This is a genomic window from Saccharothrix lopnurensis (assembly GCF_042658445.1).
Taxonomy (GTDB): domain Bacteria; phylum Actinomycetota; class Actinomycetes; order Mycobacteriales; family Pseudonocardiaceae; genus Actinosynnema; species Actinosynnema lopnurensis.
Map to the genome: position 1 here is coordinate 1 of NZ_JBHSQO010000042.1, position 57,671 is coordinate 57,671.

The 57,671-nt window shown below is 74.3% G+C and carries 21 protein-coding genes and 3 pseudogenes (1 of these 24 running past the window's edge); 11 read left to right on the top strand and 13 right to left on the bottom strand.

The genetic code is table 11. The annotated features are described in order from the left end of the window. Positions 1-259: 259 nt before the first annotated feature. The 7 genes and pseudogenes from ACFP3R_RS29160 to ACFP3R_RS29175 form a co-directional block, all read right to left on the bottom strand. On the bottom strand, positions 260-3,247 hold the full coding sequence (locus tag ACFP3R_RS29160) for a helix-turn-helix transcriptional regulator (protein ID WP_380640497.1): 2,988 nt from the start codon (positions 3,245-3,247) through the stop codon (positions 260-262). 358 nt (positions 3,248-3,605) lie between these two features. Continuing rightward, a complete protein-coding gene (locus tag ACFP3R_RS37900) occupies positions 3,606-14,771 on the bottom strand; it encodes an SDR family NAD(P)-dependent oxidoreductase (RefSeq protein WP_465270002.1) in 11,166 nt (3,721 codons plus the stop codon). Positions 14,772-14,843: 72 nt separating this feature from the next. After that, positions 14,844-18,247 (bottom strand): annotated as a pseudogene (locus ACFP3R_RS37905) (SDR family NAD(P)-dependent oxidoreductase); the annotation flags it as partial. A 12-nt stretch (positions 18,248-18,259) separates the two neighbouring features. Further along, a pseudogene (locus ACFP3R_RS37910) lies at positions 18,260-23,473 on the bottom strand (type I polyketide synthase); the annotation flags it as partial. A 15-nt stretch (positions 23,474-23,488) separates the two neighbouring features. Beyond that, positions 23,489-24,943 (bottom strand): annotated as a pseudogene (locus tag ACFP3R_RS37915) (acyl carrier protein); the annotation flags it as partial. Between the two features lie 160 nt (positions 24,944-25,103). Next, positions 25,104-25,340 carry a ferredoxin gene (locus ACFP3R_RS29170; RefSeq protein ID WP_380640499.1) on the bottom strand — a complete coding sequence of 79 codons (237 nt, stop codon included), beginning with the start codon at positions 25,338-25,340 and terminating at the stop codon, positions 25,104-25,106. Next, the gene (locus ACFP3R_RS29175; RefSeq protein ID WP_380640501.1) at positions 25,337-26,524 is read right to left on the bottom strand and encodes a cytochrome P450; all 1,188 of its coding nucleotides are present in this window, start codon (positions 26,522-26,524) and stop codon (positions 25,337-25,339) included. The genes ACFP3R_RS29170 and ACFP3R_RS29175 overlap by 4 nt, the downstream gene beginning before the upstream one ends. 500 nt (positions 26,525-27,024) lie before the next feature. Between ACFP3R_RS29175 and ACFP3R_RS29180 the strand changes: the two genes are divergently transcribed. The 5 genes from ACFP3R_RS29180 to ACFP3R_RS29200 all read left to right on the top strand — a co-directional run bounded on the left by ACFP3R_RS29180 (position 27,025) and on the right by ACFP3R_RS29200 (position 33,046). Continuing rightward, on the top strand, positions 27,025-28,347 hold the full coding sequence (locus tag ACFP3R_RS29180; protein WP_380640503.1) for a KamA family radical SAM protein: 1,323 nt from the start codon (positions 27,025-27,027) through the stop codon (positions 28,345-28,347). A gap of 29 nt (positions 28,348-28,376) precedes the next feature. Beyond that, positions 28,377-29,642 carry a pyridoxal phosphate-dependent aminotransferase gene (locus tag ACFP3R_RS29185; RefSeq protein WP_380640505.1) on the top strand — a complete coding sequence of 422 codons (1,266 nt, stop codon included), beginning with the start codon at positions 28,377-28,379 and terminating at the stop codon, positions 29,640-29,642. Then, positions 29,639-30,565: an ACP S-malonyltransferase gene (locus ACFP3R_RS29190; protein WP_380640507.1), complete on the top strand. Its 927-nt coding sequence runs from the start codon at positions 29,639-29,641 to the stop codon at positions 30,563-30,565. The genes ACFP3R_RS29185 and ACFP3R_RS29190 overlap by 4 nt, the downstream gene beginning before the upstream one ends. After that, positions 30,562-32,061, top strand: coding sequence for an AMP-binding protein (locus ACFP3R_RS29195; RefSeq protein WP_380640509.1), 1,500 nt, complete (start codon positions 30,562-30,564; stop codon positions 32,059-32,061). The genes ACFP3R_RS29190 and ACFP3R_RS29195 overlap by 4 nt, the downstream gene beginning before the upstream one ends. 178 nt (positions 32,062-32,239) lie before the next feature. After that, a complete protein-coding gene (locus ACFP3R_RS29200) occupies positions 32,240-33,046 on the top strand; it encodes a DUF6357 family protein (RefSeq protein ID WP_380640511.1) in 807 nt (268 codons plus the stop codon). Between the two features lie 80 nt (positions 33,047-33,126). Here ACFP3R_RS29200 and ACFP3R_RS29205 read toward each other — a convergent pair whose 3' ends face one another. Continuing rightward, positions 33,127-33,966 (bottom strand): serine peptidase, encoded by an 840-nt coding sequence (locus ACFP3R_RS29205; RefSeq protein WP_380640513.1) that lies wholly within the window; start codon positions 33,964-33,966, stop codon positions 33,127-33,129. Positions 33,967-34,084: 118 nt separating this feature from the next. On the opposite strand from ACFP3R_RS29205, the gene ACFP3R_RS29210 reads away from it, so the two are divergent. Then, complete coding sequence (locus ACFP3R_RS29210; protein ID WP_380640537.1) at positions 34,085-38,983, top strand: AAA family ATPase; 4,899 nt, start codon at positions 34,085-34,087, stop codon at positions 38,981-38,983. A 397-nt stretch (positions 38,984-39,380) separates the two neighbouring features. Beyond that, positions 39,381-40,127 (top strand): S1 family peptidase, encoded by a 747-nt coding sequence (locus ACFP3R_RS29215; RefSeq protein WP_380640515.1) that lies wholly within the window; start codon positions 39,381-39,383, stop codon positions 40,125-40,127. Positions 40,128-40,224: 97 nt separating this feature from the next. Here the strand turns inward: ACFP3R_RS29215 and ACFP3R_RS29220 are convergent, their stop codons facing one another. Next, positions 40,225-40,347 carry a hypothetical protein gene (locus ACFP3R_RS29220; RefSeq protein ID WP_380640517.1) on the bottom strand — a complete coding sequence of 41 codons (123 nt, stop codon included), beginning with the start codon at positions 40,345-40,347 and terminating at the stop codon, positions 40,225-40,227. 572 nt (positions 40,348-40,919) lie between these two features. Next, complete coding sequence (locus ACFP3R_RS29225) at positions 40,920-42,233, bottom strand: helix-turn-helix domain-containing protein (protein WP_380640519.1); 1,314 nt, start codon at positions 42,231-42,233, stop codon at positions 40,920-40,922. A gap of 585 nt (positions 42,234-42,818) precedes the next feature. Here ACFP3R_RS29225 and ACFP3R_RS29230 point away from each other — a divergent pair. From ACFP3R_RS29230 to ACFP3R_RS29240, 3 genes are all read left to right on the top strand, one after another. Then, positions 42,819-43,394 carry a bifunctional DNA primase/polymerase gene (locus ACFP3R_RS29230; protein ID WP_380640521.1) on the top strand — a complete coding sequence of 192 codons (576 nt, stop codon included), beginning with the start codon at positions 42,819-42,821 and terminating at the stop codon, positions 43,392-43,394. Next, positions 43,391-44,128, top strand: coding sequence for a hypothetical protein (locus ACFP3R_RS29235; RefSeq protein WP_380640523.1), 738 nt, complete (start codon positions 43,391-43,393; stop codon positions 44,126-44,128). The genes ACFP3R_RS29230 and ACFP3R_RS29235 overlap by 4 nt, the downstream gene beginning before the upstream one ends. Positions 44,129-44,253: 125 nt before the next feature. Next, positions 44,254-44,676 (top strand): Imm1 family immunity protein, encoded by a 423-nt coding sequence (locus tag ACFP3R_RS29240; protein WP_380640525.1) that lies wholly within the window; start codon positions 44,254-44,256, stop codon positions 44,674-44,676. A gap of 101 nt (positions 44,677-44,777) precedes the next feature. On the opposite strand, the gene ACFP3R_RS29245 is transcribed toward ACFP3R_RS29240, so the two are convergent. Continuing rightward, on the bottom strand, positions 44,778-46,364 hold the full coding sequence (locus tag ACFP3R_RS29245) for an AMP-binding protein (protein ID WP_380640527.1): 1,587 nt from the start codon (positions 46,362-46,364) through the stop codon (positions 44,778-44,780). Between the two features lie 248 nt (positions 46,365-46,612). Here ACFP3R_RS29245 and ACFP3R_RS29250 point away from each other — a divergent pair, with 248 nt between their 5' ends. Beyond that, a complete protein-coding gene (locus tag ACFP3R_RS29250) occupies positions 46,613-46,861 on the top strand; it encodes an acyl carrier protein (RefSeq protein ID WP_380640529.1) in 249 nt (82 codons plus the stop codon). Between the two features lie 63 nt (positions 46,862-46,924). Here the strand turns inward: ACFP3R_RS29250 and ACFP3R_RS29255 are convergent, their stop codons facing one another. Together ACFP3R_RS29255 and ACFP3R_RS29260 are read right to left on the bottom strand one after the other, a co-directional pair. After that, positions 46,925-47,827, bottom strand: a complete 903-nt coding sequence (locus ACFP3R_RS29255) for a proline iminopeptidase-family hydrolase (RefSeq protein WP_380640531.1) — start codon at positions 47,825-47,827, stop codon at positions 46,925-46,927. A 90-nt stretch (positions 47,828-47,917) separates the two neighbouring features. Continuing rightward, on the bottom strand, positions 47,918-57,671 hold the 3' portion of the coding sequence (locus ACFP3R_RS29260) for an SDR family NAD(P)-dependent oxidoreductase (protein ID WP_380640533.1). The gene runs 6,404 nt beyond the window's last position; only the last 9,754 of its 16,158 coding nucleotides appear in the window; its start codon lies beyond the right edge, outside the window — the gene reads right to left on this strand; the stop codon is at positions 47,918-47,920.

Genomic DNA, 57,671 nt, shown 5'->3' on the forward strand with positions numbered 1-57,671 from the left:
CGCGCGGGCGGGGGGGGCCGGCACCCACCGGCCCCGCCACCCAGCCGGCCCGGCGGCCAGACAGCTCGGCGGCCCAGCAACCCGGCGGCCCAGCAGCCCAGCGGGCTGAAAGGCCGCGCCCCGGCCAGGTCCCGACCCCGCCGGGCCGGCGGCCGCGGGCCCACCGGCTCGCCACCCACCGCACCCCCACACGCCGAGCCGCACCGACCCCCGGACCCGTGTCCGGAGCTCGGTGCGGCTCGGTGTGGTGCGGAACCGGTCAGCGCCGGACGCCTCCCCCCGAGGGGGAACGGGCGCCCTGGCGCGGGTCCCGCGCCGTGCGCTGCGCCGGCGTGTGCCCCGAGGCGTGCCCGGCCGGGTGCCCCGGTGCCGCCTGCGGCCCCGTGACCGACGGCGCCTCCGCCGCCCACATGTCCAGCGCCCCCATCGGCAGCCCGGTCGGCAGGTCCGTGCGCCGCCGCACCTTCAGCTTCCGGTAGACCCTGGTCAGGTGCTGCTCCACCGTGCTCACCGTGATGTAGAGCTTGCGGCTGATCTCCCGGTTCGTGTGCCCCAGCGCGGCCAGCGCCGCCACCCGCCGCTCGGCGGTGCTCAACGTGGCCAGGTCGTCGGGCTCGTGCGCGGTGCCCCCGCTCTCGACCTCGGCCCCCGCCTCCTCCTCGCCGTCGGCCTCGTCCAGGACCAGGCCGCGCGGCAGGAACTGGCGGCACAGCGCCTCGGCCTGGCACCCCTCGGCCATCCGCAGCGCCCGCTTGGCCACCACCTTGGCCGCGCCGAACTCGCCCAGCGCGTGGTGGGTGCTGCTGAGCAGGGCCAGCGCGACGGACAGCTCCACCTGGTCGCCGCAACCCTGGAACAGCGCCGCCGCCTCGCGCAGCATCGGCAGCCGCTGCTTGAGCTCGATGGACGAGGACAGCACCCGCAGCGACACGCCGCGCACCCTCGGGACGTCCGCCGTCGGCCGCTCCAGCTGCGCCAGCACCAGCTCGCCGGCGCGGTCGATCCGGTTCAGCCGCAGGTACGCCTGCGCCAGGTCCGAGCGCCACGGCAGCAGCGCGGGCAGGTCGAGGTCCCAGTGCACGGCCACCTCGCCGCACGCCTCGAAGTCCGCCAGCGCGGCGTGCGGCCGGCCGGCGGCCAGGTGCGCCTGACCGCGAGCCCGCAGGTACACGGCCCAGTGCCAGGTGTTCTGCGCGGCCACCGGGATGCTGCGCTTGAGCTGCGCCTCGGCCTCGTCGTGCTTGCCCGCCGCCGAGGTGGCCAGCACCAGCGCCGCGAGCGGCGAGGCGATGGCCGGGCCCCAGTTGTGCGAGGACAGCGCGGTGAGCGCGAGGCGGGCCTGGCGCTCGGCGGTGACCAGGTCTCCCTCCAGCAGCGCGAGGTGCGCCCGCACGTCGGCCAGCACCGCCTTCCACGTGGCGGCCCCGGTGCCGACGTCCGCGCGCAGCGTGTCGCACCAGTGCTTGGCACGGCCCACCTCGCCGCAGACCGCCAGCGTGAACAGCGCGTACGCGGCGGCCTCGGGGGCGCTGTCGGGCGCCCAGCAGTTGCGCAGCAGGCGTTCCGCCGCGGCGACCAGGTCCTCCTGGTGGTCGCGGGCGAGCGCCGGTCGCCGGTCGCCGGTGCCGCTGGGCACGGCGGCGGCCACGGCCGGGTGCAGCCAGCGCACCCAGTCCCGCAGCGCCCGGTGCTCGGTGGCGGTCGGCGAGTGGGGGCTCTCCGCGGCGGCCTCCTCCAGCCGCCGCAGGGTGTCCCTGGCCTCGGTGGTCCGGCCGAACCACAGCTGGTAGCGCAGCAGGGCCCTGGTCTCGCGCACGCCGAGCAGCCCGCGCTCGGAGGCGTCCCGCAGCTCCGGCAGGTGCCGGGAGACCACCGACGGGGTGGTCCGCCACTGCACGGTGGCCAGCGCGGCGGCGAGCGCGGCGCGGCCGGTCGCGTCGTCCTCGGCGCAGGTGGCGCGGGCCAGCTTGAGGAACTCCACCGCCCGCTCCGGCCGGTGCTCGGCCAGCGCGGTGTCGGCCGCGTCGCGCAGCACGCCCACCGCCCACGGCGCGGTCGCCGCGCCCGCGGCGGCCAGGTGCGCGGCGATGTCCGCGCTGGGCAGGCCCTCGGCGTAGAGCAGGCTCGCCGCGCGCTGGTGCGAGGCCGCGAGGCCGTCGGCACCCACGTCGCCGAGCACCGCCGCCCGCACGGCCGGGTGGCGGAACCGGCCGTCGTCGAGCAGTCCGGTGTGGTTGAGCGCGGTCAGGACCTCGACCACCGAGGTGGTCTTGCGGCCCAGCAGGCGGCCGAGCAGCTCGGGCGTGGCGTTCTCGCCCAGCACGGCCACCGCGCGGACCACGTCGAGCATCCCGGGCTCCCAGCGGTGCAGGCAGGCCAGCACGGCCTGGCCGAACGCCTCGCCGGTGGTGACCCCGTCCGGGTGGTCCTCCTCGGTGAGGACGGCCGTGCGGTGGTCCTGCACCAGGGCCTTGACGAGCAGCGGGTTGCCGCCGGTCATGGCGTGGTAGGCGGGCGCCAGCGCGGTGGCGGTGCGCTGGTCCAGCTCCTCCGCGAGGATTCGCGCCACGCCCCGCGGCGACAGCGGCGCCACGCGCACCGGGGTGAACCACGGCACCCGGGTCAGCTCCGCCCGGAACAGGGCGTTGACGTGCCGGGAGTGGTCGGACTCGGTGAGCACGAGCATGATCCGCGTGCCGCTGAGCCGGCGCTGGAGGTAGAGCAGGGCTTGCAGCGTGCAGGCGTCGGCGTACTCGACGTCGTCCGCCACGAGCACCACGGGCCGCGTCCTGGCCACGTCGAACAGCACCTCGCACGCCTCTCGGATGGCGTGCGGCTGCCGCCGCGCGGTCTGGACCTGGGCCCCCTGGCCGTAGGTGGCCTGCCCCGGGGCCACCTGGTCCGACGCGGTCCGGCCCAGCACGTCCTGGCCCGCCTGGTGCTCCGGGCCGCAGCCCAGGCGCTCGGCGTCGAGCAGCCGCCCCAGCAGCTCGGTGGTCTCCGCGGGCAGGCCCGCGGCGAACTGCGCCAGCACGCCGCCGCTGACCCCGCGCTCCGCCCGCGAGCAGGTCGCCGTCAGCAGGAGCGCCCCGCCGCCCGAGACGCGCTCCCCGAAGGCGCGCACGAGCGCCGTCTTCCCGCTCGCGCCGGGTCCGCCCACGTGCACCACGTGGCCGTTGCCCTCCGCGCCGGCGGTGAATATTGCGTCTAATTGATCGAGCAGGTGCTCGCGTTCGACGAGACTCAAAGTTGACTCCCCCAGTTCAGCTGTTGCGCGTCCCTACTGACACAACGCTGTGCAGTCAAATGGTGACTGGATGGGACCCTAACCCCAGGTATACAAACGTACAAGACGAATGTGTACCACAAATAGGCGCAAAAAATGAAAGTTCATCACGTTTGCCCGAGCGGGCATTTAACCGGCCAGTAGATACTGGGCCGTGCGGACGGACCGGGCGCTTTTTGGCCCGATACGTTCCCTTCCTGACACTTCCTGGCAACAAGAGCGCCACGGAGGGGCGGGGATACCCCGGGACGACGACGCCGCCCCGGTCAACCGTCAACTTCGGTTTTCCGGGGCGGCGCGGGTTTCGGGCGGAACTCGGTCAGTCCGAGGACTCCAACTCCTCGTCGAGCAGGTCGAACAGCTCGTCAGCGGTCACGGAGTCCAACCCGGCGGCCGGCTCGGACGCCTCGGACCCGGGCTCGGCGGAGCCCGACCAGCGGGCCAGCAGGGCGCGGAGCCTCGACTCGACCCGGGCGCGCTCCTCCTCGTCGGGCGACGCGGATTCCACCAGCGATTCAAGCCTGGCCAGTTCCGCTTCTACGGAGGGTGAGCTTTCTTCCTCCCCGATCAACTCCGAGTAAAGGAGATCGGCGACCGCCGCGGGGGTCGGGTGGTCGTAAACCAGCGTCGCCGACAACCGCACCCCGGTGGATTCACCGACCCGGTTGCGCAGCTCGACCGCCGCGAGCGAGTCGAAGCCCAGCTCCAGGAAACCCCGGTCCGGGTCCACCGCGTGCGGCCCGTCGTGGCCGAGCACCTGGGCGACCAGCCCGCGCACCACGTCGAGCAGGTGCCTGCGCCGTTCGGCCGACGGCAGCGCCGCCAGCCGGTCGGCCAGCGACGTGGTCGACTGCGCCACGCCCACCTGGGCGGCCCGCCGGGTGGCGCCCCGCACCAGGGCGCGGAACACCGGCGGCACGACCTCGCCCGACGACCGCACCGCGGTCAGGTCCAGCCGCGCGGGCACGAGGTCCGCCCGGTCCGCCACCACGGCCGCGTCGAACAGCGCCAGCCCGTCCGCCGGGCTCAGCGCCACCACCCCGGAGTCGGCCATGCGCCTGAGGTCGCGCTCGTCCAGGGTGCCGGTCATCGCGCTGTCCACGCCGGTCCACAGGCCCCAGGCCAGCGCGGTGCCCGGCAGCCCGAGCGACCGGCGGTGCCGGGCCAGGGCGTCGAGGAAGCCGTTGGCCGCGGCGTAGGCCGCCTGCCCCGCGCCCCCGGTGACCGAGGCCAGCGAGGAGAACAGCACGAACGCGGTCAGGTCGGCGTCGCGGGTCAGCTCGTGCAGGTGCCACGCCGCGGCCGCCTTGGGCCGCCACGCCGTGTCCACCTGCTCGCGGGTCAGGTTGACCAGCAGCGCGTCGTCGACCGCGCCCGCCGCGTGCACCACGGCGGACAGCTCGACCCCGTCGAGCAGCCGCGCCAGCGCCTCCCGGTCGGCCACGTCGCACGCGGCCACGTCCACCCGCGCGCCGTGCCCGGTCAGCTCGGCCACCAGCTCCGGCACGCCCGGCGCCGCCGGGCCGCGCCTGCTGGTCAGCAGCAGCCGCCGCACGCCGTGGCCGGTCACCAGGTGCCGGGCCACCGCCGCGCCCACGCCGCTCGTGCCGCCGGTCACCAGGACGGTGCCCCGGTCGGTGAACGCGGCCCCGCCCGCGGTCGCGGAGGCCCGGACCAGCCTGGGCACGAACGCGCGGCCCCGGCGCACCGCCAGCTGCGGTTCACCCGCGGTCAGCGCGGCGGCCAGCGCCAGGTCGGAGGCCGGCGCGCCGTCGACGTCCACGATCGTCACCAGGCCCGGGTGCTCCACCTGCGCGGAGCGCAGCAGGCCCCACAGCGGCGAGTGCGCCAGCCCCGACAGGGTGTCGTCGTCGTCCACCGCGACCGCGCCGGTCGTGACGACCACCAGCCGGGTCCGGCTCAACCGCTCGTCGAGCGCCCAGTGGCGCACCGCCGACAGCACCCGGTCGAGCACCTCGCGCCCCGCGTCCACCGGGTCGCCGGCCGGCGACCCGACGGGCAGCAGCACCGCGTCGGGCCCCTGCGGGCCGAGCGCGGCCGACAGCGCGGCCAGGTCCGGGTAGGCGGCCTCGGCGGCGAAGCGGGTCGCGGAGCCGATCACCGCCAGGCGCGCCGGGGTGTCCGCCGCGCCGAGCACCGGGGTCCAGTCGAGCTGGAACAGCGCGTCGTGCCGCACGGCCGCGGCGGAGCGCCCGGCCGGCAGCGGCCGCACGGTCAGCGAGCCGACCGCGGCGACCGGGCTGCCGACCGCGTCGGCCAGCGCGAACGCGTAGTCGTCGGGACCGCTGCGGGTCAGCCGCACCCGCAGCACGGACGCGCCGGACGCGTGCAGCGCCACGTCCCGCCACGCGAACGGCACGCTCACGCCGCCCGCGTCCTCGTCCACCAGGACCGCGGTGTGCAGGGCCGCGTCGAGCAGCGCCGGGTGCAGGCCGAACCGCCCGGCCTCGGCCACCGCCTCCTCGGGCAGCACCACCTCTCCGAACACCTCGTCCGCACCGCGCCGCCAGGCCGCGCGCAGGCCCCGGAACACCGGGCCGTAGCGGTAGCCCTGGTCGGCCAGGGCCTCGTAGCGGCCCGTCAGGTCCACCTCGACGGCGCCCGCGGGGGGCCACTCGTCCAGGTCGGGCGCGGCGGCCGGGGCGCCCGGCGCGAGCACGCCGGTGGCGTGCCGGGTCCACGGCGCGCCCTCCGCCCCGGTCGACGGGTGGTCCGGCCGCGAGTGCGCGGTCAGCGTGCGGCGACCGCTGTCGTCGGCGTCGCCGACGACGACCTGGAGCACCACGCCGCCGCGCTCGGGCAGCGCGAGCGGCGCCTCCAGGGTCAGCTCCTCGACCCGGTCGCACCCGACCTGGTCGCCGGCCCGCACGGCCAGCTCCACGAACGCCGTGCCCGGCAGGATGACCTCGCCGGCGATGGCGTGGTCGGCCAGCCACGGGTGGGTGCGCAGCGACAGCCGGCCGGTGAGCACCGCGCCGTCGCCGTCGGCCAGCCCGACCACCGCGCCCAGCAGCGGGTGCCCGGCGTCGACCTGGCCCAGGCCCGTGACGTCGCCCGAGCCCACGGCCGCGTCGAGCCAGAAGCGGCGGCGCTGGAACGGGTAGGTGGGCAGGTCGACCCGGCGGGCGCCGGAGCCCGCGAACACCGCCTCCCAGTCGGGGGACGCGCCGCGGACGAACAGCGCGCCCAGCGCGGCGGCCACCGCCCCGGCCTCCGGGCGGTCGGCCCGCAGGGTGGGCACGAGCAGCGCCTCGCCCGGGTCGAGCAGGCAGTCCCGGCCCATCGCGGTCAGCACCGCGTCCGGCCCGACCTCCAGGAACGTGGTGGCGCCCCGCGCCTCCAGCTCCCGCACGCCGTCGTGGAAGCGCACCGCGCCCCGCACGTGCCGCACCCAGTACTCCGGGTCGGTCAGCTCGCCGGCCCCGGCGACCCGGCCGGTCACGTTGGACACCACCGGCAGCCGCGGCTCGGCGTAGGACACCGTCGCGGCGACCGCGCGGAACTCGTCGAGCACCGCCTCGGTGTGCGGCGAGTGGAACGCGTGCGAGACGCGCAGCCGCCTGGTCTTGCGGCCCTCCGCCCGCCAGCGGGACACCAGCTCCTCCAGCACCGCCTCGTCACCGGAGACCACCACCGACGACGGGCCGTTGACCGCGGCCACGTCCACCCGGTCCTCCCGGCCGGCGATCCACTGGCGCACCTGGTCCTCGGTGGCGATCACCGAGACCATCGCGCCGTCGGCCCGCATCGACTGCATGAGCCGGCCGCGGGCGGCGACCAGCCGGCAGGCGTCGGCCAGCGGGAACACGCCGGCCACGTGGGCGGCGGACAGCTCGCCGATGGAGTGCCCGGCGACCAGGTCGGGCCGGACGCCCCAGGACTCCAGGAGCCGGTGCAGCGCGACCTCGAAGGCGAACAGCGCGGGCTGGCTGAACCGGGTCTGGTCCAGCAGCTCCGCGTCCTCGCCGAAGACCACGTCGGCCAGGGGGACGCCCAGCTCGGCGTCCATCAGCGCGCAGACCTCGTCGAACGCCGCCGCGAACACCGGCGACGCCGCGCGCAGCTCGCGGCCCATGCCCAGGCGCTGCGAGCCCTGGCCGGTGAACAGCAGGGCGAGCTTGCCGCCGGCCCGCCGGCCCCGGACCACACCGGGCCCGTCGCCGTCGCGCGCCAGCGCCTCCAGCGCCGCGAGCACGTCCTCCCGGCTCCCGGGCACCACGGCCGCGCGGTGCTCCAGCGCCGCCCGGGTGGTGGCCGCGGAATAGACCACGTCGGCGGGGTTCGCGGAGCCGGCGAGCGCGTCGCGCAGCCCCGCCGCCCGGTCGCGCAGCGCGGACTCGCTGTGCGCCGACAGCACCAGCGGGACCAGCGGCGACGCCTCGGCGGGCGCCTCGACGACCTCGACGGCCGGCGCCTGCTCCAGCACGATGTGCGCGTTGGTGCCGCTGATGCCGAACGACGACACGCCGGCCCGGCGCGGGCGGCCGGTCTCCGGCCACTCGCGGGCCTCGGTCAGCAGCTCGACCTCGCCCTCCGACCAGTCCACCTGCGGGGTGCGCTCGCCCACGTGCAGCGTCCGCGGCAGCACGCCCTCGCGCATCGCCATGACCATCTTCATCACGCCCGCCACGCCGGCCGCGGCCTGCGTGTGGCCGATGTTGGACTTGATCGAGCCCAGCCACAGCGGCTCGTCCCGGTCCTGGCCGTAGGTAACCATCAGCGCCTGCGCCTCGATCGGGTCACCCAGGCGGGTGCCCGTGCCGTGCGCCTCCACCGCGTCCACCTCGGTGTGCGACAGGCCCGCCGCCGACAGCGCGGCGCGGATCACCCGCTGCTGCGAGGGGCCGTTGGGGGCGGTCAGGCCGTTGGACGCGCCGTCCTGGTTGATCGCGCTGCCCCGGATCACGGCCAGCACCCGGCGACCGTTGCGGCGCGCGTCGGACAGCCGCTCCAGCACCAGGATGCCCACGCCCTCGGACATCGCCGTGCCGTCCGCGTCCGCCGAGAAGGACTTGGCCCGGCCGTCCAGCGCCAGACCGCGCTGGAGGCTGAAGTCCAGGAACGTCTCGGGCGTGGCCATCACGCTCACGCCGCCGGCCAGGGCGAGCGTGCACTCCCCCGCCCGCAGCGCCTGCGCCGCCAGGTGGATCGACACCAGGGAGGAGGAGCACGCGGTGTCCACCGACATCGCGGGCCCCTCCAGGCCCAGCACGTAGGACACCCGACCGGTGGCCACCGAGGCCAGCGAGCCGTTGCCGATGTAGCCGGCCAGCTCGTCGGGCACCGAGGTCAGGCGGGTCGCGTAGTCGTTGTACATGATGCCCGCGAACACGCCCGTGCGGCTGCCGCGCAGCGAGGTCGGGTCGATGCCCGCCCGCTCCAGCGCCTCCCAGGAGGTCTCCAGCAGCAACCGCTGCTGCGGGTCCATCGCCTGCGCCTCGCGCGGGCTGATGCCGAAGAACTCCGCGTCGAAGTCGGCGGCGTCGTGCAGGAAGCCGCCCTCCAGCGAGCAGGTCTTGCCGACCTTGCCCGGCTCCGGGTCGAACAGGGCCTCGTGGTCCCAGCCGCGGTCGGTGGGGAACGCGGTGATCGCGTGCTCCCCCTCGGCCAGCAGCCGCCACAGCTGCTCGGGCGTGCTGACCTCGCCGGGGAAGCGGCAGCTCATCGCGACGATCGCGATCGGGTCGTCCACGGCGGGACCGCCGACCGCGACCGCGGTCGGGGTGTCCGCCGCGTCGTCGCCCAGCAGCTCGGACCTCAGCAGCTCGGCCAGCACCAGCGGGTTCGGGTGGTCGAACACCAGCGTCGCGGGCAGGCGCAGGCCGGTGGCCGCGTTGAGCCGGTTGCGCAGCTCCACCGAGGCCAGCGAGTCGAAGCCCAGGTCGCGGAAGGCCCGCCGCGGCTCGACGCCCTCGGCGCTGTCGTGGCCCAGCACCGCGGCCACGTGCGAGCGCACCAGGTCCAGCAGCACGCGGTCGCGGTCGGCCTCGGCGAGCGCGGCCAGCTCGCCGGCCAGGCCCGACCCGCCCGCGTCCTCGACCGGGCCGGACACCCGGCGGGCCGGCTGCCGGACCAGGCCGCGCAGCAGCGCCGGGACCGCGCCGCGCTCGCGCAGCGCCCCCGCGTCCAGGTGCATGGGCACCAGCAGCGGGTCGCCGGCGGACAGCGCGGCGTCGAACAGCGCCAGGCCCTCCGCGCTCGTGAGGCCCTTGACCCCGGACCTCGCCATCCGCGCGATGTCCACATCGGACAGGTGGCCGGTCATGCCGCTGCGCTCGGCCCAGAAGCCCCACGCCAGGGACGTCCCCGGCAGGCCCTCCGCGCGCCGCACCCGGACCAGGGCGTCGACGTAGACGTTGGCCGCCGCGTAGTTGCCCTGGCCACCGCCGTCCACGAGCCCGGCCGCCGAGGAGAACAGCACGAACGCCCTGAGGTCGCGGTCCCGCGTCAACTCGTGCAGGTACCGCGCGCCATCGGCCTTCGGCCACCACACCGCGTCCACCTGCTCCACCGTCATCGACGACACCAGACCGTCATCGAGCACACCGGCGGTGTGGACGACCCCGGTCAGGTCCGCGATGCCCGCGAGGGTGGCCGCGAGCGAGTCGCGGTCGGCCACGTCGCACGCCACCACGTCCACGGTCGCGCCCAGCCCGGACAGCTCCTCGCGCAGCACGGCCGCACCGGGCGCGTCCAGGCCACGACGGCTCGTCAGCACCAGGTGACGCACCCCGTGCTCCACCACCAGGTGCCGCGCCACCAACGCACCCAGACCACCCGTACCACCCGTGACCAGCACCGCGCCGTCGGCGTCCCAGGTGAACGCCTCCGCGCCGGCGGTCGCCCGCACGAGCCTCGGCGCGAACAGCTCCTCGCCGCGCACCGCCACCTCGGGCTCACCCGAGCCGAGCGCGGTCAGCAGCTCCTCCCACGACACCGGCCAGGAGTCGGTGTCGACCAGCACGAACCGGTCGGGGTTCTCCGACCCCGCCGCGCGCACCAGGCCGTGGACCGCGGCCACCGCCGGGTCCACCGGCACGTCGCCGACGGCCGCGCCGCCCCGGGTCAGCACCACCAGGCGCGAGGCCGCGAACCGGTCGTCGGCCAGCCACTCCCGGACCACCGGCAGCACCTCGTCCACCGCCGCGCGCGGGGTGGCGGAGGACTTCACCGGCAGCACGACCCACTCGGGCACGTCGTCGGTGAACGCGCCCAGGCCCTCGACCTTCGGCACGTACTTGCCCAGCGCGTTGCCCAGCACCACCACGCGCCCCGTGGTCGGCTCGGCGGTCACACCGGTCCAGTCGAGCGCGAACAGCGCGTCCGGCACGCCCGGCGCGGCCACCACGACCTCGCGGGACAGCAGGTCCTCCACCGCCGCGACGGGCGCGCCCGCCTGGTCGGCGACCCGGATGGCCAGGCCGCCCGCGCCGACGGGGGTCAGCCTGACCCGCAGCGCGGCGGCGCCGGCGGCGAACAGCGAGACCCCGGTCCAGGAGAACGGCAGCTGCGGCGGCCGGTCGCCCGCGGACTCCTGCTCCAGCACCAGCACCGAGTGCAGCGCGGCGTCGAGCAGCGCGGGGTGCAGGCCGAAGCCGGTCGCGTCCTGGCGCAGTTCCTCGGGCAGCGCCACGTCGGCGTAGACGTCGTCGCCGAGCCGCCAGGCCGCGCGCAGGCCCCGGAACGCCGGGCCGTACTCGTAGCCGCGGCCGGCCAGCGCCTCGTACGCGCCGGTCAGGTCGACCGGCCGCGCGCCCGCCGGCGGCCACGCCGCCAGGCTGAAGTCGGGTCGGGCGCCGCCCTCGGCCAGGAAGCCGGTGGCGTGCCGGGTCCACGGCGCGTCGGCCGCGGCGCCCTCCGGGCGGGAGTGCACGGTCAGCGGCCGGCGGCCCGCGGCGTCGGGCGCCTCGACGCGCACCTGCACGCGGACGCCGCCCCGCTCGGGCAGCAGCAGCGCCGACTCCAGGGTCAGTTCCTCGACCCGGTCGCAGCCGACCTGGTCACCGGCCCGCACCGCCAGCTCCACGAACGCGGTGCCGGGCAGCAGCGGCGTGCCGGACAGCGCGTGGTGGGCCAGCCACGGGTGGGTGTCCAGGGCGAGGCGGCCGGTGAGCAGCACCTCGTCCGAACCGGCCACCGCGATGGCCGCGCCCAGCAGCGGGTGGTCGGCCGAGCCGAGCCCCGCCGAGGACACGTCGCCGGCCGGGCCGGTGGCGTCGAGCCAGAAGCGGCGGCGCTGGAACGCGTAGGTCGGCAGCGGCACGCGGCGCGGCGCGGCGGGCGCGAGCATCCCCGCCCAGTCCACCGGCACGCCGCGCGCCCACGCCTCGCCCAGGGACAGCAGCACCCGCGGCAGGCCGCCGTCGTCGCGGCGCAGCGAGCCCACGGCCGCCACGTCGTGCCCGGCCTCCTCGGCGGTCTCCTGGATGCCCATGGTCAGCACCGGGTGCGGGCTGCACTCGACGAACACCGAGTGCCCGGTGTCGAGCAGGGTGCGCGTGGCGCCGACGAAGTCGACGGTCTCGCGCAGGTTGGTGTACCAGTAGCCGGCGTCCAGCGCGGCGGTGTCGACGACCCCGCCGGTGACGGTGGAGCAGAACGGGATCTCCGGGGTGCGCGGGCTGAGGTCCGCCAGCACCTCCAGCAGCCGTTCGCGGATGGACTCCACGTGCGCGGAGTGCGAGGCGTAGTCCACCGCGATCCGCTTGACCCGCACGCCCTCGGCGGACAGCTCCGCGCCGAAGGCGTCCAGGGCGCCCGGGTCGCCGGAGACCACCACGGACCGCGTGCCGTTGACCGTGGCCACGGACACGCCCTCGGGGAGCCTGCCGCGCACGTCGTCGGCGGGCAGCAGGACGGACATCATGCCGCCCTTGCCCGCCAGGTCCTCGGCGATGGCCAGGCTGCGCAGGGCCACCACCGCCGCGCCGTCGCGCAGCGACAGGGCGCCCGCGACGCAGGCCGCGGCGATCTCGCCCTGGGAGTGGCCGATGACCGCGTCCGGGCGCACGCCCGCCGCCCGCCAGACCTCCGCGAGCGACACCATGACCGCCCACAGCACCGGCTGCACCACGTCCACGCGCTCCAGCGGCGGCGCGCCCTCCGCGCCCCGCACCACGTCCAGCAGGCGCCAGTCCACGAAGGGCTCCAGCGCCATCGCGCACTCGTTCATGCGCTCCGCGAAGACCGGCGAGGACCCGAGCAGCTCCACCGCCATGCCCGCCCACTGCGAGCCCTGGCCGGGGAACACGAACGCCACGCGCGGCTCGCCCAGGACGACGCCCTCGACCGCGCCGGCCGGGGACTCGCCCGCGCCGTACGCCGCCACGCCGGCGCGCAGCCGGTCGGCGTCCTCGCCGACCACGACCACGCGGTGCTCCAGCGCGGCGCGCGTGGTGACCAGCGAGTGCGCCACGTCCACCGGACGCGCGTCCGGGTGGCGGTCCAGGTGCGCGGCGAGGTGGGCCGCCTGGTCGCGCACCGCCTGGCGGGTGCGACCGGACAGCACCCACGGCACCGCCGAGGGCTCGACCGCGGGCTGCCACACCGGCGCGCCCGCGTCGGTCTCCGCACCGGTTCCCGCACCGTTTCCGGCACCGATCTCCGCAGGGGCCTGCTCCAGCACGATGTGCGCGTTGGTGCCGCTGATGCCGAACGACGACACCCCGGCCCGGCGCGGACGGCCGGTCTCCGGCCACGGCAGCGTGTCGACCGGCAGCCGGACGTCGCCCTCGGACCAGTCGACCTGCGGGGTCGGCTCGCCCACGTGCAGGGTCTTCGGGACCTGCCCCGCGCGCATCGCCATGACCATCTTGATCACGCCCGCGACGCCCGCGGCGGCCTGCGTGTGGCCGATGTTGGACTTGATGGAGCCCAGCAGCAGCGGGGTCTCCCGGTCCTGGCCGTAGGTGGCCAGCACGGCCTGGGCCTCGATCGGGTCGCCCAGCGGGGTGCCCGTGCCGTGCGCCTCCACCGCGTCGACCTCGGCCGGGGCCAGGCCCGCGCTGGCCAGGGCCGCGCGGATGACGCGCTGCTGCGAGGGGCCGTTGGGCGCGGTGAGGCCGTTGGACGCGCCGTCCTGGTTGACCGCCGAGCCGCGCAGCAGCGCCAGCACCTCGTGGCCGTTGCGGCGCGCGTCGGACAGCCGCTCCAGCAGCAGCAGGCCCACGCCCTCGCCCCAGCCGGTGCCGTCGGCGTCCGCGGAGAACGACTTCGACCGCCCGTTGTCGGCCAGGCCGCGCTGGAGGCTGAAGTCCACGAACGTGTCGGGCTGCGCCATCACCGTGACACCGCCGGCGAGGGCGAGCGTGCACTCACCGCCGCGCAGCGCCTGCGCCGCCAGGTGGATCGACACCAGCGACGAGGAGCACGCGGTGTCCACCGACATCGCGGGCCCCTCCAGGCCCAGCACGTAGGACACCCGGCCGGACAGGACGCTGGCGATGCTGCCGTTGCCCAGGTACCCGGCCAGGTCGTCCGGGACCTCCTTCAGCCGGCTGGCGTAGTCGTGGTACATGACGCCGGCGAACATGCCGGTCGGGCTGCCCTTGAGCGAGGTCGGGTCGATGCCCGCGCGCTCCAGGACCTCCCACGCGGTCTCCAGCAGCAGGCGCTGCTGCGGGTCCATGGCCACCGCCTCGCGCGGGCTGATGCCGAAGAACTCCGCGTCGAAGTCCAGCGCGTCGTAGAGGAAGCCGCCCTCGCGGGTGTAGGTCTTGCCCGGCTTGCCCGGCTCCGGGTCGTAGATCGACTCCACGTCCCAGCCGCGGTCGGCCGGGAACTCGCCGATGGCGTCCACGCCGTCGGCCACCAGCCGCCACAGCTCCTCGGGGGTGCCGACACCGCCCGGGTAGCGGCAGGCCATGGCGACGATCGCGATCGGGTCGTCGTCGGCCGACCTGACCACCGGCGCGGTGGTCGCCGGCGCGGGCGCGGACCCGGTCAGCGTGCCCGCGATGTGGGTGACCAGCGCGACCGGGTTCGGGTAGTCGAACACCAGCGTCGCGGGCAGCCGCAGGCCCGTCGCCGCGTTGAGGCGGTTGCGCAGCTCCACCGCCGCCAGCGAGTCGAAGCCCAGCTCGGTGAACGCGCGCCTGGGCTCGACCTCGTTGCCGCTCTCGTGGCCCAGCACCGCGGCCACGTGCGAGCGCACCAGGTCCAGCAGCACGCGGTCGCGGTCGGCCTCGGCGAGGCCGGCCAGCCTGCGCTGGAGGGCGGACTGGTCGGACGGCGCCGCCGCCGCGCCCGCCGCACGGCGGGCGGGCCGCACCAGGCCGCGGAACAGCGCGGGCAGCTGGTCGCCGCGCGAGCGCAACGCGACCAGGTCGAGCCGCATCGGCACCAGCAGCGGCTGGTCCAGCGACAGGGCGGCGTCGAACAGCGCCAGGCCCTCCGCGCCGGGCAGCGCGAGGATGCCGGAGCGGGCCATCCGGGCGAGGTCCACCTCGGTCAGGTGTCCCGCCATGCCGCTGCGCTGCTCCCACAGGCCCCACGCGAGCGAGGTGCCCGCCAGTCCCTCGGCGCGGCGCGCCCGGACCAGGGCGTCCAGGTAGACGTTGGCCGCCGCGTAGTTGCCCTGCGCGGTGCCGTCGACCACGCCCGCGGCGGAGGAGAACAGCACGAACGCCGTGAGGTCGCGGTCCCGCGTCAACTCGTGCAGGTACCGCGCGCCATCGGCCTTCGGCCGCCACACCGCGTCCACCTGCTCCACCGTCATCGACGACACCAGACCGTCGTCCAGCACACCGGCGGTGTGCACGACCCCGCCGAGGTGCGGGATGCCGCCGCGAGCGAGTCGCGGTCCGCCACGTCGCACGCCACCACGTCCACGGTCGCGCCCAGCCCGGACAGCTCCTCGCGCAGCACGGCCGCACCGGGCGCGTCCAGGCCACGACGGCTCGTCAGCACCAGGTGACGCACCCCGTGCTCCACCACCAGGTGCCGCGCCACCAACGCACCCAGACCACCCGTACCACCCGTGACCAGCACCGCGCCGTCGGCGTCCCAGGTGATGGCGCCGCCCTCGGCGGGAGCCGCCTGCGGGGTCACCCGGGCGAGCCTGGGCACCAGCAGCGCGCTCCCGCGCACCGCCACCTCCGGCTCACCGAGGCCGAGCGCGGGCAGGACGTCCGCCGGGGCCACCCGGCCGGGCGGCACGTCGAGGTCCAGCAGCACGAACCGGTCGGGGTTCTCCGCCTGCGCGGCCCGCACCAGGCCCCACACCGGGGCCACGGCCGGGTCCACCGCGAGGTCGGCGGCGGGCACCGCGCCCGTCGTGGCCAGGACCAGGCGGGAGGCGGCGAACCGCTCGTCGGCCAGCCACTCCCGCACCACCGCCAGCACGTCGTCCACGGCGGACCGGGGGTCGTCGCCGGACACCACCGGCAGCAGGACCCACTCCGGCACCTCCGACAGCGACGCCAGGTCGGCGGCCCGGACCACGCCGCCGGTCGCGGCGGGCGCGGTGGCGGGCACCCAGTCCACCCGGTAGAGCGACTCGGGGCCGCTGCCCGCGGTCAGGGCGGCGGCCGGGATCGGCCGGGTGACCAGCGCGTCGACCACGGCCACCGGGGCGCCGGTCGGGTCGGCCAGCAGGATCGAGACGGCGTCGCCGCCGGCCGGGGTCAGCCGGACGCGGGCCGCGGTGGCGCCCGACGCGTGCAGGGTCACACCCGTCCACGCGAACGGCAGGTCGATCAGGCCGTCCTCGGCGCCGTTCTCGCGGCCGCCCGAGGCGTGCAGCGAGGCGTCCAGCAGCGCCGGGTGCAGGCCGAAGCCCTCGGCGTCGGCGCCCTCCGGCAGCGCCACCTCGGCGAAGACGCCGTCGGCCGAGCGCCACGCGGCGCGCACGCCGCGGAACACCGGGCCGTAGGCGTAGCCGGCCGCGGCCAGCTCGTCGTACAGGGCGTCCACGTCGACCGGGGTCGCGCCGGCGGGCGGCCACTCGGTGAGGTGCGGGACGTCCGCGGCGGGCGCGTGGTCCAGGAAACCGGTGGCGTGCCGGGTCCAGGTGACGTCCGCGTCCTCCGGGCGGGAGTACACGCTCACGGGGCGTCGTCCGGCGTCGTCCGGCGCGCCCACCGCGACCTGGAGCACCACGGCGGTGCGCTCCGGCAGCACCAGCGGCGCCTCCAGGGTCAGCTCCTCGACCCGGTCGCAGCCGACCTGGTCGCCCGCCCGGACGGCCAGCTCCACGAACGCGGTGCCGGGCAGCAGGACCGTGCCGGAGGCGGCGTGGTCGGCCAGCCAGCGGTGGGTGTCCAGCGCGATCCGGCCGGTGAACAGCACGCCGTCCGACTCGGCCGTGGTCAGGGCCGCGCCCAGCAGCGGGTGCCGGGCCGCGCCGAGACCGGCCGCGGTGACGTCGCCCGCGCCACCGGTGGTGGCGTCGAGCCAGAAGCGGCGGTGCTGGAACGCGTAGGTGGGCAGGTCGACCCGGCGCGGCGCGGCCGGTGCCAGCGCGCCGGCCCAGTCCACCGGCACGCCGTGCGCCCACGCCTGGCCCAGGGACAGCAGCACCCGCGGCATGTCCCCGTCGTCGCGGCGCATCGAGCCCGTGGTGACCACCTCGCGGCCGGCCACCTCGGCGGTCTCCTGGATGCCCATGGTCAGCACCGGGTGCGGGCTGATCTCCACGAACACCGAGTGCCCGCCGTCCAGCAGCGCCCGGGTGGCGCCCGCGAAGTCGACGGTCTCGCGCAGGTTGGTGTACCAGTAGCCCGCGTCCAGCCCGGCGGTGTCGACGACCCCGCCGGTGACGGTGGAGAAGAACGGGATCTCCGAGGCGCGGGGCCGGATGTCGGCCAGGTCCGCCAGCATCTGGTCGCGGATCCACTCCACGTGCGCGGAGTGCGCGGCGTAGTCCATGGCGATCCGCTTGACCCGCACGCCCTCGGCGGACAGCTCCGCGCCGAAGGCGTCCAGCGCGTCGGGGTCGCCGGCCACCACGACCGAGCGCGCGCCGTTGATGGTGGCGATCGACAGGCCCTCGGGCAGCCGGTCGCGCACCTCGTCGGCGGGCCGCAGGACCGACAGCATCCCGCCCCGGCCCGACATGTGCTCCGCGATGGCGCGGCTGCGCTTGGCCATCATCATGGCGGCGTCCTGGATGGACAGGCCACCGGCCGCGCAGGCGGCGGCGACCTCGCCCTGGGAGTGGCCGACCACCGCGTCGGGGCGGACGCCGTGCGCCCGCCACACCTCGGTCAGCGACACCATGATCGCCCACAGCACCGGCTGCACCACGTCGACGCGCGTGAGCGGCGGCGCGCCCTCGGCGCCCCGCACCACGTCCAGCAGCCGCCAGTCCACGTGCGGCTCCAGCGCGGCGGCGCACTCGTTCATGCGCTCCGCGAAGACCGGCGAGGACCCCAGCAGGTCCGCGGCCATGCCCGCCCACTGCGAGCCCTGGCCGGGGTAGACGAAGACGACGCGCGGCCTGCCGGTGGCGGCGCCCAGGACGGCGGTCGCCGGGGTCTCGCCGGCGGCCAGCGCCGCGAGGTCCGCGCGCAGCCGGTCGGTGTCCCCGCCGACCACGACCGCGCGGTGCTCCAGCAGGGCGCGGGTGGTCACCAGGGAGTGCGCCACGTCCACCGGGCGCAGGTCCGGTTCGGCGGCCAGGCGCGCGGCGAGCTGCCCGGCCTGGGCGCGGACGGCCTCCTCGGTGCGGCCGGACAGCGCGAACGGCACGACGGCGGGCGCGGTGCCCGCCGGCTCACCGGCGTCGGTCTCCGGCGCGGGCCCCTGCTCGACGATGAGGTGCGCGTTGGTGCCGCTGATGCCGAACGACGACACGCCGGCCCGGCGGGGACGGCCCCGGTCCGGCCACGGCACCGCGTCGGTCAGCAGCTCGACGTTGCCCTCCGACCAGTCCACCTGCGGCGTGCGCTCGGCGACGTGCAGCGTCTTGGGCAGCACGCCCTCGCGCATCGCCATGACCATCTTGATCACGCCGGCGACACCGGCGGCGGCCTGGGTGTGGCCGATGTTGGACTTGATGGAGCCCAGCCACAGCGGCTCGTCGCGGTCCTGGCCGTAGGTGGCCAGCACGGCCTGGGCCTCGATCGGGTCGCCCAGGCGGGTGCCCGTGCCGTGGGCCTCGACCGCGTCGACCTCGGTGTGCGACAGGCCGGCCGTCGACAGCGCGGCCCGGATGACCCGCTGCTGCGAGGGGCCGTTGGGGGCGGTGAGGCCGTTGGACGCGCCGTCCTGGTTGACGGCGCTGCCGCGCACGACGGCGAGCACCTGGTGGCCGTTGCGGCGCGCGTCGGACAGCCGCTCCAGCACCAGGATGCCCACGCCCTCGGACCAGGCGGTGCCGTCGGCGTCGGCGGAGAAGGACTTCGACCGGCTGTCCATCGCCAGGCCGCGCTGGAGGCTGAAGTCCAGGAACGTGTCGGGCGTGGCCATCACGGTCACGCCGCCGGCCAGCGCCAGCGAGCACTCCCCGCCGCGCAGCGCCTGCGCGGCCAGGTGGATCGAGACCAGCGAGGACGAGCACGCGGTGTCCACGGACACCGCCGGCCCCTCCAGGCCCAGCACGTAGGACACCCGGCCGGACGCCACCGACGCCAGCGAGCCGTTGCCCAGGTAGCCCGCCAGGTCCTCGGGGATCTCCCGGAGCCGCAACGCGTAGTCGTGGTACATGATGCCGGCGAACATGCCGGTCGGGCTGCCCTTGAGCGAGGTCGGGTCGATGCCCGCGCGCTCCAGCGCCTCCCAGGAGGTCTCCAGCAGTAGCCGCTGCTGCGGGTCCATGGCCTGCGCCTCGCGCGGGCTGATGCCGAAGAACTCGGCGTCGAAGTCCAGCGCGTCGTGCAGGAAGCCGCCCTCGACCGAGTAGGTCTTGCCCGGCTTGCCCGGCTCGGGGTCGTAGAGGCCGTCGACGTCCCAGCCGCGGTCCTCGGGGAAGCGCGTGATGCCGTCCACCGCGCCGGCCACGAGCCGCCACAGCTCCTCGGGCGTGCGGACGCCGCCCGGGTAGCGGCAGGCCATGCCGACGATCGCGATGGGCTCGTTGTCGGCCACCGCCACGGTGGCCCGGCGGGTCGGCGCGGCGGTGGGCGCGTCGCCGAGCGCCTTCTCCCGGATGTACCCGACCAGCGCGGCCGGGTTGGGGTAGTCGAACACCAGCGTCGCGGGCAGCCGCAGGCCGGTGGCCGCGTTGAGGCGGTTGCGCAGCTCCACGGCCGCCAGCGAGTCGAAGCCGATCTCGCTGAACGCGCGCTTCGGGTCGATCGCCTCGGGGCTGTCGTGGCCCAGCACCGCGGCCACGTGCGTGCGCACCAGGTCCAGCAGCAGCGCGTCGCGGTCGGCCTCGGACAGCTCGGCCAGCCGCGAGGCCAGGCCGGCGCCGCCGGCCGCGGCGGTGGCGGCACCGGCGGCGCGGCGGCCCGCGACCGGGACCAGGCCGCGCAGCAGCGCGGGCACGCCGTCCACGCGGGTGCGCAGCGCGCCCAGGTCGACCCGCACCGGGGCGACCACGGGTTCGGTGGTGGTGAGGGCGGCGTCGAACAGCGCCAGGTTCTCCGCGGGGGTGAGGCCCGGCATCCCGGAGCGCTCGATGCGCTGGATCGCCGCGGCGTCGAGCACCGAGCCCATGCCGCCGTCGCCGAGCCACAGGCCCCAGGTCAGCGCGGTCGCGGACAGGCCCTCGGCGCGCCGCCGCTCGGCCAGCGCGTTGAGGAACAGGTTGGCCGCGGCGTAGTTGCCCTGGCCGGGGTTGTCCAGCAGCGCGGCCAGCGACGAGTACAGGACGAACGCCCTGAGGTCGCGGTCGCGGGTCAGCTCGTGCAGGTGCCAGGCGGCGTCGGTCTTGGGCTTGAGCACCGAGTCCAGGTGCTCGTCGGTGAGCGTGCCCACGGTGCCGTCGGCGACGACGCCGGCCGTGTGCACGACGCCGGTCAGGTCGTCGATGCCCGCGAGGGCGGCGGCCAGCGCGTCCCGGTCGGAGACGTCGCACGCCACCACGTCCACGGTCGCGCCCAGCCCGGCCAGTTCCTCGCGCAGCTCCACCGCGCCCGGCGCGTCCGGGCCGCGGCGGCTGGTCAGCACCAGGCCCCGCACGCCGTGCGCCACCACCAGGTGCCGCGCCACCAGCGCGCCCAGCCCACCGGTGCCGCCGGTGACCAGCACCGTGCCGCCCCAGGGCGATTCCCCGCCCTCGGTGACCGGGATGCGCGCCAGCCGCGGCACGGTCACCTGACCGCCGCGCACGGCCAGCTCCGGTTCGCCGGTGGCCACGGCGTCGAGCAGCCGCGCCGCCGAACCGGGCTCGTCGTCGAGGTCGACCAGGGTGAAGCGGTCGGGGTTCTCCGCCTGCGCGGCCCGCACCAGGCCCCAGACCGGGGTCTGCACCAGGTCCGCGTCGACCACGCCGCGGGTGACCACGGCCAGCCGCGAGGAGGCGAACCGCTCGTCGGCGAGCCAGGCCCGCACCAGCTCCAGCACCGCGCCCAGCACCCCGCGCACGGCCGCGGGCACGTCCCCGCCGGGCGCGGGGGTGCGGAACAGCACGATCTCGGGCACGGTCGCGCCGTGGGCCAGCGACTCGCCGAGCGCGGCCAGGTCGTCGAACGCGGCCACGCCGGGCAGGTCGAGCCCGTCGCCGAGCACGGCCGCGCGGCCGATCCGGGCCGGGACCGCGGACCGCGTGGTCCACTCCAGCCGGAACAGCGACTCGTGGTGCTCGCGCCGGGCGGCCTCCAGCTGCTCGGCGGTGACCGCGCGGGACACGAACGACCCGATCGCGGCGACCGGCGCGCCCAGCGGGTCGGTGACGGTCAGCGACACCACGCCGGAACCGGCCGCGTCGGAACCGGCCGGGGAGATCCGCACCCGGACCGCCGAGGCTCCCGAGGCGTGCAGCACCACGTCGTTCCAGGCGAACGGGATGCGCACCTCGCCCTCGGGGCCGGGCGCGGCGCCGGCGGCGTCGATGGCGTGCAGGGAGGCGTCCAGGATGGCCGGGTGCAGGCCGAAGGACGCGGCGGCGGCCGCCGCGCCCTCGGGCAGCGCCACCTCGGCGTACACCTCGGCCGACGGGCCGGAGCCGCGCCGCCACACCTTGCGCAGGCCCTGGAACACCGGGCCGTAGCCGTAGCCCTGGGCGGCCAGCTCCGCGTAGACGTTCGTGACGTCGACGGCGGTGGTGTCGCGCGGCGGCCACGTCTCCAGGGACTCGCCGGCCGGGGCGGGCCCGGCGGACAGCACGCCGCCCGCGTGCCGGGTCCACACCGCGTCGCCGGCGGCGTTCTCGGGCCGCGAGTAGATCGCGGTGGTCCGGCGGCCGGTGTCGTCCGGGGCGTCCACGACGACCTGGAGCACCACGCCGCCGCGCTCGGGCAGCACCAGCGGCGCCTCCAGCGCCAGCTCCTCCAGCACGGCGCAGCCGACCTGGTCGCCCGCGCGCACGGCCAGCTCCACGAACGCGGTGCCGGGCAGCAGGACCGTGCCGGAGATGGTGTGGTCGGCCAGCCACGGGTGGGTGCGCAGCGAGACCCGGCCGGTGAGCACGACGCCCTCGCCGCCCGCCAGGCCGACGACCGCGCCGACCAGCGGGTGGTCGGCGGCCAGCTGGCCCAGGTCGGCGGCGTCGGCGGAGCCCGCGTCCCCCGCCAGCCAGTAGCGCTTGCGCTGGAACGCGTACGGGGGCAGGTCCACGCGCTTGCCGCTGCCCGCGGGCAGCAGCGAGGCCCACCGGACGGTGCCGCCGCGCACGTGCGCCGCGGCGAGGGCCGAGCGCACCTCGGCCACCTCGTCGCGGTCGCGGCGCAGCAGCGCGGCGAACACCACGTCCTCGGCGTCGACGCAGTCCTGGGCCATCGCGGTGAGCACCGCGTCCGGGCCCAGCTCCAGGAACGTGGTGACGCCGCGCGCCGCCAACTCGCGCACGCCGTCGCGGAACCGCACGGCCTCGCGGACGTGCCGCACCCAGTACTCCGGGGAGCACAACTGCTCGGTGCCGGCCAGCAGACCGGTCACGTTGGAGATCACCGGCACCCGCGGCGGCGAGTAGGTCATGACCTCCGCGACCCGGCGGAACTCCGCCAGCATCGGCTCCATGAGCACCGAGTGGAACGCGTGGGACACGCGCAGCCGCTTGGTCTTGAAACCCTTGGCGGCCAGCGCCTCCGCGACCTCCAGCACGGCGTCCTCGACGCCGGAGATCACCACCGCGGCCGGCCCGTTGACCGCCGCGAGGCCGACCTCGTGCTCACGGCCGGCCAGCAGCGGCCGCACCTCGTCCTCGCCGGCGCGCACGGACACCATCGCGCCGCCGGTGGGCAGCGCCTGCATCAGCCGGCCCCGGGCGCCGACCAGCAGGGCCGCGTCCTCCAGGGTCAGCACGCCCGCGACGTGCGCGGCGGTCAGCTCGCCCAGCGAGTGCCCGGCCAGGTAGTCCGGGCGCAGGCCCCACGACTCGACCAGGCGGAACAGGGCGGTCTCGACGGCGAACAGCGCGCTCTGCGCGTAGGCGGTCTGGTGGAGCAGCGCGGCGAGCTCCGAGCCCTCCTCGGCGAACAGCACGTCGCCGAGCGGGTGCGGCAGCTGGAGGTCGAGGTAGCCGCACGCGGCGTCGAGCGCGCGGGCGAACACCGGGTGGGCGAGGTACAGCTCGCGGCCCATGGCGAGCCGCTGCGAGCCCTGGCCGGTGAACAGGAACGCCAGCTCGCCCGAGCCGGTCGCGCCGCGCACCGGGCCGGTGGCGTCCCGGCCCTCGGCCAGCGCGGTCAGGCCGCGCAGCGCCTCGGCGCGGTCGTGCGCGAAGACCACCGCGCGGTGCTCCAGCGCGGCTCGGCGGCCGGCGAGCTCGTGCGCGGTGTCGACCAGGTCCACGTCGGAGTCGAGGAACCCCGCCAGGCGGGCGGCCTGCTCGCGCAGCGCCTGCTCGCCGCGGGCGGACAGCACCAGCGGCAGCGCGCCCGGCACGGGCACCTCGTCGGAGCCGCCGCCGACCAGGGACGGCGCGGGCTCCTCGATGATCACGTGCGCGTTGGTGCCGCTCACGCCGAACGACGACACCGCGCCCCGGCGGGGGCGGTCGAACGCCTCCCACGGGCGCTGCTCGGTCAGCAGCTCGACGCGGCCGGTGGACCAGTTGACGTGCGGGGTGGGCGCGTCCACGTGCAGCGTCTTGGGCAGCACGCGCTCGCGCATGGCGTACATGAGCTTGATGACGCCGGCGACGCCCGCGGCGGCCTGCGAGTGGCCGATGTTGGACTTGATCGAGCCCAGCCACAGGGGCCGCTCGTCGGGGCGGTCCTGGCCGTAGGTGGCGAGGATGGCCTGCGCCTCGATCGGGTCGCCGAGCCGGGTGCCGGTGCCGTGCGCCTCGACGGTGTCGACCTCGTGCGGCTCCAGCCCGGCGTTGGCCAGGGCCTGCCGGATGACGCGCTGCTGCGACGGGCCGCTGGGCGCGGTCAGGCCGTTGGACGCGCCGTCCTGGTTGATCGCGGTGCCCTTCACGACACCGAGCACGCGGTGGCCGTTGCGGATCGCGTCGGACAGCCGCTCCACGACGAGCACGCCGACGCCCTCGGCCCAGCCGGTGCCGTCGGCGGCGGCGGCGAACGGCTTGCACACGCCGTCGGGCGCCAGGCCGCGCTGGGTGCTGAACGCGGTGAACGCGCCGGGGTGCACCATGACCGCGACACCGCCCGCGAGGGCCATCGAGCACTCACCGTCGCGCAGCGCCTGCGCCGCCAGGTGCAGCGCCACCAGCGAGCCCGAGCACGCCGTGTCGATCGAGACGGTGGGGCCCTCGAAGCCGAACGAGTAGGCCAGCCGGCCGGACACCACGCTCGGCGCGTTGCCGGTCAGCAGGTAGCCGTCGAGGCCCTCCGGCGCCTGGTGCAGCCGGGGGCCGTACTCCTGGGGCTCGACGCCGATGTAGACGCCGGTCTGGCTGCCGCGCAGCGTCAGCGGGTCGACGCCCGCGTGCTCCAGCGCCTCCCACGCGGTCTCCAGGACCAGCCGCTGCTGCGGGTCCATGGCCAGCGCCTCGCGCGGGCTGATGCCGAAGAAGTCGGCGTCGAACTCGGCGGCCTCGGTGAGGAAGCCGCCCTTGCGGACGTAGGACTTGCCGGGCTTGCCGGGGTCCGGGTCGAACAGCGCGTCCAGGTCCCAGCCGCGGTCGTCGGGGAAGTCCGCGATGACGTGGCGGTGGTCGGCCACGACCCCCCACAGCTTCTCCGGGGTGTCGCTGCCGCCGGGGTAGCGGCAGCCGACGCCCACGATGGCGATCGGCTCGTCGTACCGCCCGCCCGCCGGCTTGGCCACCGCGATGGACCTGGTGGCCCGCTCGCCGAGCAGCACGCCGCGCACGAACCTCGCCGCGGCCAGCGGCGTGGGGTGGTCGAAGACCAGCGTCACCGGCAGGTCCAGGCCGGTGGCGGCGGTCAGCCTGCGGTGCAGGTCGACCGACGCCAGGGAGTCGAAGCCCACCTCGCGGAAGGGCCGGGTGGGCTCCACCTGGTCGGGCGCGTCCGGCAGGATCGCCTTCAGCGCGGCGACGGCCTGCTCGTGCACGACGCCGAGCAGCACGCGCTCCTGCTCGGCCACCGGCAGGTCGACCAGCCGCGCGCGCAACGCGCTGGTGTCGGCGGGCTGGGGCGTGACGTTCTCGGACTCGCTCATCCGCGCTCCACTGCTCTGGCTGGTCGATCGCCGGCGGGCACTGGTCGAACACTCGCCGATCGCTGGTCGAACTTCGGACACGGCACGCCCCGCGACCGGTGCGGTCGCGGGACGGCGGGGTCGTGCTGGGGCGGGAGCGACCGGGGTCGCCCCCGCGTCCTCACTCCTCGGGGGCGAGGACCCGGCCGGTCGCCGCGTCCGTCACGGTGATGGCGGCCATGGGGCACATCTCGGCCGCGTCGATCAGGGCGTCGCTCGGGCCGACCTCGGGGCTCAGCGCGATCGCCTTGCCCTCCCGGATCTCGATCTCCGCCGGCGCGGTGCCGGCGCACACGCCGGTGCCGATGCACGCCTGCCGGTCCACCGCGACCTTCCAGATCGCCTCGGTGGTGCTCACCACTTCACCCGCAGCAGCCGGGGGCCGCGCACCAGCAGGCCCTTCTTCCACTCGACGCCCTCGTCGCCCTCGGCGAGGTCGAGGTCCGGGAACCGGGTGGTGATGACCTCCAGGGCGACCTGGAGCTCCATCCGGGCCAGCTGCGCGCCCAGGCAGTGGTGCGGGCCGTGGCCGAACGCGACGTGCGGGTTGTTGGCCCGGCGGAAGTCGATGTCCTCCGGGTCGGTGAAGATGTCCGCGTCGCGGTTGGCGCCGGGCAGCGAGACCAGGATGGGCTCGCCGGCCTTGACCACCACGTCGCCGAGCCGCACGTCCTCGGTGGCGTAGCGCGGGAACATGGCGGCGGGGTTGAGCGGGATGAGGCGCAGCAGCTCCTCGACCGCGGCCGGGATCAGCTGCGGCTCGGCCTTGAGCAGCTCGAAGTGCTCGCGGCTCTTGAGCAGCGCGTAGACGAAGTTCGGGATGTGCGTGGACACCGTCTCCGAACCGGTCAGCAGCAGGCCGACGCCGGTGATGGACAGCAGCTCCTGCTCGGTGAGCACGTCGTCGTTGTCCCGCGCCTTGACCAGCGCGCCGAGCAGGTCGTCCGTGGGCTCCGCGCGGCGCTGGGCGATGAGCGCGCCCATGTAGCCGAACAGCTCCTCGACCAGCGACATCAGCGGCTGGGCGGTGCTGGTCAGGCCCTCGGTCCAGACCCGGAACTTGGTGCGGTCCTCGAACGGCACGCCCAGCAGCTCGCAGATCACCACGATCGGGAACGGCAGCGCGAAGTGCTCGACCAGGTCGGCGGGCGAGCCCTTGGTGACCATGTCGTCGAGGAACTCGTTGGCGATGCGCACCGCGCCCGCGCGCATCTCGTTGACGCGGCGGGCGGTCAGGGCCTTGCCCGCGAGCTTGCGCAGCCGGGTGTGGTCCGGCGGGTCGAGGCCGATGATGCCCTCGTAGGTCATCTCCTCGCGGGTGCGGGGCTGGTCCTGGCCCTGCGCCGCCGCCCGGCTGAACCGGGGGTCGGTCAGCACCGTCTTGACGTCCTCGTACCGGGTGGCGAGCCAGGAGACCTCCCCGAAGGGGAGCTGGACGCGGCTGACCGGCTCGTCCCGGCGCAGCGCGCCGTACAGGGGGTCGATGTCGATCCCCGGTTCCTCGCTGAACGGGTAGCTGCGCACCTGCTGGGTTGCTGTCATTCTTTTTCTCCTCCGGGTGCGCCGGTCAGCCGACCGCCGCGCTCCACACGCCCAAATGAGGTTTGCCCGGAGGCTGGTCCGCGACCGCTCGCCGCACAAAAGGCCCGCCCCGGCACGATGGGGGAAGCCTAATCTCGCGCGGGAACCTCTTCACACCCCCGCAACGCCCCTACGTTCCCCCTATCGGCCGCCACCACCCCGCCACCACCGCGTCACCACCCGGTGAAGGGCCGTGACCAGCGCCGGTGATGCGCGACACGGTGGCCCGGACCGGTGCTCCGGGTGTGGTGAGGGGTGGTGCAGGGGCCGCACTAGGGGTTCCGGCGACCACTTTCGCACTAGGGTCGCACCACAGGGCCACCGCTGACCTCACCGGTCATTCGACGCGTTCTCCCGCGCCACCGCGGCCGCCGGCCCCGGTGGCGCCCGGAGTGCGCATTCCCGGCCTGCGAATCGAACCGAAGAAATCCTGGGATGCCCGAAACGGACGGTGTTTGCGCATGTCCCTGTTGGCCGCGGAGTCCTCCCGCTTCCGCTCGTTCGGCCCCCACCACGTGGACGAGGTCGCCGCGCGCTACGCGCTGCCCGCGCACCTGCTGGACAGCGTGCGGGTGATCGCCCAGGTGCTGCCGTTCCGCGTCAACGAGTACGTGCTGTCGCACCTGGTGGACTGGAGCCGCATCCCGGACGACCCGATCTTCCAGCTGGTGTTCCCCCAGCGCGGGATGCTCGACGAGAACGACGAGCGTGAGCTGTCGGTGCTGCTGCGCGAGGGTCGCAAGAAGGAGCTGCGCGAGGCGGTCGGCCGCATCCGCGCCGGGCTCAACCCGCACCCGTCCGGGCAGATGCAGCTCAACGTGCCGAACCTGGAGGGCACGCAGCTGCCGGGGATGCAGCACAAGTACCGCGAGACGGTGCTGTACTTCCCGCAGCAGGGCCAGACGTGCCACGCCTACTGCACCTACTGCTTCCGCTGGGCGCAGTTCGTCGGCGACGCCGACCTGCGGTTCGCCGCCCCGGGCCCCGAGCTGCTGGTGCGCTACCTGCGCAACCACCCGGCCGCGTCCGACGTGCTGGTCACCGGCGGCGACCCGATGATCATGAGCACCGAGCGGCTGCGCGCGCACCTGGAGCCGATCCTGTCGGTGGACACGGTGCGCACCATCCGCATCGGCACGAAGTCCGTGGCCTACTGGCCCTACCGGTTCACCACCGACCCCGACGCCGACGACGTGCTGCGCCTGTTCGAGCAGGTGGTGGCCTCCGGCCGGGCGCTCGCGGTGATGGCGCACTTCAGCCACCCGCGCGAGCTGGAGACCGCGCAGGCCAGGCTGGCGCTGTCCCGCATCCGCTCCACCGGCGCGATCGTGTACTGCCAGGCCCCGCTGGTCCGGCGGGTGAACGACGACCCGCGCGTCTGGGCGGAGATGTGGCGCGGCCAGCTCGCCGCGGGCCTGGTGCCCTACTACATGTTCGTCGAGCGCGACACCGGCCCCAAGGAGTACTTCAAGGTGCCGCTGGCGCGGGCGGTCGAGATCTTCCAGGCGGCCTACCGCACCCTGCCGGGCCTGGCCCGCACCGTCCGCGGCCCGTCCATGTCGGCCACCCCCGGCAAGGTCCTGGTCGACGGCGTCGAGGAGGACCTGGACGGCAAGCACTTCCGGCTGCGCATGGTCCAGGCCCGCGACCCCGGGCTGGTCGGCCGCCCCTTCCGGGCCAGGTACTCGGAGGAGGCGTCGTGGCTGAACGAGCTGGAGCTCGACCCGGCGACGCCGGCCGACATCCTGGCCGCGGTCAACGGCACCAAGGCCCCGGTCCGCTGACCCGGTCCGCCGACGACGAAAGGTTCGCTGTGGTCATCCGGAAGATCTCGCCCAACCTCGCGCTGGACCACCAGGTGTCGCTGCGCCGGGCCGCCGGCGAGCCGATCGTGCACCTGGGGTTCGGCGAGGCCCGCCTGCCCGTGTTCCCCGGCCTGGTCGAGCGGCTGGCCGCGGGCGCGGGCCGCAACTCCTACGGCCCCGTCCCCGGCCACCCCGGCGTGCTGCGCGCCGTGGCGGGCTACTTCGCCCGCCGGGCCCTGCCCACGACCGAGGAGCAGGTGATCGTGGCGCCGGGCAGCAAGGCGCTGCTCATGGCGCTCCAGCTGGTCGTCCCGGGCGACGTGCTGCTGACCGAGCCCTGCTGGGTCACCTACGCGCCCCAGGCGCTGGAGGCCGGCAAGCGCGTGATCGGCGTGCCGGTCCCGGCCGAGTGCGGCGGCGTGCCGGACCCGGACGCGCTGCGCGAGGCCGTGCGGGCCGCCCGCGCCGAGGGCGCGAACCCCCGGATCGTGGTGCTCACCGCGCCGGACAACCCCACGGGCACCACGGCGACGCCCGACCTGGTGCGCCGCATCTGCGCCGTGGCCGAGGAGGAGGACCTCCTCCTGGTCTCCGACGAGATCTACCGCGACCTGGTGCACGACCCGGACTTCGAGTACCTCAGCCCCGCCGAGGTCGCGCCGTCCCGGACGGTCGTGGTCACCGGCCTGAGCAAGAGCCTCGCCCTGGGCGGCTGGCGGATCGGCGCGGCCCGCTTCCCGGCCGACGAGGCCGGTCTGCGGATGCGCGCGGACGTGGCCTCGGTGGCGAGCGAGATCTGGTCCACCCTGGCCGGTCCCATGCAGGAGGTCGCCGAGTACGCGTTCGACGAGCCCGCCGAGCTGGTGGCCCGCCGCGACGCCGACGCCCGCCTGCACGGCGCCCTCGCGCGGGCCGTGCAGGACCTCGTGGTCAAGGCCGGCGCCCTGTCCCGCCCGCCCACCGGCGGCTTCTACGTCTACCCCGACTTCGAGCCGCTGCGCGGGCAGCTGGCCCACCAGGGCGTCGTCGACGGCGAGTCGCTCCAGGAGCACCTGGTCACCCACTACGGGGTGGCGGTGCTCGCGGGCACCCACTTCGGCGACGACCCCCGGGCGCTGCGCTTCCGCGCCGCCACCAGCGTCCTCTACGGCGACACGCCGGAACTCCAGCACGCGGCGATGGCGGCGGAGGACCCGACGACCGTGCCGCACGTCGCCGAGGCGCTGACGGCGATCGAGCTGGCCTTCACCTTCTCGAAGGCGGCCGTCCGGTGACCGCGATCGCCTTCCCCGGCATGGGGCCCGTCAAGTTCGCGGACGTGGCCAAGTTCATGCTGATCAACCCGTTCGCCCGCGAACTGCTGACCACCGCCGACGACGTGCTGGGCTACGACCTGTTCGCCGCCCTGCGCGACAGCGGGTCCGACTACGCCGAGGCCGCCCAGGTGGCGTTCCTGGTCAACAGCCTGGCCCTGGCCCGCTGGGCGGAGCAGCGCTTCGAGTTCGAGCCGGACCTCTGCACCGGGGCCAGCTTCGGCGGCAAGGCGGCGGCCGTGCACTCCGGCGCGCTCGGCGTCGAGGACGGCATCCGGCTCACCGCGGATCTGGTCCGCGTCGAGACCGAGTACTTCGCCGAGCACCACGGCGACGTGGTGACGCTCTCCTTCGCCCGCACGCCCCGCGACGAGCTGGACCGGGTGCTCGCCGAGCTGGACGACTGGCACGAGATCTCCTGCCACGTCGACGAGGACTTCTACATGGTCTCGCTCAAGCGGGACCGGCTCGGCTGGTTCCAGCAGCGCCTGAAGGCGGCGGGCGGGCTCCCCCTGTACGAGATGGACCCGCCGATGCACGTCAGCGCCTTCGCGGGGCTGCGCGACCGCGTCGAGCGGGAGCTGTTCCCGGGGCTGGCCTTCCGCGACCCGCGCACCCCGGTGGTCGCCGACCAGGACGGCTCGGTGCGGACCACCGCCGAGGGCGTGCGCGCGATCCTGCTCGACGGCGTGGTCCGGCCGGTGCGCTGGCCCGAGGTCGTGCGGTCGCTGCGGGCCGAGGGCGTCACCACGCTCTGCGTGGCCGGGCAGGACTCGCTGTTCGGCCGGGTGGCCTGCACCACCAACAACTTCACGGTGATCGCGGCGACCCCGCGCCTGGCGATGCAGCCGCACAAGCGCCCGGCACTGAGGAGGGCGGCATGACCGAGGACGACGCCGTGCTGCACGCCCGATTCCTGCGCGGCCTGCGCCTCGCGCCCGGCAACACCGCCCTCCACCTGGAGGACGGTCGCACGGTGAGCTACGAGGAGCTGCACGAGCTGGCGCTGGCCTGGGCCGGCGCGCTGCTCGCCGCCTCCGACGCGCCGCCCCGGGCGATCGGCGTGCTGGCCGACAAGACCCTGGAGTCCTACGCGGGCCTGCTCGCCGTGCTCTACACGGGCGCGATCGCGGTGCCGCTGCACCCGGACTTCCCGGCCCAGCGCACGCGGCACATGCTGGAGGCCGCGAAGGTGTCCGCGGTGGTGGCCGACGCGCCGGGCCTGGCCGCCCTGTCCGGGTTGGGCGTCGACCTGCCCGTGCTGGCGCCCGCCGCGGGTCCCGTGGTCGGCAGGCCCCTGGACGAGCCGGTCGCGGTCTCGTCGAAGGACCTGGCGTACGTCCTGTTCACCTCGGGCTCGACCGGCCGCCCCAAGGGCGTCCCCATCACGCACGCCAACGCGGACCACTACTTCTCGATCCTCGAACGGCGCTACGACTTCACCGCGGACGACCGCTTCTCCCAGTCGTTCGACCTGAACTTCGACTGCGCGATGTTCGACCTGTTCTGCGCCTGGGGCGCGGGCGCGCAGGCCCACCCGGTGCCCGGCGCCGCCTACCGCGACCTGCCCGCCTTCGTCGCCGAGCGGGGCCTGACGGTCTGGTTCTCCACCCCGTCGGCCATCACCCTGGTCCGCCGCATGGGCGGCCTGTCCCCCGGCTCGATGCCGGGCCTGCGCTGGAGCTTCTTCGCCGGCGAGGCCCTGCGCGCGGCCGACGCCGAGGACTGGCTGCGGGCCGCGCCCGCCTCCACCCTGGAGAACATCTACGGCCCGACGGAGCTGACCGTCACCATCACCGGGCACCGCTGGACCTCGGGCACGCCGGACCTGTGCCTCAACGGCCTGGTGCCGATCGGCGAGGTCCACGAGGGGCACGACCACCTCCTGCTCGCCGAGGACGGCGGGGAGTCGGACACCGAGGGCGAGCTGTGCGTCACCGGCCCGCAGATGACCTCGGGCTACCTGGACGCGGCCGACGACGAAGGCCGCTTCCTGCACCACGACGAGCGCCGCTGGTACCGCACCGGAGACCGCGTCCGCCGGCACCCCGACGGCACCCTGGTCTACCTGGGCCGGTTGGACTCCCAGGTCCAGCTGGCGGGCTGGCGCGTCGAGCTGGCCGAGGTGGAGCACGCCCTGCGCGCCTGCGAGGGCGTCGTGGACGCGGTCGCGGTGACCCGCCCCACCGACACGGGCCTGGAGCTGGTCGTCTACTACACCGGCGAGCCCACCCCGCCGCGCCTGCTGGCGAAGGAGCTGCGGGACGTGCTGCCGAAGGGGATGCTGCCGCGCGAGTACCGGCACGTCGACGAGTTCCCGCTCAACTCGAACCGCAAGGTCGACCGGGGTGCCCTGGCCAAGCTGACCTCCGGCGGCTGACCGACGCGGGCGCGCCCACCGGTCACGTGGACCGGTGGGCGCGCCCGCGTTCTTCGCGGTGTCCTGGGGCTCGTCGCGGTCACGCGATCAGCATCCCGGTGGGAGAACCGGCGCACCCGAGGACGGCGATGAGACCACGGACCTCCGGCGAGGCGTCCCGTCCGGTGTCGGGACGGGCATGAGCGAGGTCGTGTTCACCCGGGAGAACGGCTGGATACCGCGGGTCGTCCGCGCGGACGGCGAACTGAGGCTCGAACTCGGCGCCGGGGCCGACGCCAACCACGACCCCCGCACGTTCACCGTCCCGCTCTCCGAGACCCACCTCCGGGCGATCCGGGACGACCTGACCCGGCACCTGCTGCTGTGGAGCGCGCTCCTGCCCCTGTGCGCGGCCGCCGGGACCAGGGGCCCGCTCGACGAACGCGCGGCGGTCGCGCTGCTGGACCCGATCCTCCTCGACGCGCCCGAGGACGTGGAGTCGCTGTTCCGGGACGTCGCCTGGGACCGGCGCCGACTCGTCGCCCAGGGCGCGGACGTCGCGCTGCTGGAGCGCGGCGAGGTCTTCGCCGCGCTGCGCCCCGCGACCGCGGAGTCCGACTGGCGCCGCGTCCACGAGTACGACGCGGACCGCGACCGCGACCGCGCCCGGCGCGGGGTGCGGCTCACCCCGCTCGACGCGGCGCTGCTCAAGTACACGGGCCGCTACCCGCACGGCGGGAAGCGCCCGACCCGGGAGCCCGACGCCGTCGACCCCGACCTGCTGCCCGAGGTCATGCGGGTGATCGCCACCGCGGAGCGGGCGTGCGCCGGGATGCGGATCTCCCCCGGTCGGGGGAACGCTCCGGGGCACAGCGGGTGGAAGCGGGTGGAGGAGGAGGTCGACCGCGCGGTCCGCGGCGCCCACCCGCACCTCGTCGACGACGCGGTGCGCACCGTGAGCTTCCTGATGTGCTCGGAGGCCGCCGCCCGGTCGCGGACGTCCTGAGGGCGGTCGGAGCGACGGCCGGGCGGGGACGCCCGGGACGCGCCGTCCTCCGGTGGCCGGCCGCCGGGGCTGATCCGCGCTCACCGGTCCACGTGACGGGTGAGCGCGCCCGCGACCTCCGGGTGCCCCAGGTAGGCGCCCAGGGTGTGGAAGTCCAGCAGTCCGATGTGGACGTCCGCGTGGTGGTCGACCGGGAACCGGTCCCCCAGGCGCGGCGGCAGGGCCACGAGATCGCCCAGGTCGGCGTAGTTCTCCCACCGCGCGACACCGGCGGGTTTCGCACCCCGTTCGCCGCGCGGCGCGGGGTCCAGCGCGTGGAACACCGCCCCCGGCGCGCCGAGCGGCGACCCCAGGGTCACCAGCAGGTCGACCTCCAGGTCCGGGTGGGCGTGCAGGGCCTCGTACGCGACCACCGAGCCCAGCGAGTGGGCGACCACGACGCCCGGCCGCGCCCGCCGGATCGCCTCCGCGATGCGGTCGCGGGCGGCCTCCCGCCGGTGGCGTTGCCCCGTGTAGGCGGAGACCTCCCTGATCAGGGCGGCCACCACGCGCCCGCACCGCTGGACCGAACCGCCGCGTCGGCGGGCGAGCACGCCCAGGGCCTGCCGCACCGGCCACAGGAACGGGTTCTGCGGCTCGTCCGGCACCTCGACCCCGGCCAGTTCCAGCCACCGCTGGGCGAGCACGAGTTCCGCGTCCGTCAGGTCGTCGAGGCCGTCGTCCCCCTCGTCCTGCCGCTCGTCCACCGGGTCGTCGAACAGCAGGTCGGCGTAGTAGGCCATGACGACCTCGGGAGGCGCGGGGAGGCTCGCCTCCGCCTTCGCCAGCCCACGGGCCAGGTGGCCGCCGGCATCGAGGGCGAGCCCGGCCGCGGCGTCCTGGGCGGACAGTCCCTTCTGCCGGTTCCAGATTCCGTGCACCACGACTATTGCGGACAGGACGGCACCTCCGTGTGGTACTCCGACCTGCGTCGGGCGTGAGCCGGGCGACCACCATGGTCGCACGGTCGCGCTCAACTGGTTCCGTGAAAGGGTGGCGATGGTCAAGTCCTGGGTGGTCGGTGCCGGCGGTTTCCCGGTCCGGCTCGTCACCGAGGAGGAGCGTGTCGCCGGCACCGCGCCGTTCTCCCGGCTGGAGAGCGTCGAGCCGGCGGTGAAGCGCGTGAGCCGTGAACTGGACCGCCTCGGCCTGTCGGCGGGCCGCCCCCTGGTGGACCCGGACCACAGGACCGCGACCGCCGCGTGGCGGGACGTCCGGAGCCAGGCCGAGGACGAGCCGCTGGTACTGCTGTTGAGCGGCCACGGCGAGGTGCTCAACAACGAGCTGTACTTCGCCGTTCTCGACAGCGCCAGGGGCGTGGAGTTGCGCGAGACGACGCTGAACGTCAGCGCGATGCTCGGCGACGTCGAGGCGGGCGCCACCGGGCCCGCCCTCTTCCTGCTCGACGTGTGCCGGGCGGGCGCCGCCCTGTTGGCCCAGGACTTCCACCACCTGACGGACCGCCGCCGCAAGTCCTGGGTGATCGCGGCCTGCGGCGCGGACGAGTCGACGTTCGGGGCGCGGTTCAGCACCGCCACGGCGGCGGTGCTGAGGCGCCTGGCCAGGGGCTGGCTCGACGTCACCCCCGTCCTGCCCTTCGTCCCCGTCGAGACGCTCGCGGCCGAGATCGACCGCGAGCTGGGTCGTACGGCCGGAGCCGGTCACCCCTCCTCGGTCCTGCGCACGCCGACGTCGGAGGCGACGATCCAACCCGCCCCGTTCTTCGCGAACCCGGCCCACGCCAAGGACCCCTTCGCGCGCTACCGCGCCAGGACGAGCGCGGCGCTGTGGCAGCTGGCGGCCGAGAGCGACCCCGGCCTGGACCCGGTGCACTTCATCACCAGGGCCGCCGGCACCCCGACCGCCGACCACTGCCTGTTCACCGGTCGCGACGTGGAGCTGGCGCGGATCGCCCGGTGGATGGAGGCGCCGAGCAGCGGGGTGCCGAACCTCCTCGTGGTCACCGGTAGCCCCGGCTCGGGCAAGTCCGCGCTGCTCGGCGTGGTGGCCTGCCTGACGCACCGCCAACTCCAGCCGGTGGCCAGGACGGTGCTCAGCCGGATCCGGCAGAACCGCCCGCGACCCACTGCCCGCGTGCTCGCCGTGCACGCCCGCCGGCGCACCGCCACCGAGGTCGTGTCGTCCCTGCTGCGGCAGCTCGACCCCGGGCACCCGGACCCGCAGTCGTCGCCGACGCTCGACGACCGGGAGCCCGGGGACGACGTGGGGACGCTGGTGCGGCGCCTGTCACAAGCGGGGCCGGTGATCGTCATCGTTGACGCGCTGGATGAGGCGATGGACCCGGAGAAGCTGTTGACGACGGTCCTGGAGCCCGTGTCGAAGGGCGCCGACTGCCGGCTCCTCATTGGCACCCGTCCCTGGTGGGACCGGTTCCCCGCGCTGAGCCCCGACGCGAACGCCCCGGAAGGCGTACTCAACCTCGACACCGTGCCGGAGGAAGACCTCTCCACGTTCCTGGACGACCGGCTGTGGTCCGACCGGCGCTACGGCGCCGACGTCACCAAGGCCCTCGCCGCACGCCTGGCCCGCTCCCCGGACAACGGCGGCTTCCTGCTGGCGACGCTGTTCGCCGACCACCTGTCCCGGCTGCCGGCCGACGTCCCGCTGACACCCGAGGAGTTGGTCGGCCGGCTGCCCGACACGATCTCGGGGATGCTCGACCTCCACCTGAACACCATCGGCGCCGCCACCCCCGCCGTGGGGCCACTGGTGCGGGCGCTGGGCACCGCGCGCGGTCGCGGGATGCCGCTCGACCTGCTCCACGCCGCAGCCCGCGCCTGCGCGCCGGGGACCCCGTCGACCGACCTCGACGACACCCGGGAGGCGCTCGCCGAGATCGCGTTCTACCTGCGCACCGACGTGGACGTGGACGGCCGCCTGCTGTACCGGTACTTCCACCAAACCCTGGTCGACCACGTCCGGGACGCGGTGGACCACGCGGCTGTGCTCGACGCCCTGGTGGCGGCCGTGACCGAGGCGGGTTCCTGGGGGTCCGCGCACCCCTACCTCAAGCGCCACCTGGCCGGCCACGCGGCAGAGGTCGGTGGCGCGCTCGACGGCCTGCTGGGCGACGCGGGCTTCCTGGTGCACGCCGAGCCCGACGAACTGGCCCCCCACCTCCACCTGGCGGTCGGGGAACGCGCCCGAGCCCACGCGTCGGTGTACCGCACGTCCGTGCCCCACCACCCGCTGCGCGGGGTCACCGAGGTCCGCCGACAGCTCCTCGCGCTCGACGCGCTGCGGTGGAACCTGCCCGTGCTCGCCCGGGACGTGGCGGCGACCGGCACGCCGCTGATCCCCCCGCGTTGGGCGACGGGCTCGCTCGTGCACCCCGCGCTCCGCCACTCGCTGCCGCACGGCCCAGGGGTCGAGGAGCCGACCGCGGTGGAGCTGGCCGGCATCCCGCACGCGCTGACCACCAGCGCCCTCCACGGCCACACCGACGTGAAGCTGTGGAACCTGGTGGACGGCAGCCTGCGGCACGTCCTGCCCCACCCGGGAGATCCCGGGACCCGGGTCTCGGTCGTCGACGTGGTGGGGTTCGAGGGCAGGCCCCACGCGGTCACCGGCGACAACAACGGCTGTCTGCGGGTGTGGGACCTCGTCGACGGCGTCGAGCGCCACGTGGTGGCCACCGGCGGACCGAACCTGCCCGCCGTGCGGCACGCGCCCGCCTCGCAGTTCTCGATCGTGGACCGAAGGGCCGGGCTGACCGCCAAGGCCACCGCGTCCACCGGCGGCCTCTACGGGATCGTCGCCTCGAACGGGGGCTTCCGGGTCTGGGACCTCGTCAGCGGCCGCGAGCACCTCTTCATCCCGGCGGAGGGGCTGGCCGGCGACCCGCCGAGGTTCCGCGGTTTCGCCCGGCTCCGCGACACCCCGCACGTGCTGGTCACCGCGGGCACGCACATCAAGGCCGTCGACCCGGTGACAGGACGGGAGCACACCCGGGTCCCGGTGGGCCCGGACCACCCCCAGAACTTCTTCCTGCTGGAACTCGGTGGGGAGCCGTACCTGCTCGTCCACGACGAGAAGTGGGCCCACCTGCACGACCTGACCGGTGGCGGGGAACGGCTGACCGTTCGACGCCGGTCGTCGAGGCTGACCAACTACTTCTGGTACGACCTGGGCGATCGGCACCTGTTGGCCGTCGCCCGCGGTGAGCAGGTCGTCGTGTGGGACGTCGCCGACAACTCGTCCGAAACCCGCGAGATCCCCTCGTTCGAAGAGGAGGCGGTTACCCGGTGGCTGCACCTCGTGGGCGACGAACTCGTCCTGGTCCTGGTGTTCGAGTCCGGTCTCGCCGTCTGGGGCGTCACCGGGGGCGGGGTCGACCACGTCCCCCTCCCGGTCGAGCGGTCGTCGAAGCTCTACGTGGTGGGTTGTGCCGATGTGCGGGGACGCTCGCTCCTCGTGATCTCGAACGAGTACGCGCACTTCGTCGTGGACCTGACGGACCGGACCCTCCGGCACGTCCTCTCCCACGGCGACGGGGAGAACCGCACGGACCTGGCCTACATCTCCAGCACGCTGGTGTCCTCGTGGCTGCTCACCACCGCGTGGGACACCGTCGTCCGGGTGTGGGACCTGACCGAGGAGGGCCACCGCCAGCAGTCGTCCGGCGGACGGGGCAAGGTCGACGGGCTGGGGCTCGTGGAGGTCGGAGGGCGGCCGCACGCGCTCGCGGCCCGCGCCGGTTCTCTCACGCTGCTTGACCTGGCGACCGGCCGGACCGTCAGGACGACCTCCCTCTCCCGGGACGATCCGGCGTTTTTCCTGGAACCCCGCAAGGTCTACGTGGCGGAGCGGCACGCCCTGTTCCGGCTCGACCGCCACCACATCCGCGTCTGGGACTTCACCACCGGCGTCGACCGGGAACCGCTGGCGGTCCGGCCCGGCGACCGGGAACCGCTGCTGACCACCGTCGGCGGGCGCGACTGCGCCGTCCGCCTGTCCGACGACGGTCGAGGGCTCGTGGTGCGCGACCTGGAGAGCGGCGAGGTGCGGAAGGCGGTCCACGACGTCGAGGCCGCGGAACGGGTCGCGGGCCACGCGGTGTCGTTCGGCGAGGTGGCCTACGTACTGACCAGTTGGACCACCGGCGCGGACCGGTTCTGGGAGGCGTGGGACGTGGCGGGCGGTGAGCCGAAGGGCGTCCTGGTCCACCCGGACGACGAGGTCGGCCACAAGCAGGGGCTTCTGGTGGGCGACGAGGAGCGGGTGCTCGTGGTGACGTTGAGCGGTGGCACGGCCCGCGTCTGGCGGGCCTCCGGCGGCGAGGAGCTGTTCACCCTGTCCCACGCGCCGGACGCTCCGGTCGAGAAGATCGCGACGGCCTCCGTGGCGGGCACGCCATACGCCTTCACCACCGGCGCGGACTGGCTGATCCACGTGTGGGACCTGTCCGACGGGATGAGGGTGTGCACGCTCGCCCCGGATCGGGTCCCGTCCGGCAACTTCTCGTTCATCGAGAACGTCGTGACGATCGGCGGTCACCTGCACATCGCGACGCTGGACAGCGAAGGCGTGGTCGACCTGTGGAACCTGTCCGACGGGACGAAGCGGCGCACCATCACGCTCCCCGAACAGCCGTCGAGCTGGCTGCTAACCGAGACCCCGGACGGGCGCGTGCAGCTGATGGTGACCACCGGGGGCAGCCGGGGCAACGGCGTCGTCCTGATCTGGGACCTGGTCGACGAGACCGACGACGAGCCGGTCCAGCTGGTGCTGCCCGACCCGGTGCTGGCGATGGGCATGTCGGCGCGGGGGCTGGTAGTCGCGTTCGGCGCGGACGTCGCCCTGTTCGACAACGGCGCTCCGGAGGAGGACCCGGCGGGCCGGCCCACGCCCCTGCAACTACCCCATAATGCGCGCTGAACCTGGCGGGAACATTTCGGACGCGCTATCGTCCGATGATGGGGAGAGTACACCACAGGTCATTGCCGAGTGTTCTACATCACAGCTGAACCGCGTTCACGGAACAACCAACGAAAGTCGCGAACACGCGGTTTGTGACCTGTTCGTCAATTCACCACAGTGAACCACGGTCAAGCCCCCCACCAGCGGATACGTAATTCCCGAAGCCGGTTTCGGGACATTCCCGCACACAGGTCTGGACCACCTGCCCGGATGACGGGAAAAGCGCATTCGTCACCGATGACTTCGGTCGTTCACCGACCGACCATCGGCCCGTCCCGACCCGCCCGCCCGACGCGACAGGCTGCGCTCGGTGGATCGATCCACCGCTCCGCACATCGCTGAAGGTGACCAACACATGCGCATTCGACGCGTCCTGTCCCTGCTCGTCGGCGCCGCCGCCCTGGTGTCCACCGCCGCCCTGGCCGCCCCGGCGTCCGCCGCGCCGGCCGTGCCCCCGAGCCAGACCGACATCATCGACGGCGGCCCGGCGTCGTACGCCCCGTTCGCGGTCCGCCTGTTCGCCAACGGCACCCCGTGGTGCTCCGCGACCATCATCGCCCCGTCGTGGGTGCTGACCGCGCAGCACTGCGTCTCCGACGACAGCGCGACGTACACGTTCCGGATCGGCAGCCTCCAGCAGAACTCCGGCGGCACCCTGGTGACCGGCGTCGAGGTCGTCGACCACCCCTCGGCCGACATCTCCCTGGTCCGGATCGACCAGGCGCAGCCGACCTGGTGGCAGTTCGCGAGACTCGGCACGTCCTCGGCGGTGGCGGCGAACCAGGCCGTGCAGATCTGGGGCTGGGGCGCCACCTGCCTCGGTGACGAGATCAGCTGCCAGTCACCGGTGCTGAAGATGGCCAACACCCTGGTCGAGTCGGTCAGCGCGTCCGACTGGCTGGGCGGCGTCGCGATCTCGTCGACGCGCGTGGACGGCATCGCCGCCGGCGGCGACTCGGGCGGCCCGATGATGGCCACCAGCCCGGTCGACGGCCAGTACTACCAGGTGGGCGTGTCGTCCACGAGCGACCGCTCGAACTGGTGCGCCTACACCAACATCACCGTCTACCGGCCCTGGATCCTCTCGGTCGCGGGCGTGTGACCGGAGCCCGACTGCCGTGCCCCCTGTTCAGGGCGCGAGAGCGGTGAAGCGCTCGGCCGGGATGTCCCGGCCGAGCGTTTTCGCGTGGACGACGTGGTCACTCGTCCACGACGGGGATCCGGTAGGTCAGCCCGTAGCGGTCGCCGGGAACCACGATGTCGCACGTCTCGACCGGCAGGCCATCCGTGAGGAACGTCCGCGTCGGCTTTCGCGCCGGCACGCCGCGCGTCGTCGGCGAATTCGTCCGTGAGCTTGCGCCCGCGGTAGCGATCGCGGGCCAGCCGTTCGACCTGCTGTCGCGGGCGCACGAAACTGCCCTTGCCGCTGTGACTGTCGACCAAACCTTCGCCAAGCCCGCGAATACCCGCTATCCGCACCGGCCAAAGAGCGTTATTCAGAAGCCACCAACCGAGTCAGCAGCACTTCAGGCTGGTGATGCTGCGGATAATCGCGGGCGATCGTGGGCGATTCTGCCGGTCGGGCGCGGTAGCCGGCGGCGGGGATCTTCCGGTTCTTGAGGTGGGCGATGGCCTTCAATCTTCATGTCTGACATATCATTGTAATTAGAGCGAGAGCGAAGCTGTTCGTAGGTGAGCAATAGTGCGTCAAGTTGCTCGATCGCAACTTTCAAGTCAGCCATAATCTCGGCATTGCAACATGGAGAGTTGGCCGTGGTCTTCAAGTCGACCTCGACTAGATTTCCAATCGTGACTACGCAGGCAAGCCGATCTGCGTACCACCCGCTTACCCCTACCAGCCGCCGGTAGCCCTAACCGTAATAAACTGTAAACCTTACAATGCCCTTACCCCGACCACATCTCTAATCCGCTCCTCCAGCTCACGCACATCAGCGATCTGGGAATGCGTGTGCGATGCGTCAGCGAGCTGCTCAAGGGCGTCATTGACCCGATCAGATCGTACAGAGCCGACCGATGCAAGTGCGTCGTTGCCCAGACGTACTGCCTCATATGGGTCATCACAGGCCATCATCAGAATGGCGAGATTGACTTTAGCCAGCGCCTTGCCGCGGGAGTGCCCTTCCGGAAAACGGGCGACGGCTGATTCGAGTTTCTGGCGTGCCTCTTCGTGCCCGCCACCACTCAACGCCACGTACAACAGCGCCCGACCCGCGTCGCGTTCCAGGTGAGCAGCGTTGTAGTACGAAATCCACTCCGGTTCGGTGTCGGTCGTCACCTGTGCGAACAGGTCTTCGGCCTTGCCGACCGCGGCGCGACAGTCCTCGCTGCGGGAAACCCCGGCCAGCCCGAGTGCACGGGCCTGACGGGTGTGCATCATCGAGCCGACTTTCGGGCTCAACCGGTCAGCCCGAACCAGCGCCATCTCCGCAAAGCTCAAGGCGTCATCGGTCCGCCGCTGATGAACCGAGAGGTTCACCAGGCCGGAAAGAGCCTTGGCGCGCATCGCCCAGTCACCAGATTCCGTCGCACAGCCCACTCCAAACCGGAAGGCACGTTCAGCGTGGGTGTGCAAGCCTGCGTCGAAGCAGACTCCAGCAGCTGTATCGGCCAGCTCGGCCACAGCCGAGAACAGCGTGCTCCGCACACGAGCGCTGGCGAACGAGCCTTCGGTCAGCTCAGCCGAGGCAGATAGCTGGGTCATGACGGCACGAGACGAGAGCTTTCCGCCGTACTGGTGGTCTTGGCCGGCGAACAGCCGGGAGAGCTGCCGCACGTGATCCACGTCAGCCTGGCCGATCTTGGCGCGGCCGGCGACGCTCGCCGTTCGGGCACCGAACTCCTGCATCGGGTCAGAGAACGCCAGGCCAGCCACTGAACCAGCCAGCACGCGCAAAAACGTCTTTCGCTCCACGTCATCCCCTCCTTCGGCAGAGCCGGGGCTTGTCTCCACGGTAACCCGTGGGTGGGGCACGGCTTCAGCGGCAGGATTCAGCAAGGCGTCCAGCTCGTCCATGTCGATCTTCAGCAGCCTCGCCAGCTTCGCCCGCACGTAGGGCAGTGGCTCACGTGCCCCTTGCTCCCAGCGGGCCACCGTGGAGCGGTCGACGTCCAGGGCATGAGCGAATGACTCCTGGGTGAAGCCGGCAGCCTTCCGAGCGCGTACAAAGCCTGATCGCCGTACTGCCATCGGATGACCTCCTGGCCCGTGCCTGCCGTATCGCCGGGGTGAACATTCCCGCTGGTCGAGCGTAGCGCTGCACCGAACTGGCCTCATTCGGGCGATAGATCCGCTTCAGAGCTGCGCTGTCGTTCGCCCCACCGGGATTCCACTCTTGATCTCGAACCCAGCGCCAGGCAAGCCCTCCGGGCGAATCTGCCTCCCCGAGTCCCGGTGGCTTCCGCGCCGCCTGGTGCTGGGTGTCACCCGATGACGACACCGACGCCACATAGGGAGCAGCGCCCATGTCACCCCGCAATACCCAACCGTCCACATAGGACCGGGCGTAGAGGATTCCGAACACTGTCCGCCTGCGCACCACCATGTTCGCTCGTGCCGCACAGCTCGCCGGTTTCCACTCGGGCTACGGGCCGGCCAAGGCGACGGGCGTCAACCGCTCCACGGTGGCACGGGTGACGAGTGGCGAGCTTCAGCCCCGTCCGGCGTTCATCGGCGGTGCGCTTGTCACCCTCGCCCCGATGCGGTGTGACGACCTGTTCGAGGTCGTTCCCGCCTCCGCCCCCTCCGGGGATTCCTCGACCGAAAGGCAAGACCGTGCCGACCAGCACGCTGGACACCGAAGCGTCCACGACCCTGCAAGCCGCCCTGCACTACGCCGAACCGGGTTGGCCCGTGCTACCCGGAGCGATCTGGAAGGACGGGCACTTCGCCAACCCGGCTGATGAGCTACCCGTCACCAGTCCGTGCCTCCACCCCATCGAGGCAGCGACCACCGACGCCGAACTGGTGCGCGCATGGTGGTCGGCGCCGGGTCTGCACGCACCCGACGTCTTCACTGTAACCGGTCCGGAGCTGGGCGCGTTCGCGGTGGCCGAACCGTTGGTCATGGCCCTCGCCGACGACCCCTGGTTCTCGAAGCTGCCGACGCCGGTGTTGGCCTTCCCGAACATGCCCCTCGCCTACTTCCTCGTCCGGCCGCCGGTGCCCTCGATGCTCATGAGCCACGAGGCTCGGGGCGTGGAGGCCAGGGTGCCCCTGCCCCTGCCGCCCAGTGGCCTGGAGACCACGCCCGTGCTCTGGCTGGTCACACCCGCACAGGCAGGCCACCACCTGATGCCCGCCGATGCCCTGGTCGACCTGATCCAGAGCTACGAGAGGAAGAGCGCATGACCAAGCTGGTTGTCACGTCAGACCAAGCCGTGAAAGGGCTGGACAGGACCTTTATCGCTTTGGTCGATGAGCAGCCGATCCCGCAGAACGTCGTGCCTGACTCCGGCAGCACGGATGGCGACAGGGTGAAGCCCGTCGTCCCCTACGTGGCCATGTGGAGCGAGGAGGTGGTGGAGGAACCGCGGCTCGTGGAGCACCCCAGCGGGGCGGGGATCGCGTACGCGGACGAGATCCTCGGCGATCGGGACAGCCGGGGCGTTCTCTGGGACCGGGCGGCGATCGCGCCCGGACACGGCAAGCCGCAGTTCGCCAAGATCCACGTCCACCGCCAGCGCCGCGCCATGCGGAAGCTGCTGTGCCAGGTCTGCGGCCAACCCGCCGACGAGGACGAGGACGGCGTCCTCTGGCTCCTCCCCGACCGCACGGGGCGCTGGGCCGGGTGGCCCGAGGAAATGCTCGTCAGCGAGCCCCCGGTCTGCGCGCCCTGCCTCGCCCTGGCGACTCGCGTCTGCCCCGCCTTGCGCAAGGAGGGGCACCTCGTGATCCGGGCGGGCTCGTGCCCGACCTACGGGGTCGAGGGCTTCCGGTACCGCGCGGGACCACGGCGGCGGCCGGTTCCCGTTGAGCGCGAACTCGTCTCCTTCGCCGACCCCGCCATCGCCTGGGCCCTGGCTTCCAAGTTGGTGCGCGAACTCCTCGACTGCGCGGTCGTGGAGGTCGAAGCGGGCGTGTGACCGATCGGTGGCACCGAGGCCCCGTTCAACGAGAACACCCGGTGATCCAGGGTGAACGGTGCCGGGCTCGTTCGACGGGAGAAGTCCGGCGGGATACGAACCTTCACCGGAGGGGAGCAACCACCGTGGCGACGCTGAAGGCCATCTACGACCACGAGTCGGGTCAGGCGCCCGTCCAGGTCAGGACGCAAGGCGAGCTGGAGGCGTTGATCGAGCGCGTGCGCGCCTGCTCGACCGGCTACCCGTGCCCGGCCGTCGTCGACATCACCGTCATGGACGACCCCCGGGGCTTCCCGCGGTTGTACGCCGGGATCGGGGAGGACCGGGGCTATGTCCACGAGCTGCCCCCTGGTGGGCAGGCGAGGGCCACGGCAGGAGATCGCGAGGCGACCGGTGTGGTGATCTACGACTTGCAGGGGCACGAGCTGGAGGTGCCCGCCAACCAGGAGGTGTCCCTGTCGGTGGTGCGCGCCGTGCTCTCCGCCTACCTGACGTGCGACGGGACGATTCCGGCGGATCAGCCCGGTCTTCAGCTCGTCGGCGCGTGAGGTGGGTGCCGATCCGCGGTTCACCCAGACCTCGTAGCGGCTTCCGCCGAACACGCCAATGGGGCGCCCCCGTCCCGGGACGCCCCACCGACTTGCCCGACTCAGCGCCGGCCGATCCCGGCCAGCAGCGCCGCGCGGTCCACCTTCCCGTTCGGCGTGGTCGGCAGCTCGTCGAGCACCCGGACGTCCTGCGGCACCATGTAGTCCGGCAGCGCCTCCATGCAGAATGCCTTCAGCTCCAGCTCGTCCAGCCCCTCGGCCCCACCCGCCAGCACGACGAACGCGGCCAGCGCCGGCTCCCGGTCGGGCACGGGCACCAGCAGCGCGGTGGCCGCCGCGACGCCCGGGAACTCGGCCACCCGGCGCTCGACCTCGCCCAGCTCCACCCGGTTGCCGCGGATCTTGACCAGCGAGTCCGCCCGGCCGCTGAAGTACAGCTCGCCGCTCTCGCCGCGCCGCGCCAGGTCACCGGTCCGGAACACCACCTGGCCGGCCCGCGGGTTCAGCGGGTCCAGGACCAGTGCCCGACCGGTGGCCTCCGGGTCGTTCCAGTAGCAGGTGAACAGGGCCGCGCTGCGGAGGTGCACCTCGCCCACGCCGCCGACCTCGTCGACCGGCTGCCCGTCCTCGTCGATCAGCACCATCTCGGCGCCGGGGTGGGCGAAGCCGATCGACAGCTCCTCCACGTCCTCCGGCAGCGGGTTGGGCACGTCGGTGAACGACGACGCCACGGACTCGGTGCTGCCGAAGCAGTTGACGATCCGCACGCCCGGCAGCAGCGACTGGAGCGACCGCAGCTCCGGCATCGGGAACTTCTCGCCCGAGTAGAGGATGCCGCGGATCGCGCCACCCAGCTCGCCCAGCATCTCCGACTCGTGCCGCAGCACCGGCCGCCAGATCGACGGCACGCCGTTGACCTGCGTGGCCTGCGCGTCGTGCAGGAACCTGACCAGCTTGCGCGGCCACCGCAGCAGGTCGCGCGGCACCGGGACCACGGCCGCGCCGCTGCCCAGCGCCAGGCCGATGTCCAGCAGCGAGAAGTCGAACTGGAGCGGCGAGGTGGTCGCCACCCGGTCCTCGGCGGAGACGATGCCGTGCGCGAGCATCCCCCGGAAGAAACCCAGGATCGCCCGGTGGCTCATCACCACGCCCTTGGGGCGCCCGGTGGTGCCCGAGGTGAAGATCATGTACGCCGCGTCGGTCGGGGTGACCTCGCGGCGGTGCCGGACCCGCGGCGCGGGAGCGCGCTCCACCACCAGGCCGTCCGGACCGAACCGCGCCAGGCCGACGCCCTCCGCGACACCCTCGCGCCGACCGTTCGCGGCCTGGAGGTGCAGCGCGGGCTCGACCGCCTCGACGATCGCCTGCAACCGCTGCGCGGGCGTCTCCGGGCTGACCGGGATGTAGGTCAGGCCCAGCGACGAGCACGCCAGGAACGCGGTGATCGACCACGACGTGGTGTCGGACTCCAGCACCACCCGGTCGCCGATGTCCAGGCCCAGCTCGTCCAACTGCGCCGCCAGCGCCGAGACCCGGCGCTCCAGCTGCCGGAAGGAAATGGCGCCGAACTCGCCGTCGGCGTATTCGACCACCGCCGGCCGCTCCGGCACCAACCGCGCGCCGACGAGCAGGAATTCGTGCAAAGTCGCGACCTGGTCGTGCGCTCGCGCGAATACTTCTCGACCCATGCTCTGGTGCACCCCACTTGTCGAAGCCGACCGAACGCACAGCCATCCAAAGGCTAGCAGTGCAGCTCAGAGGGCCAACCCGGAACATACCCCTAACGGACCCCTAATCCGCTCCGCAATCCGCCCCGCAAACCCCTTCGGGGTTTTTCGGACTCCGTGCGAGATCATTGTTGCACGGTTTTGCCGTGCTACCGTTGCGACATCGCAGCGGCACATTGTCAAATTGACCCGGAAGGGGCACGGTCATCATGTGGGAAGAGCGGTTCGAGGAGATCCTGCGCAAGCACCTGCCGTTCCTCGACGCGGGCGAGGAGCTGAGCGCGGACATCGAGCTGCGCGACGTCGGCCTGGACTCGCTGGCCATGGTCGACCTGCTCGCCGAGCTGGAGAAGGGCTACGGCGTGCGGTTCCGCGACGACGCGCTCAACCCCGAGACCTTCCGCACGCCCGAGACGCTGTGGACCACGCTGTCCGGGATGCTCGAACCGACGGCCTGACCGAGCGCGGGAGAAGGGGGGCGGACCAACCGGTCCGCCCCCCTTCTTCGTGCCCACGACCCCTTACAGCCCCTTGAGGAACTCCAGCAGCACCGGGTCGAACCGGTCGGGGTTCTCCAGGTGCGGCAGGTGGCTCGCGTCCGGCACGACCTCCAGCCGCGCCCCCGGCACCAGCTCGTGGAACGGGGCGGTCGCCGCCGCGGTCACCTCGTCGTGCTCGCCGCGCACCACCAGCGTGGGCGCGGTGATCGACGGCAGCTCCGGGATCAGCGAGTAGTCCTTCAGCGTGCCGGTGATGTGGAACTCGTTGGGCCCGTTCATGGCGCCGTACACCGTCGGGTTGGTGGTGATCTCCATGAACGTCGCGGTCAGGTCGCTGGGCAGCGACGTCATCCGGCACACGTGCCGCTGGTAGAACACCGCGCTGGCCTCCTGGTACTCGCGGCTGCCCGTGGTGCCCGCCGCCTCGTGCCGGCGCAGCACCTCGTCCACGCCGGCGGGCAGCGCCTCGCGCAGCTCGTCCAGCTCCGCCAGCCACAGCGGGTAGGAGGCCGGCGAGTTGGCCACCACGAGCCCCACCAGCCCGGCGGGCCGCCGCGCGGCGTGCGCGGCGGCCAGGACACCGCCCCAGGACTGGCCGAACAGCACGTACCGGTCGGCGATGTCCAGCGCCTCCAGCAGGTTGTCCAGCTCGTCGAGGAACAGCTCGGGCGTCCAGAAGTCCGCGCCCCGGTCGCGCAGGTGGGTCGAGCCGCCGTTGCCCAGCTGGTCGTAGTGCACGACCGGCCAGCCCTCCTCGACCAGGGACGCCAACCTCAGCAGGTAGTCGTGCGTGCTGCCGGGCCCGCCGTGCAGGACCACCACCGGCGGCCGGTCGCCGCCGAGCTCGCCGGTCACCCGGTACCACGTCTTGTACGGCCCGAAGGGCACCGTCCCCTTGCGGCTCGGCGCCGGCGTCGCGGCCATCCGCACCACTTCCCATCCTCCGTGCGGGGCCGGGGCCCCGCGGTCGTCACAGCAGGCGCTCGTCACAGCAGGCTCGTCACAGCAGGCTCGTCACAGTCCGGTCAGCCACGCGCGCACGGCGGCCGCCGTGCTCTCGGCCGTGCTCTCCATCATCGTGAAGTGGTCACCGGGCACCTCCACCAGCTCGTGCGCGCCCGACCAGACCGCGCGCCACGTGCCGTCACCCTCCTCGCCCTCGATCGACTCCTGCGGCCGCACGAACAGCACGGGCGCGGCCAGGTCCTCGACCGGGCACTCGGTGAGCAGCTTGGAGTAGCGGCCCATGGCGGCCAGCCGGGCGCCGCTGAACTCGCCGAACTCCGACTCGCGGGCCAGCAGCGCGTCGAGCATGTGGGTGAAGAACCGCGTCGTGGTCGCCCCCGTGGTGGGGTAGGTGTCCAGCAGCGCGACACCGACCGGCCCGAGGCCCCGGCGCTCCAACAGCCCGGCCGCGGCGTGCGCGAACAGACCGCCCGAGGAGTACCCGGCCACCGCGTAGGGCCCCTGCTCCGCGATCGGGCGGATGGCCTCGGCGAAGTAGTCCACCGCGGCCGCCGCCGTGGCGGGCAGGCTCCCCGCCCGGTCGAAGCCGGGCGTCGGCAGCACCACCACGTCCAGCTCGTCGCGGAACCGCGCGGCCAGGCGGGCGTACTGCTGCGGCCCGCCCAGCGCCATCGGCGAGGCGAAGCACACCAGGGTCGGCGCGCCGGGGCCCCGGCTCAGCGTGACCGCGGGCGGGATCTCCCCCGCCTCGGCCGCCGTGGTGAACGACTCCAGCACGTCCGCCGCGGCGGTGATCAGGGCCAGGCCCTGAGCCGGTCGGCCGCTGCGCACGGCCTGGCGGAACAGCGCGCCGATCGTGTCCCGCTCGGCCTCGGCGCGCGGCGCCGGCGCGCCCTCGGCCGGGACCGCGGCCAGTTCGGCCCGCAGGTGCGCGGCCAACCGCTCGGACGTGTCGTGGTCGAACACCGCGGTGGTGGCCAACCTCAGGCCCGTGACCCCGTTGAGCGCGTTGCGCAGCTCCACGGCGGTCAGCGAGTCGAGGCCCAGCTCCACGAACGCCCGGTCGGCCTCCACCGCGCCGGCGCCGTCGTAGCCGAGCACCCCGGCGGCCGTGGCGCGCACGAGCTGCCGCAGCTCCTCGTCCTGCCCGGCGTCGTCCAGCCCGGCCAGGCGGCGGCGCAGCGCGGCCGGGTCGTCGGTGGCCGTCGCCGCGGTGCTCACCCGCGCGGCGGGCACCAGGCCGTTGAGGATCGGCGGCACCTGGCCGACGACCGCGCCCTTCAGGTCCAGCTTGACCGGCGCCAGCACGGCGTCGGGCAGCGCGCACGCCGCGTCGAACAGGGCCAGGCCCTCCGCCGCCGGCAGCGGTCGCACGCCGCCGCGCGCCATGCGGCCCCGGCCGGACTCGCCGAGCCCGCCGGTCATCGCGCTGTCCTCGGCCGCCCACAGGCCCCAGGCCAGCGACTGCGCGGGCAGGCCGCGGGCCTGCCGGTGCGCCGCCAGCGCGTCGAGGAACGCGTTGGCCGCCGCGTAGTTCGCCTGCCCCGCGCCGCCCAGCAGGCCGGCCGCGGAGGAGAACACCACGAACGCGGTCAGGTCGGGGTCCCCGGCGGTCAGCTCGTGCAGGTTGAGCACCGCGTCGACCTTGGGCCGCAGCACGGCGTCCACGCGCTCGGGCGTCAGCGAGGCCAGCACGCCGTCGTCGAGCACGCCCGCCGTGTGGACGACCGCGGTCACCGGGTGCTCGGCCAGCAGCGCGGCCAGCGCGTCCCGGTCGGCCACGTCGCACGCGGCCAGCTCGACGCGCGCGCCCAGCCCGGTCAGCTCCGCCACCAGCTCGGCGCCACCCGCGGCCGCCGCGCCGCGCCTGCTGACCAGCAGCAGGTCCCGCACGCCGTGCCCGGTCACCAGGTGCCGGGCCACCAGCCCGCCGAGCGCGCCCGTCGCGCCGGTCACCAGCACGCGCCCCTCGGGGCCGAACGCGCTGCCGGGCCGCTCGTCACCCGCGACCACGCGGGCCAGCCGCGCCGCGCGCACCTGCCCGCCGCGCACCACGACCTGCGGTTCACCGCCCGCGACGACCGCCGCGAGCACCTGCGCCGACTCGTCCTGCCCGTCCAGGTCCACCAGCACGACCCGGTCCGGGTTCTCCGACTGCGCGGACCGCACCAGGCCCCACACCGCCGCCGAGGCCGGGTCGTCACCGTCCTGCGCGCCGCGCGTCAGCACGACCAGCCTGGCCGCGCCGTAGCGCTCCTCGGCCAACCACGACTGGAGCGCCGCCAGCACCCGGTGCGCGGCCGTGCGCACGGTCGCCGCGTCGAGCGAGCCGGTCGGCGCGACCTGCACCAGCACCACCTCGGGCGCGCCGTCCACCAGGGTCTCGCCGAGCGCGGTGAGGTCGGCGTGCGCCTCGACCGCGTACCCGGCGGCCTTGAGCACGGTGCCCACGCCCAGGTCGTCGTCGCCCACCAGGGCCCAGCGGCCGGTGACCGGCGCGGTGGGCGCCGCGACCGGCACCCACTCCGGCCGGAACAGCGAGTCCGCGCGCCGCGCCGGCTGCCCGGCGAACGGGCGCAGGGTCAGCGAGCGCACCGTGGCCACCGGACGACCGGTCGGGTCGGCGAGGTCGAGCGACGCCTCGTCCCGGCCGGCACGGGTGATCCGCACCCGCAGGCCGGGCGCGCCGGCGGCGTGCAGGGTGACCCCGTTCCAGCCGAACGGCACGGCGGGCGGCTCGTCCGCGCCCCGGTCCAGGCCGATGGCCTGCACGGCGGCGTCCAGCGCGGCCGGGTGCACGCCGAACCGGAGGGCGTCGGCCGCCGCGTCCTCGGGCAGCACGATCTCGGCGAACAGCTCGCCGTCGCGCCGCCAGGCCCGGCGCAGGCCCTGGAACACCGGCCCGTAGTTCAGGCCCGCGTCCGCCATCTGCTCGTACAGGTCGTCGAACTCCAGCTCCTCCGCGCCGGCGGGCGGCCACTGGGTCAGCTCGACCCCGCTCCCGCCGTCGCCCGGGACGACCACGCCGGCGGCGTGCCTGGTCCACGGCGCGTCGTCGTCCGCGTCCTGCTCGCGGGCGTAGACGGCGACCGTGCGGGTGTTCCCGGAGGACGGCCCGGACACCGACACCTGCACGCTCACCCCGCCGTCCTCGGGCAGCAGCAGCGGCGTGTGGATGGTCAGCTCCTCCAGCTCGCCGCACCCGGCGCGGGCGCCCGCCTGGAGCGCCAGCTCCACCAGGCCCGCGCCGGGGAACACCACCACGCCGCCCAGGTCGTGGTCGACCAGCCAGGGGTGGGTGTGCCGGGAGAGGAGACCGGTGACGATCAGGCCGTCGGTGTCGGGCAGCGTGGTGGTGGCGACCAGCAGCGGGTGCTCGGCCGCGCGCAGGCCCGTGGAGGCCACGTCGCCCGCCTCGGTGGAGCCGTCCATCCAGTACCGACGCCGCTGGAACGCGTAGGTCGGCAGGTCCACCCGACCGGCGCCACGCCCGGCGAAGAACGCCGCCCAGTCCACGTCCGCGCCGGTCACGTGCAGCCGCGCCACCGCGAGCGCGGCGGTCGACGCCTCGTCCCGGTCCTTGCGCTGCGCGGCGACCAGCGTGGCCGCCGTGGCGTCCTGCGCCATGCCGGTGAGCACGCCGTCCGGGCCGACCTCCACGAACCGGGACACCCCGCGACCGGCCAGGTCACGCACACCGTCGTGGAACCGCACGGCCTGCCGCACGTGACGCACCCAGTAGTCCGCCGACACCAGGTCATCACCCTCGGCCAGGACCCCGGTCAGCGTGGACACGATCGCCACCCGCGGCTGGTAGAACGATATACCCGCCACCACCGCCCGGAACTCCTCCAGCATCGGCTCCATCAACGGCGAGTGGAACGCGTGCGACACCGCCAACCGCTTCACCCGACGACCCTTGAGCCGCGCCGACAGCTCCGCCACCGCGTCCTCGGCGCCCGAAACGACCACCGCGGTCGGCCCGTTGACCGCCGCCAAACCCACCCGATCGTTCAGCAGTAGAACGATTTCCTCTTCGGTCGCCTCCACCGCGAGCATCGCCCCACCCGAAGGCAGCGCCTGCATCAAACGGCCCCGAGCCGCCACCAACTTGCAGGCGTCCTCCAGCGAGAACACCCCCGCCACATGAGCCGCCGCGATCTCACCGATCGAATGACCAGCCAGGAAGTCCGGCCTCACACCCCAGGACTCCAACAACCGGAACAAGGCCACCTCGAAGGCGAACAACGCCGGCTGGCTGAACCCCGTCTGGTTCAACAACTCCTGATCATCACCGAACACGATGTCCTTCAGCGACCGCCCCAGCTCAACATCCATCAGGGCGCAGACCTGGTCGAACGTTTCACCGAAGACCGGGTAGGTGGTCGAGAGGTCCCGACCCATGCCGACCCGCTGCGAACCCTGACCCGTGAACAGGAACGCCAGCTTGCCCGGCGTCACCCGACCCCGGACCGACCCGGTCGCGTCGTCCACGAGGGCGCGCAGCCCGGCCACCAGCTCCTCGCGGTCGCGGCCGACCACCGCCGCGCGGTGCTCCAGCGCGGACCGGTGCAGCGCGGTGGCCCGTGCCACGTCCACCACGTCGTGCGTCCCGTCGAGCAGGAAGGACGCCATCCGCTCGGCCTGGGCCCGCAGGCCCTCGGCGGACCGCGCGGACACCAGCAGGGCGACCGGCTCGTCCGACTCGCGCCCCGCCACGGCCGGCGCCACGGGCGCCTGCTCGATGATCGTGTGGGCGTTGGTGCCGCTGATGCCGAACGACGACACGCCTGCCCGGCGCGGGCGCCCCCTCTCCGGCCACGGCACCGACTCCGTCAGCAGCGAGACGTTGCCCTCGGCCCAGTCCACGTGCGAGGACGGCTCGTCGACGTGCAGGGTCTTGGGGATGACGCCGTGCCGCATGGACATGACCATCTTGATGATCCCGGCGACACCGGCCGCCGCCTGCGTGTGGCCCATGTTCGACTTGATAGAGCCGAGCCAGAGCGGGGTCTCGCGGTCCTGGCCGTAGGTCGCCAACAGCGCCTGCGCCTCGATCGGGTCACCCAACGTCGTACCCGTACCGTGCGCCTCCACCGCATCAACATCAGACGGAGCAAGACCCGCATTCGCCAACGCCTGACGGATCACCCGCTGCTGCGACGGACCATTCGGCGCCGTCAACCCGTTCGACGCACCGTCCTGGTTCACCGCCGAACCGCGCACGACCGCGAGCACGTCGTGCCCGTTGCGCCGCGCGTCGGACAGCCGCTCCAGCACCAGCACGCCGACGCCCTCGCCCCAGCCCGTGCCGTTGGCCGAGTCGGAGAACGACTTGCAGCGGCCGTCCTCGGACAGCCCGCCCTGGCGGCTGAACTCCACGAACGTCTCGGGCGTGGCCATGACCGTGACCCCGCCGACGAGCGCGAGACCGCACTCGCCGGACCGCAGGGCCTGCGCCGCGAGGTGCAGCGCCACCAGGGACGAGGAGCACGCGGTGTCCACGGTGACCGCCGGGCCCTCCAGCCCGAAGGTGTAGGCGACGCGGCCGGACACCACGCTGCCGGCGTTGTGGCTGGTGATGTAGTCGTGGTACATCGTGCCGGCGAACACGCCGGTCTGGCTGCCGCGCAGCGACGCCGGGTCGATGCCCGCCCGCTCGAACGCCTCCCACGAGGTCTCCAGCAGCACGCGCTGCTGCGGGTCGAGCAGGACCGCCTCGCGCGGGGAGATGCCGAAGAACTCGGCGTCGAACTCGGCGGCGTCGTGCAGGAAGCCGCCCTGGTCGACGTAGGACGTGTCGGGCCGGGTGCGCGTGGGGTCGTAGAGCCGGCGCACGTCCCAGCCGCGGTCGACCGGGAACCCGCCGATCGCGTCGTTGCCCTCGGCCACCAGTCGCCACAGGTCCTCCGGCGACCGCACGCCACCGGGGTAGCGGCAGGCCATGCCGACGATGACCACGGGGTCGTCGTCCACGGCCTTGGCCTTCGCCACCACGACCTCGCCCCGGGAGCCGGTCAGCTCGCGGTGCACGTGCTCGGCCAGCGCGACCGGCGTCGGGTGGTCGAACACCAGGGTCGCGGGCAGCCGCAGGCCGGCCGCGGCGGACAGGGCGTTGCGGAACTCGACCGCGGTCAGCGAGTCGAAGCCCAGGTCCTGGAAGGCCCGGCCCGGGTCGACGGCGGCGGAGGTGGCGTGGCCCAGGACTGCGGCGATGTGCCCGGTCACCAGGTCCAGCACCGCTTCGCGGGCCTCGGCCTCGGGCAGGGCGGCCAGCCGGTCGCCCAGGCCGCCCGCGACGGGCGCCTTGGCGGCGGTGCGGCGGACCGGACCGGCCAGGCCGCGCAGCAGCGGGGACAGGGCGTCGCCCTGCTCGCGCAGGCCCGCCGGGTCGAGCTTGGCGGGCACCACCAGAGCCTCACCGGCGGCCAGCGCCGCGTCGAACAGCGCCAGGCCCTCCCGCTCGGTCAGCGGCAGCACGCCGCCCCGGGAGAGCCGGGCCAGGTCGTCGGCGTCGAGCGTGCCGGTCATCGCGCTGTCGTCCAGGCCCCACAGGCCCCACGCCATCGAGGTGGCGGGCAGGCCGGCGGCCCGGCGGTGCGCGGCGAGCGCGTCCAGGTAGGCGTTGGCCGCGGCGTAGTTGGCCTGGCCCGGCGCGCCCAGCACACCCGACAGGGACGAGAACACCACGAACGCCGACAGGTCGGAGGTCAACCGGTGCAGGTTCCACGCGGCGTCGACCTTGGGCCGCAGCACCGCGTCCACCCGCTCGGGGGTGAGGGCGGTGACCACGCCGTCGTCCAGCACACCGGCCACGTGCACCACCGCGGACACGTCCACCCCGGCCAACACCGGGGCCAACGCATCGCGGTCGGCCGCGTCACAGGCCACCAGCCGCACGGAGGCACCCGCGGCCTCCAGCTCCGCCACCAGCTCGGGACCACCCTCGGCCGCCGTGCCACGACGGCTGAGCAGCAGCAGGTCCCGCACCCCGCGCTCGACCACCAGGTGCCGGGACAGGACCCGGCCCAGCGCGCCGGTCGCACCGGTCACCACCACGGTGCCGTCACCGAACCCGGGGTCGGTCTCGTCGGTGCCGGTGGTCCGGGCCAGGCGCGCGGCGTGCGCGACCCCGCCCCGGAAGGCCACCTGCGGCTCACCGGAGGCCAGGGCCACCGGCAGCGCCGCGTCCAGCGCGGTGCCCTCGTCCAGGTCGACCAGCAGGAACAGGTCCGGGTTCTCCGCCTGCGCGGACCGCACCAGGCCCCACACCGCCGCGCCGACCAGGTCGGGCACTCCCCCGCCGCCGACCGGCACCGCGCCGCGCGTCACCACGACCAGGTGCGAGGCGGCGAAGCGGTCCTCGGCCAGCCAGCTCTGGAGCACCGCCAGCACCCGGTGCGCCTCGCCGTGCACCGCGGCCGGGTCCGTGCCCGCCTCCACGGGCAGCACCACCACCGCGGGCACGACGCCGCCGTTCACGGTGTCCCACTCGACCCAGGTGACCGGGTCGGCCGCCGGGAGGTCGAGCGGGGACCAGTCCACCCGGTACAGCGGGTCCCGGCGCACCGCCGCCCGCTGCCCCGTGCCGACCGGGCGCAGCGCCAGCGAGCCCACGGTCAGCACCGGGGTGCCGGCCGGGTCCGCGACGTCGAGCCGCACGCCCGCGCCGGTCGGCGCGACCCGCACCCGGACCGCCGAAGCGCCCGTGGCGTGCACCGCGACCCCGCTCCACGCGAAGGGCAGCGCGGCCTCCCGGCCGGCGTCACCGGCCAGCGCGATGGCGTGCAGGGCGGCGTCGAACAGCGCCGGGTGCACCTCGAACCCGTCGACCTCGACGTGCTCGGGCAGCACGACCTCGGCGAACACCTCGTCCCCGCGCTGCCAGGCCGCCTGGAGGCCCTGGAACACCGGGCCGTAGCCCAGGCCGGCGGCGGCGAAGCCCTCGTAGACGCCGTCGAGCGCGATCGGCTCGGCCCCGGCGGGCGGCCACTCGGTCAGGGCCGAGCCCTCGACCGGGCCTGCCGCCAGCACGCCGGTGGCGTGACCGGTCCACGGCTCACCGCCGGCCGCGTCGTCGCGGGAGTGCACGGCCACCGAGCGGCGCCCGCTCGCGTCCGGCGTGGCCACGGTCACCTGGACCTGCACCGAGCCGTGCTCGGGCAGCACCAGCGGGGCGGACAGCGTCAGCTCCTCCACGACGCCGCAGCCGACGCCCGCACCGGCGCGGGCGGCCAGCTCCACGAACCCCGTGCCGGGGAACAGGACCACGTCGCCCACGCGGTGGTCGGCCAGCCACGGGTGCGTGCGCAGCGACAACCTGCCGGTGAACACCACGCCCTCGGAGTCCGCCAGCGTCATCGCCGCGCCCAGCAGCGGGTGGTCGGTGGCGTCCATGCCCGCGCCGACCGGCTCACCGACGACGGCCGGGTCGTCCATCCAGAAGCGCTCGTGCTGGAACGCGTAGGTCGGCAGGTCGACCCGCCGCCCGCCGCGCCCGGCGAAGAACGCCGTCCAGTCGACCGGCACGCCGTGCGCGAACGCCTGCCCGACCGCCGTCGTCACCGCGACGACCTCGGCGCGGTCACGCCGCTGCGCGGCCACCAGCACGGCCGAGTCCACCGATTCCTGCGCCATGCCGGTGAGCACGCCGTCCGGGCCGACCTCCACGAACCGGGACACCCCGCGACCGGCCAGGTCACGCACACCGTCGTGGAACCGCACGGCCTGCCGCACGTGACGCACCCAGTAGTCCGCCGACACCAGGTCATCACCCTCGGCCAGGACCCCGGTCAGCGTGGACACGATCGCCACCCGCGGCTGGTAGAACGATATACCCGCCACCACCGCCCGGAACTCCTCCAGCATCGGCTCCATCAACGGCGAGTGGAACGCGTGCGACACCGCGAGCCGCTTGGTGCGCCGGCCCTCCAGCTTCGCCGCGAGCCCGTCCACCGCGTCCTCGGCACCCGAGACCACCACGGCGGTCGGCCCGTTGACGGCCGCCAAACCCACCCGGTCATCCAGCAGGGGAACGATCTCCTCTTCGGTCGCCTCCACCGCGAGCATCGCGCCACCGCTGGGCAGCGCCTGCATCAAGCGACCTCGGGCAGCGACCAGCTTGCAGGCGTCCTCCAGCGAGAACACCCCCGCCACATGAGCCGCCGCGATCTCACCGATCGAATGACCAGCCAGGAAGTCCGGCCTCACACCCCAGGACTCCAACAACCGGAACAAGGCCACCTCGAAGGCGAACAACGCCGGCTGGCTGAACCCCGTCTGGTTCAACAACTCCTGGTCGTCACCGAACACGATGTCCTTCAGCGACCGCCCCAGCTCAACATCCATCAGGGCGCAGACCTGGTCGAACGTTTCACCGAACACCGGGAAGGCATCCGACAGCTCACGACCCATGCCGACCCGCTGCGAACCCTGACCCGTGAACAGGAACGCCAGCTTGCCGTTGCCGGCCACACCGCGCGCCACGGCCGGTGACGCCGCGCCCGCGGCGAGCGCCCGCAGTCCGGCCAGCAGGCTGTCGCGGTCGTCGCCGACCACCACGGCGCGGTGCTCCAGCGCGGTCCGCCGGGTGGCCAGCGACCAGGCCAGGTCGGTCGGATCGACACCGTTCTCCACCAGGGGCAGCAGCCTCGCCGCCTGGGCGGGCAGCGCGCCCTCGGTGCGGGCGGACAGCACCCACGGCGCGGTGGCGGTCACGGTGACCGGCTCGACGCGCTCGACGTGCTCGGGCGCCTGCTCCAGGACCACGTGCGAGTTGGTGCCGCTGATGCCGAACGACGAC

Bases quoted from the DNA above. Each gene is read 5' to 3' on its own strand.
- ACFP3R_RS29180 (WP_380640503.1), top strand. From the start codon at position 27,025: ATGTCCCTGTTGGCCGCGGAGTCCTCCCGCTTCCGCTCGTTCGGCCCC.
- ACFP3R_RS29250 (WP_380640529.1), top strand. From the start codon at position 46,613: ATGTGGGAAGAGCGGTTCGAGGAGATCCTGCGCAAGCACCTGCCGTTC.
- ACFP3R_RS29245 (WP_380640527.1), bottom strand. From the start codon at position 46,364: ATGGGTCGAGAAGTATTCGCGCGAGCGCACGACCAGGTCGCGACTTTG.
- ACFP3R_RS29225 (WP_380640519.1), bottom strand. From the start codon at position 42,233: ATGGCAGTACGGCGATCAGGCTTTGTACGCGCTCGGAAGGCTGCCGGC.
- ACFP3R_RS29195 (WP_380640509.1), top strand. From the start codon at position 30,562: ATGACCGAGGACGACGCCGTGCTGCACGCCCGATTCCTGCGCGGCCTG.
- ACFP3R_RS29255 (WP_380640531.1), bottom strand. From the start codon at position 47,827: ATGGCCGCGACGCCGGCGCCGAGCCGCAAGGGGACGGTGCCCTTCGGG.
- ACFP3R_RS29210 (WP_380640537.1), top strand. From the start codon at position 34,085: ATGGTCAAGTCCTGGGTGGTCGGTGCCGGCGGTTTCCCGGTCCGGCTC.
- ACFP3R_RS29215 (WP_380640515.1), top strand. From the start codon at position 39,381: ATGCGCATTCGACGCGTCCTGTCCCTGCTCGTCGGCGCCGCCGCCCTG.
- ACFP3R_RS37900 (WP_465270002.1), bottom strand. From the start codon at position 14,771: ATGGCGGGACACCTGACCGAGGTGGACCTCGCCCGGATGGCCCGCTCC.
- ACFP3R_RS29200 (WP_380640511.1), top strand. From the start codon at position 32,240: ATGAGCGAGGTCGTGTTCACCCGGGAGAACGGCTGGATACCGCGGGTC.
- ACFP3R_RS29175 (WP_380640501.1), bottom strand. From the start codon at position 26,524: ATGACAGCAACCCAGCAGGTGCGCAGCTACCCGTTCAGCGAGGAACCG.
- ACFP3R_RS29235 (WP_380640523.1), top strand. From the start codon at position 43,391: ATGACCAAGCTGGTTGTCACGTCAGACCAAGCCGTGAAAGGGCTGGAC.